Source organism: Streptomyces sp. NPDC087215, from assembly GCF_044744885.1.
Taxonomy (GTDB): Bacteria; Actinomycetota; Actinomycetes; order Streptomycetales; family Streptomycetaceae; genus Streptomyces.
Map to the genome: position 1 here is coordinate 461,374 of NZ_JBIUZD010000005.1, position 56,831 is coordinate 518,204.

The following is a 56,831-nucleotide window of genomic DNA, read 5'->3' on the forward strand; positions in this document are numbered from 1 at the left end:
GCCACGGTCGCCGACGCGCTGGCCCGGGTCCGCCAGCAGGACCTGTCGCCCGCGCTCGCCGCCCAGGTGTACGTGTGCCGGCCGCCGGACGAGACGCCGACCGGCAAGTACCTGGGCACGATCCACTTCCAGCGGCTGCTGCGCGACCCGCCGTTCACCCTCGTCAGCTCGATCGTGGAGAGCGACCTGCCGCCGCTCGGCCCGGACACCCCGCTGCCCGCCGTCACCAGCTATCTCGCCGCGTACAACATGGTCGCGGCGCCGGTGGTGGACGAGAGCGGCTCGCTGCTCGGCGCGGTCACCGTCGACGACGTCCTCGACCATCTGCTGCCGGAGGACTGGCGGGAGACCGAGTTCCACGAGGAGGGGGCCGGGCATGGCCGCTGAGCGCACCCAGGACCGGGACCGGCCGGTCTCCCGAGTCCGGCTCGACCAGCCGCGCGAGCGGCGGGCCAGACTGCTCCCGGAGTACGACCCCGAGGCCTTCGGGCGGATCTCGGAGCGGATCGCCCGGTTCCTGGGGACGGGCAGGTTCCTGGTCTGGATGACGCTCACGATCATCGTGTGGGTCGTCTGGAACATCTTCGCGCCGGGTTCGCTGAAGTTCGACGAGTACCCGTTCATCTTCCTGACGCTCGCGCTGTCCCTCCAGGCCTCGTACGCGGCGCCGCTGATCCTGCTCGCGCAGAACCGGCAGGACGACCGGGACCGGGTCAATCTCGAACAGGACCGGAAGCAGAACGAGCGGTCGATCGCGGACACCGAGTACCTGACCCGGGAGATCGCGGCGCTGCGGATGGGCCTCGGCGAGGTGGCGACCCGCGACTGGATCCGCTCGGAGCTCCAGGACCTGGTGCGGGAGCTGGAGGAGCGCCGGGACCTCTTCCCGTACGGCGAGGACCGGGGAAGTGACGTACCCGACCGTTGACGGGGCTTTCATGGGCCGGTGGTCCGCGCCGTACCATCGTCGGTATGGCTACGGAAGACGCGGTCCTCGAAGCACTGGCGACGGTGAACGACCCTGAGATCAACAAGCCGATCACCGAGCTCGGCATGGTCAAGTCGGTGGAGATCGAACCGGACGGCAAGGTCGCCGTGACGGTCTATCTGACCGTCTCCGGCTGCCCGATGCGCGACACCATCACGCAGCGCGTGACGGATGCCGTCTCCCGGGTCGAGGGTGTCACCGCCGTCGAGGTCTCGCTGGACGTGATGAGCGACGAACAGCGCAAGGAGCTCGCGGCGGCGCTGCGCGGCACGAGCGCCGAGCGCGAGGTGCCCTTCGCGAAACCGGGTTCGCTGACCCGGGTGTACGCGGTGGCCTCGGGCAAGGGCGGTGTCGGCAAGTCGTCGGTCACCGTGAACCTGGCCGCGGCGATGGCCGCCGACGGGCTGAAGGTCGGTGTCGTCGACGCCGACATCTACGGCCACAGCGTGCCCCGGATGCTGGGCGCGGACGGCCGTCCGACCCAGGTCGAGAACATGATCATGCCGCCGTCGGCGAACGGCGTGAAGGTCATCTCCATCGGCATGTTCACCCCGGGCAACGCGCCCGTGGTGTGGCGCGGCCCGATGCTGCACCGGGCGCTCCAGCAGTTCCTCGCGGACGTGTACTGGGGTGACCTGGACGTCCTCCTGCTCGATCTGCCCCCGGGCACCGGTGACATCGCGATCTCGGTCGCGCAGCTCGTGCCGAACGCGGAGATCCTGGTCGTCACCACCCCGCAGCAGGCGGCGGCGGAGGTCGCCGAGCGCGCCGGTTCGATCGCCGTGCAGACCCACCAGAAGATCGTCGGTGTGGTCGAGAACATGGCGGGTCTGCCGTGTCCGCACTGCGACGAGATGGTCGACGTGTTCGGTACCGGCGGCGGCCAGCGGGTCGCGGACGGGCTGACGAAGACCACCGGCGCGACGGTCCCGCTGCTGGGCTCGATCCCGATCGACGTACGGCTCCGGGAGGGTGGCGACGACGGCCGGCCGGTCGTCCTGTCGGCCCCGGACTCCCCGGCGGGCGCGGCCCTGCGCGCCATCGCGGGCAAGCTCGGCGGGCGCCAGCGTGGGCTCTCCGGCATGAGCCTGGGCATCACCCCGCGCAACAAGTTCTGACGCGTCACCGGAAAGGGCGCCCCCTGGTGGGGGCGCCCTTTCGTCGTACCGGATGCGCGCGGCGGGTCGGGTCGGGCGGCGGGTCGGGCGGACCCGCTCATCCGTGCTCCCGGACGCGCCCGGTCAGGCGTACGCGTCGAGGTCCTTGATCTGCGAGAAGCCGAGCCCGTACGCGCTCATGCCCCGCCCGTACGCCCCGATGTGGACGCCGTCGGCGGACCCGGCGAGGACCCAGCCGAACTCGGTCTCGCGGTAGTGGAAGGTCACCGGGACCCCGTCCACCGGCAGCGAGAGCGACGACCAGTCCGGTCCTTCGAGGTCGTCGGCCAGTTCGAACGCGGTCTCGGTCTGCTGGTCCAGCCAGTTGTCCCGGGTCATGTGGTCGAGCGAGGCGGGCCAGGTGTGGACGAGCAGTCCGCTGCCCGCCAGCCAGGCGGCCGAGGAGACCGTGGTGGCGTCGAGGACACCGGTGCCGTCCCCGGTGCGGCGGACCGGGCTGGCGGCGACGGTGACGACGACCGCGAACCGCTCCTTCTCCGTGCCGCTCGCGTCGGACTTTATCGACGGGACGTCACCGTGGCCGGTCGAACCGTGCTGCACGCTGCCGTCCGCCGCCGTGCCCACCTGCATGAGCCAGCGGGGCCCGGTGAAGGCCTCGTCCAGTCCGTACCAGGCGAAGGGCGCCCGCAGATAGCCCTCGGCGGTCCGCCGGGCCGTGGGCACGCCCTCCACCGGACTCGTGGTCTCCATCTAGGCCGCCTCCTCGTTCGATCGACAGAGGGAGGATAGCCACCGGGAGGCGCCGGACCGGTGACGGCCCGTCGTCAGGTCGCGTCGGAGTCGTACGGAGGACGCTCGCCGGTGTCCGGCTTGTCCTGCTTCTTGAGGAGGTCCGGGGTGCCGCCGGGGGCGGTCCCCGCGCCGCCGGAGCCGTTCACCGGAGCGCCGTTGACGGGGGTCCCGTTGACGGCGGTCGGCTGCGGCTCGCGGCCGTGGACCGCGTCGGCGACCTCGTTCATCTCCTTGCGGAGGTCGAAGCTGCCGCGGAGTTCCTTGAGCTCCCTCAGGTCCTCGTTCTGCTCCATCTGCTTGCGGAGGAACGTCTTGGGGTTGAGGTCCTCGAACTCGAAGTCCTTGAAGTCCGGCCCCAGCTCGCTGCGGATGTCCTCCTTCGCGCCGTCCGAGAACTCACGGATCTTCCGCACGAAGCGCGAGACGTCCTGGATCATCTTCGGGAGCTTGTCCGGCCCGAAGACGAGCACGGCGAGGACCACGAGCGTCACCAGTTCGAGTGCGCCTATGTCGCTGAACACCTAGTAGCTCCTTCACGCCGGTCCAGGGCCCGGTCCACGGTACCCGCCGAAACTGCCGGACGGGTACCTCCCGGTGTCCGCCGGATGGCGCTCAGCCGCCCTGTGAGGATCCGAGGGTCAACGTCTTTGTCAGCTCTTTGCCGTCGCGGTTCAGGGTGAGCGCCAGCCGGTCCCCCGGGCGGTGGGCGCGGATCTTCACGATCAGCTCCTCGCCGTTGTGCACGCGCTGGCCGTCGACCTTGGTGATGACGTCCCCGGGCCGGAGCCCGGCCCTGGCCGCCGGGCCGTCGGGCGTGACGGACGCGGTGCCGTCCTTGCCCTTCTCGCCGACGCGGGCGCCGTCGCCGTTGAACTGCATGTCGAGGCTGACGCCGATGACGGGGTGGGTGGCCTTGCCGGTGTTGATGAGCTCCTCGGCGACCCGCTTGCCCTGGTTGATCGGTATGGCGAAGCCGAGGCCGATGGAGCCGGGCTGGCTGGCTCCGGCGCCCTCGCCCTCCCCGGAGCCGCCCGCGGCCCGGATGGCGCTGTTGATGCCGACGACCCGTGCCTTGGAGTCGAGGAGCGGACCGCCGGAGTTGCCGGGGTTGATGGGGGCGTCGGTCTGGAGGGCGTCGACATAGCTGATGTCACTGCCGTCGCCCTTCTCGCCGCCCGCGGTGATCGGCCGTTCCTTGGCGCTGATGATGCCGGAGGTGACCGTGTTGGACAGGTCGAAGGGGGCGCCGATGGCGACGACGGGGTCGCCGACCCGGACGTCGTCGGAGTTGCCGAGCGGCAGCGGCTTGAGCCCCGAGACGCCGGTGACCTGGACGACGGCCAGGTCGTAGCCGGTGTCCTTGCCGATGAGCCGGGCGCGGGCGGTCTCGCCGCTGGAGAACGTCACCGTGATGTCCTTCGAGGACTCGGCGGCGTCGACGACGTGGTTGTTGGTGAGGATGTGGCCCTTGGTGTCGAGGACGAAGCCGGTGCCGGTGCCGGACGAGCCGCCGCCCTTGACGTGCAGGGTGACCACGCCGGGCAGCGCGCTGGCGGCGATCCCGGCGACGCTTTCGGGAGCCCGGCCGGTCTCCCCGGCCGCCGCCTGCGGCAGTTCGACGGTGGTGAGTCCGCCGTTGCGCTCGACGTAGGCGCCGATGCCGCCGCCGATGACCCCGGTGACGAGCGCGAAGGCGAGCGCCCCGGCGAGGGCGAGTCCCTTGCGGGACTTCTTCGCGGGCGCGGGCGGGAGTCCGGGCCCACCGGTCCCCCAGGGGTCGTACTGCACCCAGGGCGCCCCCGCACCCGGCATGTGCGGCTGGGCGTGGGGGTGCGGCGGTACGGGGGGCGGGGCGGCGGCCTGATGGGGCGGTACGGGCGCCGCCGGGTGCCGCACGGGCGGCGCGGGCGCCCACGGTCCCGGCTCCCCGTAGGGAGGCGTCCGGTACTCGTCGGGGGCGTGCAGGGGGGCGGGGGCGCCACCGGGGGCCGCGTCCATGGGGGCGGCCGGACCCACGGGCTCGTCCTTGGTCAGCAGGACGGGCGCGGGGGCGGGTTCGGCGGGGGGCCCGGCGAGGGTCTCGGGCCGGGGCTCGTACGGCCCGGCGAGGGCCTCGGTCCCGTAGGGCCCGGCGAGCGCTCCGGGCTCGGGCTGGGACGTCCCGGCGACGGCCTCGGGCCCGTACGGCTCCGTGACGGCCTCCGGCTCGTACGGCCCGGTGACGGCCTCCGGCTCGTGAAGTCCGGTGGTGCGCTCCGGTGAGGGGCCCGGGGCCCCCGCCTCGGAAGCGGCCTCCCCGGCGGCGGCCGGGGCCTTCCGGTCCGTCGAGTCCGGCTGGTCCACCGGATCTGTCACGTCCTGGCCGGTGTGCGGCCGGGGGGCGGGCAGCGGAAAGTCACCGTCGCCGTCCTCGGCCGGCGGCGGCGTGGGTATCCGCGCCGCCTCCGGCGTCTCCGAAGGCCGGCTCCACCAGTTCGGTTTCCCGTCGTTCATGCTCTCCCCGCAACCGCTGGCCCGTCCGCGCCCCTGGGTCGGGCGCCCGTGTCCCTGGATTCAACCAGGTCGCGGGTCAGCGGTGGGAGCCGAGCGGGCCGGTCGTCGGGCTCGCCACCGGACTGGGCCCGGGGGCGAAGGCCAGCTGGAGGGCCGGGCTCGTCGGGCGTATGAACGGGGACAGGGCCAGGAACGACTGCGAGGACTGGTTCTGGAGGCGGACGGAGAGCAGCGGGGTGGCGGGGGAACGGACCGCGTCCGGCGGGACGGCGCCCGCCGGGACCGTGCCCTGACCGGTCGCGGCGACCGGCCCCCGCACCGCGGAGAGGGGCGTCACCGGGGTGGCCGGGGCACCCGTGGTGGACTGTCCCGCCAGGACGGACTGGGCGCCGGACCGCTCCCCGGAGCGGGTGCCCCGGGAGACGGGCGTGCTCGTGCCGGGCGCCGCGGTGCCGGTGCGCAGCGGGGTGACCGCGCTGCCGGTGCCCTGGCCGCCGCGCGCGCTCGCGCTCACGGAGGCGTCCAGGGGCAGGGTCCCGCCGAGGGCGATGGCCGCGAAGGAGACCGCGCTGGCCGCCACGAAGGCGAACCTGCGGCCGCGTCCGGCGGAACCGGGCGCGCGGTCGGCGACCTCGTGGATGCGGAAGCCGGGTTGCGGGGCGTGCGGGGTCACGACCGCGGCGGTGGCGAAGCCGTCGGACCTCACTCCCCCGGCGTCGAGGAGTTCTTCGAGGGGTCCCCGGGGTCCTCCGGAGCCGCCAGGACCCCCGGGCAACCCCTGGAGGCGGGCGAGGAAGCCTTCGGAGAGCGGTGGGGGCGCGGCGGAGGCGAAGACGCTCTTGAGGGTGCGCTGCGCGTCGGCCTCGGCCTTGCAGCGGGCGCAGGTCGCCAGGTGGGCGAGGACCCGCTCGCGGGCGTCGTGGCCGAGCTCGCCGTCGACGAGCGCGGCCAGCCGGTCTCCGAGGTGGTGTTCGGCAGGGGTCGGAGACGAGGAAGGGCTACCGCTCACGCTGTCCCCGCCTCCCATCCGACGGAGGCCAGGGCACGCTCCGCCCGTGCTTCGGGCGACCGGTGCTTGAGGGCCTTGCGCAGGTGGGAGCGGCCGCGGTGGATCCGGCTGCGGACGGTGCCGAGCTTCACACCGAGGGTGGCGGCGATCTCCTCGTACGACAGTCCCTCGATGTCGCAGAGGACCACGGCGGCGCGGAACTCGGGCGCCAGGGTGTCGAGGGCCTGCTGCACGTCGGCGTCGAAGTGCGTGTCGTTGAACACCTGCTGCGGGGAGGGCTCGCGGCTGGGGAGCCGCTCGGCGGCGTCGTCGGCGAGCGCGTCGAAGCGGATGCGCTGCTTGCGGCGGACCATGTCGAGGAAGAGGTTGGTGGTGATGCGGTGCAGCCAGCCCTCGAAGGTGCCCGGGGTGTAGGTCGACAGCGAGCGGAAGACGCGGACGAAGACCTCCTGGGTGAGGTCCTCGGCGTCGTGCTGGTTGCCGGTCAGGCGGTAGGCCAGCCGGTAGACCCGGCCGCTGTGCGTGCTGACGATCTCCTCCCAGGTGGGAGGGGTCCACGCCGGCGATTCCGCATCCGATGCGAAGGTCGCGGTGGTGGGAGCGGAGTCGGTCGTGCGGAAACGGTCAGCGGTGTCGGTCACGGATTTCGGCTCACCCGCCGACCTGAGAAGACGCCGAAGCACTCCTCCCCGATCCACAGGCGCAGCCGCACCTCCCCTGTCGGCTCTGGTGGTGTCCAGTGGAGCCCCTACCATAGCCACCTCGCCCGTTAGCTCCGGATAAGAATCTTTACGCGAATTTGGAGCCGGGTCACCGGCTGTCTCCTGTCGCGTCCTTCCCCTGGTGAACGCCCGGTCCCATCTGCGGGTTCCCGCTGACAGCGGATACAGTCACCGTTGCGTCAACTAAGGGGACAGGAGAGGGCCATTACCGCCAACCGGCAGACGAGCTGGTCGTTCGCCGACGCCTTTGTCGCCGAGAACGACGCTCTGCGCTGGGCCCGGGAGCGGGCCAGGGAGGCAAGGCTGCCCTCGGTGTCCCCCGGGACCGGCGGCGCGCTGCGCCTGCTGGCCGCGACGGCGGACGCGAAGGCGGTGGCGGAGATCGGCACGGGCACGGGCGTGTCCGGGATCTATCTGCTCCTCGGGATGCGTCCCGACGGGGTCCTGACCACGGTGGACCTCCAGCCGGAGCGGCAGCAGCTGGCCAAGACGGCGTTCCGGGCGGCGGGCTTCGCGGGGAACCGGGCCCGGTTCATCCCCGGCCGGGCCCTGGACGTCCTGCCCCGGCTCGCGGACGGCGGGTACGACCTCGTGTTCTGCGACGGGGACCGGCTGGAGTACCTGGACTATCTCGCTGAATCGTTGCGCCTGCTGCGGCCGGGCGGCCTCGTCTGCTTCGAGGGCGTCTTCGCGGAGGGCCGCACGGTCGACTCGGCGGCCCAGCCGCCGGAGGTCCAGCGGGTGCGGGAGCTGCTGCGCGCGGTCCGGGAGAGCCCGGAACTCATCCCTTCGCTGCTGCCGGTGGGCGACGGTCTGCTCTGCGCGGTCCGCCGGGGCTGACCCCGCCCGCGCGGGTGCCCGGCGGTTCCGTGACCACCGTGTGCCGCCGCTGTCGCCCGGCTCGCCCGCACGGGTGTGCGGCGGGCTCGCGCGGGGCGTGTCGTGGCGCCGACACGCCGCTGCCCCGGGACGGCGGGGCCGTACCGGGGCAGCGGTGAGGATCGTGGAGAACCGGGGTCAGCCGACGACCTTCTTCAGGGCGTCGCCCAGCGCCCCGGCCTCGTCCGGGGTCAGCTCGACGACGAGCCGGCCGCCGCCTTCGAGCGGAACGCGCATGACAATGCCCCGCCCCTCCTTGGTCACCTCGAGCGGGCCGTCACCCGTCCGCGGCTTCATGGCCGCCATGCTCGTTCCCCTTCCTGAAACCAGCTCATCGTCGGCCGGGCAGCTCCATGACCTGGAGCACGTCTCCGGCTTCGAACACATTGCTTCCAGGTCATTATCCCGCATGGCAGCACCCGATGACCAACATCCATCGGCATCGCTTGCGCAACGCGCGCTCGCAAAACCCCACAATTCGGCGATCGGCCTGCGATACTCCGCCGCTCGGCTTCCGGCTGCGGGCCTCCGGAAGCCGGTCGGATTGACGCAGCTCACATGGGCGGTGCGGGTGATGTCCGCCATGCTGGGCGGGTCAACGACGCGATGAGGCGAAGGGATACCGATGGCCGACACGGTGCTGTACGAGGTGAGCGAGGGACTCGCCACCATCACGCTCAACCGCCCCGAGGCCATGAACGCCATGAACGTGGCGGCGAAGGTCGCCCTCCGGGAGGCGGTGGAGACGGCCGCCGCCGACGCCGCCGTACGGGCGGTGCTGCTGACCGCGGCCGGTGACCGGGCGTTCTGTGTGGGCCAGGACCTGAAGGAGCACGTGGGTCTGCTCGCGGCGGACGCGGAGAACGGCACGCGGGAGACCATGAGCACGGTCCGCGAGCACTACAACCCGATCACCCGGGCCCTCGCGGGGATGCGGAAGCCGGTGGTGGCGGCGGTGAACGGGGTCGCGGCCGGGGCCGGTTTCGGCTTCGCGCTCGCGGCGGACTTCCGGGTGGTCGCGGAGACCGCCTCGTTCAACACCGCGTTCGCCGGGGTCGCGCTCACCGCCGACTCGGGCGTCTCCTGGACGCTGCCCCGGCTGATCGGCCCGAGCCGGGCGGCCGACCTGCTGTTCTTCCCCCGCTCGATCAGTGCCTCCGAGGCGTACGAGCTGGGCATCGTGAACCGGCTCGTCCCGGCCGCCGACCTCGCCGCCGAGGCGGGGAAGGTGGCCCGGCGGCTGGCGGAGGGCCCGACGGTGGCGTACGCGGCCCTGAAGGAGTCCCTGGCCTTCGGCGCGGCCCACTCGCTCGCCGAGACGCTGGAGAAGGAGGAGGAGCTGCAGAACCTGGCCGGGGCCTCGGCCGACCACACGATCGCGGTCCGCGCCTTCGTGGCCAAGGAGAAGCCGACGTACCTGGGCCGCTGACCGCGACCGGGCCACCGGGCCACCGGGCCACCGGGCCACCGGGCCACCGGGCCACCGGGCCACCGGGCGGACTCGGGCGGCCCGGGGCCGGTTCCCGTCAGGGGGTCCGTGCCCGCCCCGGGGTCACTTCCCGCCGCGGGCCACGCAGTCCGCCACATGGTCGTCGACGAGCCCGCACGCCTGCATCAGGGCGTAGGCCGTCGTCGGGCCGACGAACCGCACACCGCGCTTCTTGAGCGCCTTCGACAGGGCCGTCGACCCGTCCGTGACCGCCGGGACGTCGGCGACCGTGCGCGGGGCCGGGCGGTCCACCGGATCGGGGGCGTACGACCAGATCAGACCGTCGAGCTCGCCCGGGGACCAGCCCGCGAGCAGCCGGGCGTTGGCGAGGGTCGCGTCGATCTTGGCGCGGTTGCGGATGATGCCCTCGTCCTGGAGCAGCCGCTCGCGGTCCGCGTCCCCGAAGGCCGCGACGGAGGCGATCCGGAAGCCCTCGAAGGCGGTGCGGAAGCCCTCCCGGCGGCGCAGGATCGTGATCCACGAGAGACCCGACTGGAACGCCTCCAGGCAGAGCCGCTCGAAGAGCGCGTCGTCGCCGTGGACCGGGCGGCCCCACTCCTCGTCGTGGTACGCCAGATAGTCCTCGGCCGACAGGCCCCAGGGGCAGCGGAGCAGCCCGTCGGGACCGGGCACCGCCCCGGAGGCGCTCACGCGGCCCCCTCTTCCCCGGCGCGCTCCGCGCCCTCGGCCCGCGTGGCGGAGGCGCCGGTCAGCGCCTCCTCCAGCTCGGCGATCCGGGCGTCCCGCTCGGCCAGCTCGGCGCCGAGACGGACGAGGACGTCGTCCACGTCCGCCATGCGATAGCCCCGCAGCCCGACGGGGAGGCGGAGCGCCTCGACGTCGGCGCGGTCGACCGGGCGGCTGACCGGGAGCGGGTCGACGAGCTGCTCGGGCGCCACCTCGGGCAGCACCTCGCTGTCGCCGCCGCCGATCACGGCGAGGGTCACCGCGGCCACGACCACGACCATCGTGATGAGCAGAAACCAGAACACTGCGCGCCTCTCCCCGGAGTGGAAAACGTCCCGTGCCGATCGTGCCACGTGCCACCGGCGGCTAGGGTCGCAGGCGAACGGACACGAGGGAGGACAAAAGGGATGCTGCGCTTGGGACGGCGTGAATTCGGGCCGCACGAGCCGGTGATCATGGCGATCGTGAACCGGACCCCGGACTCCTTCTACGACCAGGGCGCGACCTTCCTGGACGAGCCCGCGCTCGCGCGGGTAGAGCGGGCCGTGGCCGAGGGCGCGGCGATCGTCGACATCGGCGGGGTGAAGGCGGGCCCCGGCGAGGAGGTGACGGCCGAGGAGGAGGCGCGGCGCACGGTCGGTTTCGTCGCCGAGGTCCGGCGCCGCCATCCCGATGTGGTCATCAGCGTGGACACCTGGCGGGCGGAGGTCGGCGAGGCGGTCTGCGAGGCGGGGGCGGACGTCTTGAACGACGCGTGGGGCGGGGTGGACCCGGGCCTCGCCGAGGTCGCCGCGAAGTACGGCGCGGGCCTGGTGTGCACGCACGCGGGAGGCGCGGAGCCGAGGACGCGGCCGCACCGGGTGGCGTACGAGGACGTGATGGCCGACGTCCTGCGCGTCACGGTGGGTCTGGCGGAGCGCGCGGCGGCGCTCGGGGTGCGCCGGGACGCGATCATGATCGATCCGGGGCACGACTTCGGGAAGAACACCCGGCACAGCCTGGAGGCGACCCGGCGGCTGGGGGAGATGACGGCGACGGGCTGGCCGGTGCTGGTGTCCCTGTCGAACAAGGACTTCGTCGGGGAGACGCTGGACCGGCCGGTGAAGGAACGGGTCCTGGGGACCCTGGCGACCACCGCCGTCTCGGCGTGGCTGGGCGCCCAGGTGTACCGGGTCCACGAGGTGGCGGAGACGAAGCAGGTCCTGGACATGGTGGCCTCGATCGCGGGCCACCGCCCACCGTCGGTGGCCCGCCGGGGTCTGGCGTAGCGGGGGTCTGCGGCGGGGCGGTCGGCGCCTCGCGCGGCGGGGCCGCGGCTGCGGCGGGAGCGGTGCGGCGCCCGGCGCGGTGACCGTGGCTACGGCAGGAGCGGTGCGGCGCCCGGCGCGGTGACCGTGGCTGCGGCAGGGGCGGTGCGGCGCCCGGCCGGGTGCGGGTGATCCAAGACAGCGCGTGGACGACGCCTGGCGGGGTCCGGACGGTCCGTGGCGAGGTGCGGCCGTTCCTGAGGATGCGCGGCCTTGAAGGGGTGCGCGGACCCCGAGGGGATGCGCGGGCCTTGAAGGGGTGCGCGGGCCTTGAAGGGGTGCGCGGACCCCGAGGGGATGCACGGGCCTTGAAGGGGTGCGCGGACCCCGAGGGGATGCACGGTCCCTGAGGGGATGCACGGTCCCTGAGGGGGTGCGGCTGGTCCCCGGCGGGGCGTCGCGTCGGTCGACGGCGCCGGTTCCGACCGCGTCGGTCGACGACGCCGGTTCCGGCGCCTCCAGCCCGTGCCCGTACGGCCCCGGGACCCGCCGCGCCCGTGCCCGTACGGCCCGGCGGGCAGGGCCCCGGCCCGGCCCCCCCGTGAGCGCGACCCCGGGCACGGCCGGACCGGCCCGGGGAACGCGGCCTCACCACCGAGCACATCCCGGGGAAGGCCCCGGCAGGCGCGGCCTTCCCCCTCCTCAGCGGCCCCGGCCCCGCCCCGGCGCACGCGGCCCCGCCCGGCAGGCACGACATCGCCCCCCGCGAGCACGAGCCCGGACACGGCAGGCGCACCCCGGGCCACGGTTCGGACCGCACGCCCGTCCCGGACGCGGGCGGGCACGGCCGGGCGCCGCGCCACGAGCGCCGCCCCGGGCTCAGCCCGACCCGGTCCCCGGGCGAGCCCGCCCGCCCCCACCCCTGGGCGCAGACCGCGCACGCATCCCCCGAAGCCCGTCAAGGGCCCCTGATCCAGAGGCGTTTCGATGTCGGCGGGCTCTTTACTCATCTTTTCCCATGGGTCGCGCCGGGGTCTTCCGGGGGCTCGCACCCGGCCCCATCAGCGAGGGGGCTCGGGCGGTGATTTCTCGCCACCCCGTCGCGGCACGGACGGTGCCGCGGGTTTCCGTCCGGACCCTTCCCACAGCCATGTGACGTGTGAAATTGTACCCACGTTCCGCCCCAATTTGACGGAGCATCATCAATCAATCCCCCACTGTGTCCGGCCGCGCCACCCACGCGGCCGAGCAAGGCCTGGAGGCCTAGGTGAAATCCGCCCGGATATCGGGACTGCCGTACCGCGTACGGCTCCTGACCGCCACCGTCACGTCCTGTCTGGCGCTCGGACTGCTCGCGCCGCTCAGCCAGGCCGCCACCCCGAGCCCCGCCCCCGCCCCCGTCGCGCCGAGCGCGGAACGGTCCGCGCCCCGGCCCGCGCCGGACCTCGCCCCGGAGACCCGCGAGGCCGACCGGACGACCGGGTCCGTCGCCGCCGCCGAGCGGACCCCGTACCTTCCGCCGGCCAGCCCCGCCGCCACCGCCCGGCTCTCCGCCTCCCGGTCCCTGACCGCCGCCGCCTGCAACGTCAGCGACTTCACCGGCCGGACCGGCAGCGCCCTGGTGCAGCAGATCAAGTCCGCCGAACCCGGCTGTGTCAACCAGCTGTTCGCCCTCACCGGCGGCGACGCCTACGGCGCCTTCCGCGAGGCGCAGATGACGACCGTCGCCAACGCGCTCCGCGACAACACCGTCACCTACCCCGGCGACAACAGCACCTCGACCTACCAGCTGGTGCTGTTCCTGCGCGCCGGTTACTACGTCCAGTGGTACCACTCGGCGGACGTCGGCTCCTACGGCCCGACCCTGCAGACCGCGATCCGGGGCGGCCTCGACGGCTTCTTCGCCAACGCCCGGTCCAAGGACGTCACCACCGCCAACGCGGGCACCCTCGGCGAGACCGTCACCCTGATCGACAGCGCCCAGGAGAACGTCCGCTACCTGCCGGTCGTGAAGCGGCTCCTGAACGCCTACGACGCGGGCACCTACAACTCCGTGGCGGGGATGCCCGGCGCCGTCAACAACGTCTTCACCGTGCTCTTCCGCGGCCACCAGACCAGCGGCTTCCCCGCCGCCGTCCAGGCCGACCCGAGCCTGCTCGACAACCTGTACTCCTTCGTCTCCCGCAACAAGGCGCTCTTCGGCGGCGACCACGGCTACCTGCCGTACAACGGCGCCCGCGAGCTGGGCCGTTTCCTCCAGTACCCGGCCCTCCTGCCCAAGCTCAAGCCGCTGATGCGCCAGCTCGCGGACCAGAGCGCCCCGAGCGGCACCCCCGCCTACCTGTGGGCCGCCGTCTCCGAGATGGTCGAGGCGTACGACCCCGCGCACGCCGCCGACTACGGCACCGCCGACTCCGTCGCCCGGCTGCGCGCGGGCATCCTGACGATCAGCCACACCTGCAGCCCCTCCATCAAGGTGCTGGCCCAGCAGGTGACCGCCGACAACCTCGCGTCGGCCTGCGGCAGCCTCCAGAAGCAGGACGCGTTCTTCCACGCCGTCGCCCGTGACCGGGGTCCCGTCGCCGACGACCTCAACACCACCATCGAGGTCGTCGTCTTCGACACCAGCTTCGACTACCAGGTGTTCGCCGCCGCCATCTACGGCATCGACACGAACAACGGCGGCATGTACCTGGAGGGCAACCCGGCCACCCCGGGCAACCAGCCCCGCTTCCTCGCCTACGAGGACACCCGCGTGCGGCCCGACTTCCAGGTGTGGAACCTGAACCACGAGTACACGCACTACCTCGACGGCCGCTTCAACATGTACGGCGACTTCGACGCGGGCGTGTCCACCCCGACCATCTGGTGGATCGAGGGCTTCGCCGAGTACGTCTCCTACTCCTACCGCAAGCTCCCCTACGACGCGGCCATCGCCGCCGCCGGGCGCCACACCTACTCCCTGAGCACCCTCTTCGACACCACCTACCAGAACACCGACACCGAGCGCACCTACCGCTGGGGCTACCTCGCCGTGCGCTACATGACGGAGAAGCACCGCGCCGACGTGGACGCCGTGCTCGCCAAGTACCGCACCGGCGACTGGAACGGTGCCCGCACCCTCCTGAAGACCACCATCGGCACCCGCTACGACGCCGACTTCGACGCCTGGCTGACGAGCTGCGCCGCCGGTGCCTGCGCCACCAACCCGGACCCGGGCCCCGGCCCGTCGCTGCCCGAGTGCCCCGGCGCCGACCCGCGCCAGCTGGGCCAGAACTGCTCGCGCGGCAACCTGTCGGCGACCGTCGCCAACTACGCGTACCACTACCTGTACGTCCCGGCCGGGACCCGGCAGCTGACGATCACCACCGCCGGTGGCACCGGTGACGCCGACCTCTACTACAACGCGTCGAGCTGGGCCACCACCGGCTCGTACACCAGCCGTTCGGTCCAGTCCGGCAACACCGAGACCCTGACGGTGAACAACCCGCCCACCGGCTACGTCTACATCAGCCTGCACGCCAAGGAGACCTTCGCGGGAGCGAGCGTCTCCGTCCAGTACTGACCCGGGACCGGGCCACCGCCCGGCCCGGCCCGACCCGTGGAAAGGCCGCCCCGCCCCCGTACGACACGGGGGCGGGGCGGCCCGCGTTCCTCACCCCGGGGCACGGCCTAGCGGCCGACCTCCTTCGTCACCAGCCTGACCGCCTCGTCCACGTCGTCCGTGAGGTGGAAGAGCAGCAGGTCCCGCTCGGACGCCTTGCCGCCCGCGACGACCGTGTCACGCAGCCAGTCGACGAGCCCCTTCCAGTACTCCGTGCCGAAGAGGACGATCGGGAAGCGGGTGACCTTGCGGGTCTGGACCAGGGTCAGCGCCTCGAACAGTTCGTCGAGGGTGCCGAGGCCGCCGGGCAGGACCACGAAGCCCTGCGCGTACTTCACGAACATCGTCTTGCGGACGAAGAAGTAGCGGAAGTTCACGCCGATGTCGACGTGCTGGTTGAGCCCCTGCTCGAAGGGCAGCTCGATGCCGAGGCCGACCGAGACGCCCTTGGCCTCCCTGGCCCCCTTGTTCGCCGCCTCCATGGCGCCCGGACCACCGCCGGTGATGACCGCGAAACCGGCATCGGCGAGCGCCCGGCCGATCCGGACGCCCGACTCGTACTCCGGCGAGTCCTGCTTCGTACGGGCCGAGCCGAAGACGCTGATGGCGCTCGGCAGTTCGGCCAGCGCCCCGAAGCCCTCGACGAACTCGGACTGGATGCGCATGACCCGCCAGGGGTCGGTGTGCACCCACGCCGAGTCGCCCTCGGTGTCGAGCAGCCGCTGGTCCGTGGTGCCCGGCTGGACCTGCTCCCGCCGCCTCAGCACCGGTCCGAGTCGCTGCTCCTCGGGCTTCGCCATTCCCTCGGGAATGCCCATGGCCTGCTCCCTCCGCCGATCGGCGGCCCGCTTCCGGCCGCCGGCTGATCTTCTGGTCCGGTCAGCGTAGGACCACAGAGGTGACGAAACACGAAATTACGGAAGTCGGGACCACGGAAATCGGACGGTCAGGCGGTCAGCCACTCGCGGAGCCGCGCCTCGCAGTGGTGGATCCGGTCCACGACGACGTGCTCGTCCCGCTTGTGCGCGTAGATGGGGTCACCGGGGCCGTAGTTGACGGCGGGCACGCCCAGGGCGCTGAAACGGGACACGTCGGTCCAGCCGAACTTGGGCTGGGCGCTGCCGCCGACGGCCTTCATGAACGCCTCGGCCGCCGGGTGGGAGAGGCCCGGCAGCGCGCCGGGGCTCTCGTCGTCCACGACGAGGTCGGCGATGTCGCAGTCGGCGAAGACCTCCCGGACGTGCGCCAGGGCCTCGGCCGGGGAGCGGTCCGGGGCGTACCGGTAGTTGACCGTGACCGCGCAGGCGTCGGGGATGACGTTGGTGGCGACACCGCCCTCGATCGCGACCGCGTTCAGGCCCTCGTGGTACTCCAGGCCGTCGATGACGGGCCTGCGCGGCTCGTACGAGGCGAGGCGGGCGAGGATCGGGGCGGCGGTGTGGATGGCGTTGGAACCCATCCAGGAGCGCGCGGAGTGGGCGCGCTCGCCCGCCGTGTGCAGGATCACCCGCAGGGTCCCCTGGCAGCCGCCCTCGACCTGGGCGTCGGAGGGTTCCAGGAGGACCGCGAAGTCGCCCTCCAGCCACTCGGGGTGCGCGGCGGCGATCTTCCCGAGGCCGTTGAGGTCGGCGGCGACCTCCTCGTTGTCGTAGAAGACGAACGTGAGGTCGCGGTTGGGAGCGGGGACGGTGGCGGCGATCCGCAGCTGGACGGCGACCCCGGACTTCATGTCGGTGGTGCCGCAGCCCCACAGGACGCCGTTCCCGTCGAGGCGCGAGGGCACGTTGTCCGCGATCGGCACGGTGTCGATGTGGCCGGCGAGGACGACCCGCTCGGAGCGGCCGAGGCGCGTCCGGGCGACGACGTTGTTGCCGTACCGGTCCACCGTGAGGTGCGGCAGGGTGCGCAGGGCCCGCTCGATCGCGTCCGCGAGCGACTGCTCGGTCCCGCTGACGGACGGGAGGTCGACGAGGGCCGCGGTGAGCACGGCTCCGTCCTGGGACAGGTCGAGGATGCCGCCGTGCGCGGTGATGTCTGCCATGTGCCGACCCTAACGCGGCCTCCAGTACGGTGGGCCCCGTGTCCGACCCCACCCGCCCCGCCCGTCGCAGCCGCCTCGCCCGCTCGGCGGCCGCCCTCGCCGCGCTCCTCGGCCTCGCCTCCTACGTGGCCTTCCATCAGGTGACGGGGAGCAGAGGGACGCCCCGGTGCGCCGTCGGCAGCGGGGACAACCGGTACACGTTCACCCCGGACCAGGCGTCGAACGCGGCGACCATCGCGGCCGTCGGCACCGGCCGGGGGCTGCCGGAGCGGGCGGTGACGATCGCGCTGGCGACCGCGCTCCAGGAGTCGGCGCTGCGCAACATCGAGCACGGCGACCGGGACTCGCTCGGGCTCTTCCAGCAGCGGCCCTCGATGGGCTGGGGGACGCCCGCGCAGATCCTGGACCCGGTGTACGCGTCGGAGAGGTTCTACGCGGGCCTGGAGAAGGTCCCGGGGTACTCGCGGCTGCCGCTGACGGTGGCGGCGCAGAAGGTGCAGAAGAGCGGCTTCCCGCAGGCGTACGCGAAGCACGAGCCGGACGCGGCGCTGCTCGCGGCGGCGCTGACCGGCCGCTCCCCCGCCGCGCTGTCCTGTACGACGGGCGACCCGGACGGGGTGCCGGGCGATCCGGAGCTGGTGCGGGCGGAGCTGGTGCGGGCGTTCGGGAAGGGCGCGGCGCCGGAGACGGTGACGGGCGGTCCCGGCGCGGGCCGGTCGGCGGCCGGGCCGCCGGTCCTGCTGGTGCCGGTGCGCGCGGCGCGGGGCGCGGAGGCCGCGCCGGGCGCCGGGGAGGACGAGCGGCGCGGCTGGGAGCTGGCGCAGTGGGCGGTGGCGCGGGCGGGGACGCTGCGCCTCACCGAGGTGACCTTCGGGGACCGTTCGTGGCGCGCGGGCGAGGCCCGCGGCGGCTGGTCGAAGGTGTCCGGGGCGCTCGCCACGGACGGGGAATCGGTCCGCGTACGACTCGCTCCCTAATCGGTCATCCGTACGGTGGTTCACTCGGGCGCGGCATGGACGCGGGGTGGGCCGGAAGAAATTCACCACGTTTCCGAGCCGCTTTTCACGGCGTGCGCCCCGACTGCCCAATCCCCTTGGGACAGAAGGGAAGTGACGGTTCGCCAACTGGCCGCGCAATGACGTGTTCGTCCACCTTCCTCCCCACCCGACAATACGACGCATTGCCAATTCTTTACCTTCGGCCTCCGCAACCTCACCCGCCCCAGAGCCGGTTGTCAGTGCGACCGAGCACCACCTCGCACCTCGTCGAAGGAGCACCATGTCCCTCCCCATGACCCGCCGGATCGCCCGCGTCGCCCTCCTGATCGCGGCCGGAGCGGCCCCCGTGGTCGGTGCGGCCGGCTCCGCGAGCGCCCTGGACCAGAACCTCTCGCCGACCGGCGCGCTCGGCGGCCTCACCGCCCTGGACACCGCCGGTGCCGGTACCGCCGTGGACACCGCCGCGCAGACCGCGACCGGTGTCGTCGGCGCCACCGGCGCCCAGGCCGTCGGCACCGCCGTCCCCGCCGCGGGCAAGGCCGTCGGCACGGCGGGCCGCACCGCCACCCCGGTCGCCCAGAAGGTCGCGGGCGACACCGCGGGCAGCGCGGGCGAGGTCATCGGCAAGACGGCGGGCGCCGCGGCGGAGAGCGCCGAGGGCCCGACCGGCGGCGCGCTGGGCGGCGGCCTCGGCAACCTGCCCACCGGCCAGACCCTCGGCGGCCTCCCGATCGGCTGAACCACCGGCCCCACGACCGGCTGGACCACCGGCTGAACCACCGGGGGCGTCCGCGCCGCGGCCGACGACGGCGCGGACCGCACCCGGGAACCGCTGAGGGCCCGGGGAGCATGTGCTCCCCGGGCCCTCAGCGCTGTCCGGGGCACGGAGCGAGGCCGGGACCCCGAGGGGCCCCGGGGCCCCGGAGGGCGCCGCGAGGTCCCTGCCGGGGCCCGGCGGGGCCGCGCCCCCCGCGGGTCAGCCCAGTCGCTCGACGGCCGCCGCCACGCGCTCGTCCGTCGCCGTGAACGCGACCCGCACGAACCGCTCCCCCGCCTCGCCGTAGAAGTCGCCGGGCGCCACCAGGACGCCCTTCTCCGCCAGGTACGCCACGGTGTCCCAGCACGGCTCGTCCCGGCTCGCCCACAGGTACAGGCTCGCCTCGCTGTGCTCGATCCGGAAGCCGTGCGCCTCCAGGGCCCCCCGCAGCGCCGCCCGCCGGGCCGCGTACCGCTCCCGCTGCTCGGCCACGTGCGCGTCGTCACCGAGCGCCGCGACCGTCGCAGCCTGCACCGGGGCCGCCGTCATCATGCCGCCGTGCTTGCGGATCAGGAGCAGCTCGCCGAGCACCGCCGCGTCGCCCGCGGCGAACGCCGCCCGGTATCCGGCCAGGTTGGAGCGCTTGGACAGCGAGTGGACGGCGACGATCCCCTCGTACGAGCCGCCGCAGACGTCCGGGTGCAGGACGGAGACCGGCTCGGCCTCCCAGCCCAGCTCCAGGTAGCACTCGTCGGAGAAGACCAGCACGCCGTGCTCGCGCGCCCAGGCCACGATCCGGGTCAGCTCCTCCTTGCCGAGGACCTTCCCGGTCGGGTTGGACGGGGAGTTGAGCCAGAGCAGCCTGACCCGGGCCGGGTCCAGGTCGGCCACCGGGTCGTCGTAGACGACGGGCGTCGCCCCGCAGAGCCGCGCGCCGACCTCGTAGGTCGGGTAGGCGAGGCGCGGGTACGCGACCTCGTCCCCGGCGCCGAGTCCCAGCTGCGTCGGCAGCCACGCCACCAGTTCCTTGGAGCCGACCACCGGCAGCACGTTCTCGTGGACGAGGCCCACCGCGCCGAGCCGACGGCCGCACCAGCCGGTCAGCGCGTCCCGCAGCTCCTTCGTGCCCCACACCGTCGGATAGCCCGGCGAGTCCGCCGCCGCCACCAGGGCCTCCTGGATCAGCGCGGGAACCGGGTCGACGGGCGTGCCCACCGACAGGTCCACGATCCCGTCCGGGTGCGCCAGGGCCGTCTTCTTGTACGGCTCCAGCTTGTCCCAGGGGAAGACGGGCAGGCGCGAAGAGACTGCGCTCACGGGTTCGCTCTCACTTCCTGTACGTACGGAGAAACGCCTCGGTCCCGCACGGCGGCCGACGCCGTACGGGACCGGATGCGGTCGATCAGCCGTTCTGCGGCGGCAGGGCGGCGATGAAGGGGTGGTCCCGCTCGATCTCACCGAGCTTGGAGGCACCACCGGGCGAACCGAGCTCGTCGAAGAACTCGACGTTCGCCTTGTAGTACTCCTTCCACTCCTCCGGGGTGTCGTCCTCGTAGAAGATCGCCTCGACCGGGCAGACCGGCTCACAGGCCCCGCAGTCGACGCATTCGTCCGGGTGGATGTACAAGGACCGCTTGCCCTCGTAGATGCAGTCGACGGGGCACTCCTCGATGCACGCCTTGTCCTTCACGTCGACACAAGGCTGCGCGATGACGTAGGTCACGCTGTCGTTCCTCCTCGATAGGGCTGGTCTGCGCGGGAGCGCGGCGTCGTCGATGCCCGCACCTAGTATCTCCGTTCTCGGGGGCGATCCGAACAGGAGGGGCGGAGAAGCTGTGGAATTCACCGGCGACGGACGTCTTGAGGTCCGAATTACCAGCATTGACGTGGGAAAGCGTGTCTCCGTTCGGTACGTGACGGAGCACCCCGAGCCGGGCGCCAGGTTCACCGACGCGGTCGGAGTTCTCACATCATGGGACGACGCTGTGCTGCTGATCACACGAAAGAGCGGCGAGAGCGTCCGGATCGCGGAATCCTCGCTGGTCGCCGGAAAGCTCGTCCCCGCCGCCCCGGCCCGCCGCCGGGGCCCCTCGGCCACCTTCGCCGAACTCGCGCGGGCCACCGCGCGCGCATGGCTGCCGGTCGAGAGCGAGGCCCTCGGCGAGTGGACCCTGCGGGCCGCCGACGGCTTCACCCGCCGCGCCAACTCCCTGCTCCCGCTGGGCGATCCCGGGCGGCCCGTGGAGGAGGCCCTGGAGCACACGCGCGCCTGGTACGCGGCCCGGGGACTCCCCGCGTACGTCCAGACCGCCACCGGCGCCGAGGGCACCCAGGAAATGCTCTGCGCCGAACTCGACCGGCTCGGCTGGCGCCGTGAGGTCTCCGCCGAGGTGCGGACCGGGGCCCTCGCCCCGATCGGGGACCTCGACGCCGACGTGTCCGCCGTCCGTCTCTCCCGCGCCGTCGACGACCCCTGGCTCCGCCGCTACCAGCGCTCCGGCGAGCCGGGTCCCGCGGTGCGCGCGGTCCTCGCCTCGGGTCCCAGCACCTGGTTCGCGTCCGTACCCGGCCCCGGGGAGGTGCCCGCGGCCATCGGCCGGTGCGTCGTCGACGGACGCTGGGCCGGGTTCATGGCCGTCGAGGTCGATCCGGAGCAGCGGCGCCGGGGGCTGGCGACCGCCGTCATGGCCGCCCTCGCCCGACAGGCCCTCGACGAGGGCGTGTCGGCCGCCTGGCTCCAGGTGGAGGCGGACAACGACGGGGCGCGCGCCCTCTACGACGGGCTCGGCTTCGCCCCCCACCACCACTACCACCACTACCGGTGGGCGGCGGCGTGACGCCGGACGCGGCCCCGCAGGACCCGCCGGACTGGCGGCGGGAGTTCGCCGAGGAGGCCCGCTCCGAACGGCCCGACCTGGCCCGGCTCTGCCTGCTGATCGGGGCGGTCGCCGACCCTTCCGTGACCCGGCACGACCTGAACGGGGCCGAGATCGAACTCGACCGGCTCGCCGGGCTCGTCCCGTACGCGACCCGGGTCACCGGCGACTGGACCGGCACCCTCGCCGCGCTCCTCGGCGACCGCGAGGGCTTCGTCGGCGTCCCCTCCGACTACCAGCGGCTGGAGTCCTCCCTGCTCCACGAGGTGCTCCGGCGCCACCGCGGGCTGCCGATCCTGCTGTCCGTGGTCTGGATGGAGGTCGCCCGGCGGGCCGGTGCCCCCGTGTACGGGCTCGGGCTTCCGGGCCACTTCGTGGTGGGCTTCGGCGACCCGGCCGATCTGGACCTCGCCGATCCGTTCGCGGGCGGCCGGGCCATGACCGGGACCGACGCCGAACTCCTGGTGGCGGGTGCGACCGGCGAGGCCCTCGACCGCTCGATGCTGCGGCCCGCCGAACCGGGGGCGATCGCGCTGCGCGTCCTCAACAACATCCGCGCCTGGGCGGCCCCCCGCCCCGAACGCTCCGACGTCGCCCTGTGGGCGGTGGAGCTCGCCCTGCTGCTGCCCTCCCACCCGGCCCGCCTCCGTCAGGAACGCGCCGAGCTGCTCGTCCGGCGCGGTGACTTCCTCACCGGGGCGGCCGAGATGGAGACCTACGCGCGGGTGATGGACGCGGTGGACCCCGAGGCCGCCGCCACGATCCGGCTGCGCGCCCGCGCGGCCCGCGCCCGGCTCAACTGAGGCCTCCGGGCCGTACGCGCCGGGCCCCCGGCCGACAGGGGTCGGACGGGGGCCCGGGGCGGCTCGCGGAGGGACCCTCAGCCCTCGCCGCTGAGGTCGATCGTCTTCGTCCGCTCCGCCTCGGTCCTGCCCAGGAGGGCGTCGCGCATCACGAAGGCCACGTCGTCGGCGGACACCTGGTGCTTGGTGCCGTCGCCCTTGGTGATCATGATCCCGTCGAAGGCGCCGTCGAGGAGCCGCTCGATCGCCTTCTTGTCGTAGACCTCGACCAGACGCCCGTCGACGGCCTTCATCGAGAGGATCTGCGGCAGCGAGCGCGTCGGGCCGAACTGGATCTGCTTGCCGCCCGCGATGATCGTGATGCGGCCGGACATGGCGGGCTCGGCGAACTCCCGCATGGCCCGGTCCAGCTCCTCCTTGGAGATGCTCGGCTGACGGACCGTGACCGGCAGCACGACCACCGTGGACCGGCCGGTCTCCACCTGGGCGCGGAACGCGTCCCGTACGGAGATCATCGAGAGCCGTACGTCGAGGCCCTTGCCGGGCTTGCCCTCGACCGGTGTGATCTTGCCGGGGGAGAAGAGGATCGTGCCGTCGGTCGCCGAGGCGGCCGAGCCCGCGAGGTCGGACAGCGCGACCGCGAGCTTCTCCTCGTCGACGGGGAGGACCGGGCTGGCGACCCGCTCGCCGCCGAAGAGGGAGCCGATCACCGACACCGGGTTGTAGTCGCTGCCCGCGGCGCCCCTGACGGTCTCCTGGCTGTCCAGCGCCAGACCGGCCTTGTCCGGGGCGAGCTGGACCTTGTCGCCGCCGATGTCGAGCCGGAGCGGGGTGCGGGCCCGCTTGCCCAGGGCCGCTTCCAGCGTGTTGACGGCCTCCTCCTTCGTACCGCCGCCGATGTCCACCCCGAGGACCGTGGTGCCCTTGGGCACGTCGGAGTGGTTGAGCAGCAGTCCGGCGCCGTAGGCGACCCCCGCGAGGCCGAGGACGGCGACGGCGAGGAGGACCAGCTTGGAGCGTCCCTTCTTCGCCGGTGCGGCGGACGCCGCCGGGCGCGGGGCGGGCGCGGGGGCCGGGGCGGGCGCCGCCGTCTCCTCGATGCGCGGGGTGAGGTTCGGCCGGGCCGCCTTCGGCGGGACGACCGGGATGCCGCTGGTGAGCGTGTCCCCGGAGACGCGGCCCGCGCCGCCGCCCTGGCCGGGGCCGGTGCCCGGCACCGGTGCGGGGATCTGCGGGGTCAGGATCGCGGTGTCGTCGGAGAGGCGCGGGGCGGTGCCGCCGGGGGCGGTGGGGAACGGGGAAGCCGCGCCCTGGCCCTGGCCGCCCGGGAAGGGGGCGGTGCCGGGGACGCCCAGCGAGGCGGTACCGGTGACCGGCCCGGTGGTGGGCCCGGTGGGGGCAGCGGGGCCGGGGGGCACGGGCGTACCGCCCGCGGGGGTCCCGCCGTACACCGGGGTGCCGTCGTACACCGGGGTGCCGCCCGCCGGGGTGCCGTCGTACGCGGGGGTCCCGTCGTACACCGGGGTTCCCCCCGCCGGAGTGCCGTCGTACCCGGGAGTGCCGTCGTACATCGGCGTACCGCCCGCCGGGGTCCCGCCGTACGGGGGCGTGCCCCCCTGCGGGGTGCCGCCGTACACCGGGGTTCCTCCGGCCGGGGTGCCGCTGTCGTACAGCGGGTTGCCGGGGGCCGGGAGGGCGGAGGTGACCGGGCGGCTCGACGGGGTGCTGCCGACCGTCGGGACGCCGGAGGTCGCCGAGCCCGCGAAGCCCGTGCCCTGGGTGTCCGGCCCGAGGGGGCCCGGAGCGGGCCTCGGGGCCTGGGCGGGAGCGGCGGCCGGGACGGGAGCCGTGACGGGAGCCGGGGTCTGGGGCGCCGCCTTACGGGGGGCGAACCAGTCGCTGGGCTCCTTGGCCTTCGGCTCCTCGGCGTGCGGCGGCTCGGGGGCCGCCACCGGCTCGGGCTCCGGCTCCACGGCGGGAACGGGCTCGGCCGCCGGTTCCGGCGCGGGCGCCTCGTTGACCGTCTTGCGGACCACGACCGGCGGGATCGGACGCGACCCCGGGATGTTGATCCGGATGCGGGTCGTCAAGGTCGTCTCGGTCTTGGGCTCCTCGGGCGGCGCGGACGCGGCGGTCTCCTCCGCCGCGTCCCGCGCGGGATGGAGCGACGGATACTGACGGGATCCGTACGGCGGGGTACCCGAGGGGTACGCGGCTCCACCGCGCCCCTGGGCGCCGGAGGACGGGCTGTCAGTCTCTCGACCAGTTTCACGACTCAAAGCAGGATCTCCCGGTTGGCTCCACCGCCCGCTCTTGCTGATGCTCGTGTTGTCCCGGGCGGTTCGGCGGCGCGCACCACCATACTGGCCGCCGCCGTCACATACCCGACGCCTGGGGGGCGTACGACGGTCAATCCGGCCGAAGTCAGGCGGTCAGCGGGTCAAGTCGGCCTGTTCACGCCGTCGGACGCGGCAGCCGGGACAGCGTGGTGCACATCACAGCGGCGGCCATGCCCCCGAAGAGGAACAGCAGCTCGCCGACTCCGCCGCCGAACACCCCGTCGCCCTCGGGGCGTCCGAAGCTGAGCAGGATCACCGCGACGAGCCAGCCGCCGCCGCCCGCGGCGACGCCGATCTGGGTGCCGGTGGCGCGCAGCCCCCCGTAGAAGAGACCGGCGGTGGCGAGGAGGCCGAGGAGCAGACCGCCGGGGAACCAGGCGGCCTGGACGAGGGCGCCCGCCGCGCCGACGAGCAGTCCGAGGACGGCGAGGCCCGCGTACCAGGCGAACCGGGCGTTGCGGGAGACCGGGGAGGCGACGGGGGCGCTCACGCGGTCACCCCCGCGAAGAGGTCCGTCTCGCGGGTGCCCGCGGGGGCTCCGGGAACACCGTGCACCAGTTCGTAGTACTCGGTGGTGAAGAGGGGCTGGCCCAGATCGTTGGAGAGGGCGAAGAACGGCCCGTCCACGGCGACTTGGGTGAGGTGCGCGGCCATCGCCGCGCTCTTGCGGGCGGTGAGCTCGGGGCCCGCCTCGATCGCGGCGGTGATCCGGGCGTCCTCGACGACTCCGGGCACGTCGCCGATCGTGGCGTCGGCGGGGAAGACGGAGCCCTCGGCGCGCAGCCGGGCGAACCCCGCCTCGGCGACCGGGCGCGGGACCCGGTTCCAGTAGATCTTGGCGATGGCGTGGGCCGGTCCGAGGTCGGGGCGGAAGGCCGGGTCGGCGGCGAGTTCGGCGGCGCGCGTGGCGACCCGGTGGGCCTGGATGTGGTCGGGGTGGCCGTAGCCGCCGTCGGGGTCGTAGGTGACGAGGACCTGCGGGCGGGTCTCCCTGATCACCTCGACGAGGTGGGGGGCGGCGGTGTCGACGTCGGTGTTCCAGAACGCGTGGGGGCGCCGGTTCTGTTCGGCGCCCATCATCCCGGAGTCGCGGAAGCGGCCGGGGCCACCGAGGAACCGGTGGTCGGTGACGCCCAGCTCCTTCATCGCGGCGGCGAGCTCCTCGGCCCGGTGGGCGCCGAGCCGGTCCTCCCGGTCGGGCGCCAGATGGGCGAGACCGGGCGGGATGACCTCGCCCTCCTCGCCGAGGGTGCAGGTGACGAGGGTGACGAGGGCGCCCTCGGCCGCGTACCTGGCCATGGTGACGCCGTTGTTGATCGACTCGTCGTCCGGGTGCGCGTGCACGAGCAGCAGACGGCGGGCGGGGAGATCGGACATGTCCCCACCCTACGAGGTCCGGGCCGGAGAAGGATCAGGACGTGGGCCGCCTCAGAACTTGAGGCCCCCGATCATGCCCGCCACGTTGGTGGTGAGGGTGCTGATGGAAGGAGCGAGGGACGAGCTGGCCAGGTAGAAACCCAGGAGTGCGCAGACCGCCGCGTGTCCGGCCTTCAGCCCGGATTTCCGGATCAGAAGGAAGACGACGATCGCCATCAGCACCACCACGGAGATCGAGAGTGCCACAGCGGTTCACCTCCACACTTCTTCGGTCAGACGTTTGAGTATTCGAGCGGTTCGGGCCAGGCGCATGTGCCAGCCGGGTACATACCCACCTAGCGCTACGGATCATAACTATCCGTGCCATCGCATCGATCGGCGGACGGAGGCACGAGGGGGGCGCACAGCGCTACTTTCGGCCGCGCGATCCTGCCTCCGAAGCCGCCCTCCGACTCCCCCGACGGGGAGCGCGTGGCCTTCGCGCGGTCCGGCACGGGCACCGGCCGGACCCGTCGGCTCCGGGGGCCCCGGCCTTCCCCGCGAAGGCGGTGGCGCGCCTTCGGAGCGGGACCTCGCCGGCTCCGGTGCCCTGCGGGTGGTCGGGGCGGACGGTTCCGGCCCCCGGGAACGGGCCGCTCCGGAAGTCCCGTACGCCTCCTGGGAATTGGCCGAATCCATCGCCTCCGAGAAGAGGGGACGGGACCGGGTTCTCCGGTGCCGCCGGGACTCGGGTCGTCGGCCGCCCGCCGGGTCGGGCCGGGGCGGCGCGGTCCGGGTCACCAGCCGGGCGGCTGGGGGTACGGCGGGGCCGGGGGCACCGTCCGGTGCGGGGGCCGGGGGTCGGCGGCGGGGGCGCCGCGCCCGGCGAGGAGGGCGATGACGGCGGTTCCGGCGAGGAGTCCGTAGGCGGCGGTGAGGACGGCGAGGCGGTCGGCGGTGGGGATGTCGGCGAAGTGGCCGACGAGTTCGTACCGGACGGTCCTGGCGGCCTCGGCGAGGCCGCCGAGGGCGAGGAACGTCCCGGCGAGGAGCCCGAGGGCGCGGGCGTGCCGGGCGCGGGTGAGAGCGGCGACGGCGGCCGTGCCGTAGAGGGCGACGAGGACGAGGGAGAGCCAGGCGGGCGGCGGGGCGAGGGCCGCCTTGAGGACGGACCGGCCGCCGGTGAAGCGGTCGACGGTGATCTCCAGGGGCAGTTGGGAGGCCCAGTACAGCTCCCAGGCGGCCAGGGCGAGCGCGGCGACGGCGAGGAGGGTTCCGGCGGCGACGGCGGGGCCGGTGCGGGGGCGGGTGGGGAGTTGTTCGTGTCCGGCGGCCCGGCGGCGGCCGACGGTGGCGACGACGAGGAGTCCGGCGGCGAGGGCGAGGGCGAGGAGGGCGGTGACGAGGACGCCGCTGTCGTGCGACCAGAGGCCGGGGAGCCGTACGGCGAGGGTGGCGGAGCCGGTCGCGACGAGGGCGGAGGCGGCGTGCCGGGAGCGGATCGAGGCGACGGCGGTGACGGCGGAGACGAGGAGGAGGACGGGGTCGGCGAGGGAGGTGGCGGAGCGTCCCCGGATGAGGAAGTGGTGGTCTCCGGCCCAGTACCACGCCAGGTCGGCGGGGGAACCGAGCGCGGCGAGGTCCTTGAGCACCCATATGGTGGCGAGGAGGGTGAGGGCGGCGCAGAGCGCGGCGCCGGTGAGGCGTGCCGGGCGTGTCACAGTCACGGACCCGATACTCACGGTTGCCACGGCCGGGCACAAGCGGTTCCGGGGAACCCGTGCGCGAAGGGTGACCGGCCGGTGCGGCAGGACCGTTCCGGTCGGCCCGCGGGGCCCGCACGGCGTCCGCGCGCCTGTGGGCGGGGCCGTGTTCCGGGGCCGGTTCGCCCGGGTCGCGCCGGGGTCAGACCGGCTCGGGGGGCGTGCCGCCGGTGGTGCCGTTCTCCGGCGGGACGACCTGCTTCTCCTCGGCGAAGTGGCAGGCCGAGTCGTGTTTGGCCGGGCTGTCGACGAGGCGGAAGACGGCGGGGACGGCCAGTTCGGGCACTTCGAGGGAGCAGCGTTCCTGGGCCTTCCAGCAGCGGGTGCGGAAGCGGCAGCCGGAGGGGATGTTCGCCGGGGAGGGGACGTCGCCGCTGAGGATGATGCGTTCGCGGTGGGCTCGGGCGCCGGGGTCGGGGACGGGGACGGCGGAGAGCAGCGCCTGGGTGTAGGGGTGGGTGGGGTGGTCGTAGATCTGGGCGTCGCTGCCGATCTCGACGATCCGCCCGAGGTACATGACGCCGACGCGGTCGGAGATGTGCCGGACGATCGACAGGTCGTGGGCGATGAACACGTACGAGAGGGAGAACTCGGACTGGAGCTTCTCCAGGAGGTTGACGACCTGGGCCTGGACGGAGACGTCGAGGGCGGAGACCGGTTCGTCGGCGACGATGATCTCGGGCTGGAGCGCGAGGCCCCGGGCGATGCCGATGCGCTGGCGCTGGCCGCCGGAGAACTGGTGCGGGTAGCGGTTGATGTACTCGGGGTTGAGGCCGACGACGTCGAGGAGGTCCTGGACCTTGCGGCGGCGGTCTCCCTTGGGGGCGACCTCGGGGTGGATCTCGTACGGCTCGCCGATGATGTCGCCGACGGTCATGCGCGGGTTGAGCGAGGTGTACGGGTCCTGGAAGACCATCTGGATGTTGCGGCGGACCGCCTTGAGGGCGCGAGGGGAGAGGGTGGTGATGTCCTCGCCCTTGTAGCGGATGGTGCCGGACGTCGGCCGTTCCAGGTTGACCAGCATCTTCGCGACGGTCGACTTGCCGCAGCCGGACTCGCCGACGATGCCGAGGGTCTCTCCGGCGGCGAGGTCGAAGTCGACGCCGTCGACGGCCCTGACCGCGCCGACCTGCTTCTTGAAGAGGATGCCCCGGGTCAGCGGGTAGTGCTTGTGGAGGTCCCGGACTTCGAGGATGGCCTCAGCCATGGAGGCACTCCTTCCAGAAGTGGCAGGCGCTGGAGCGGGGTACCGGGGAGTCGGTCACGTCGTACAGCGGGGGCACGTCGGTGCGGCAGACGTCCTGGGCCAGGGGGCAGCGCGGGTTGAAGGCGCAGCCCGGCGGGATCTTGAGCAGGTTGGGCGGGAGTCCCTTGATGGCGTAGAGGTCCTGGCCCTTCTGGTCGAGGCGGGGGATCGATTCGAGGAGGCCCTTGGTGTAGGGGTGGGCGGGGGCCTTGTAGATCTCGTGGACGGGGGCGCGTTCGACGATCCGGCCCGCGTACATGACGGCGATCTTGTCGGCGACGTCGGCGACGACGCCGAGGTCGTGGGTGATGAGGATGAGTCCCATCCCGAGTTCGCGCTGGAGTTCGGCGAGGAGGTCCATGACCTGGGCCTGGACGGTGACGTCGAGGGCGGTGGTGGGCTCGTCGGCGATGATCAGGTCCGGTTCCAGGGCCAGCGCCATGGCGATCATGATGCGCTGGCGCATCCCGCCGGAGAACTGGTGGGGGTACTGGCCGACGCGTTCCTTGGCGGCGGGGATGCGGACCCTGTCCATGAGTTCGACGGCCTTGGCCCGGGAGTCCTTCCGGGACATGCCCCGGTGGACCTGGAACATCTCGCCGAGCTGTTCGCCGACGCTGAGGACGGGGTTCAGGGAGGAGAGCGCGTCCTGGAAGATCATCGCCATCTTCGCGCCGCGGATCTTGCGCCGCTCGTCCTCCTTGAGCTTCAGGAGGTCCTTGCCCTGGAAGAGGATCTCGCCCCCGGTGATCTTTCCCGGGGGCGTGTCGAGGATGCCCATGACGGCCTGGGCGGTGACGGACTTGCCGGAGCCGGACTCGCCGAGGACGGCGAGGGTCTCCCCGGTGTCGACGGAGTAGTCGACGCCGTTGACCGCCTTGGCGACCCCGTCCCTGGTGTGGAACTCCACGTGCAGGTCGCGCACTTCGAGCAGCATGGGTTCCCTACCTCAGCTTGGGGTCGAGGGCGTCGCGGACGGCGTCGCCGAGCATGATGAAGGCGAGCACGGTGACGGCGAGGGCGCCGGCGGGCCAGAGCAGCATGTGCGGCGCGTTGCGGATGTTCTGCGAGGCGGCGGAGATGTCGATGCCCCAGCTGACGGTCGGGGGCCGGAGCCCGACGCCGAGGTAGGAGAGGGTCGCCTCCAGGGCGATGTAGGTGCCCAGGGCGATGGTGGCCACGACGATGACGGGGGCGACCGCGTTGGGGGTCACGTGCCGCAGCAGCATCCGGGAGTTGGAGGCGCCGAGGGCGCGGGCCGCCTGGACGTAGTCGTGCTGTTTGGCGGTGATGACCGAGCCGCGCGCGATGCGGGAGATCTGGGGCCAGCCGAGCAGCACCATGAAGCCGATGACGGGCCAGACGGTGTTGCTGGTGATGACCGAGAGGAGCACGAGGCCGCCGAGGACGACGGGGATGGCGAAGAAGATGTCGGTGATGCGGGAGAGGATCGCGTCCCACACCCCGCCGAAGAACCCGGCGAGGCCACCGAGGGCGCTGCCGAGGAGGGCGACGCCGAGGGTGGCGAGGACGCCGACGGTGATGGAGGTCCGGGCGCCGTAGACGGTACGGGTGTAGACGTCGCAGCCCTGCCCGTCGAAGCCGAAGGGGTGGCCGGGCTGGGAGCCTTCCTGGGCCTTGGCGAGGTCGCAGTCGAGCGGGTCGCCGGAGGCGATCAGGGACGGCCAGATCGAGATGACCACGAGGAAGACGATGATCAGGGCGGAGACGATGAAGACGGGGTTGCGGCGCAGGTCCCGCCAGGCGTCGGACCAGAGGCTGCGGGGCTTCTCGCCGGGGTCCTGGCCTCGGCCGCCGGACTCGTGCCCGACTTCGATCGCCTCGCTCGCGGCGAGGTCCATCGCCCCGCCCGCGCCGGTCGCCGCGATGGCGCCCTCGTTCTCATAGGGGTCAGGCATAGCGGATCCTGGGGTCGAGGACGGAGTACAGCAGGTCGACGAGCAGGTTCGCCACCAGGAACACCAGGACGAGGATGGTGGCGAAGCCGACCACCGTCTGGGTGTTCTGCCGGAGGATGCCCTGGTAGAGCTGGTAGCCCACGCCGTGGATGTTGAAGATCCGCTCGGTGACGATGGCGCCGCCCATGAGCGCGCCGATGTCGGTGCCGATGAAGGTGACGACGGGGATCAGCGAGTTGCGCAGCAGGTGCCGGGTGATGACGCGCCGTCGCGGGAGTCCCTTGGCGACGGCGGTGCGGACGTAGTCGGCGCGGGCGTTCTCGCCGACGGAGGTGCGGGTCAGCCGGGTGACGTACGCCAGGGAGACGGAGGCGAGCACGATCCCGGGCAGGATCAGCTCGTCGAAGGGCGCTCCGGAGGAGACGGTCGGGGAGACCCAGCCCCATTTGACGCCCAGCAGGTACTGGAGGACGTAGCCGGTGACGAACGTCGGGACGGAGATGACGACGAGGGTGCCGATGAGGGTGCCGGTGTCGATCGCGCGGCCCCGGCGCAGACCGCTGAGCACGCCGAGGGTGATGCCCACGACGATCTCGAAGAGGATCGCGACGATCGTCAGGCGGAGGGTGACCGGGTAGGCGTCGAGGAGGAGTTCGGTGACCTTCTGGCCGTTGAACGCGGTCCCGAAGTCCCCGGTGAACACGTTCCCCATGTATGTGAGGTACTGCTGCCAGACGGGCTTGTCGAGGCCGTACTCCTCGCGCAGCCGGGCGGCGGTGGCGGGGTCGCAGGCGCGGTCGCCGCAGAGTCCGGCGATCGGGTCGCCCATCACGTTGACCATCAGGAACAGCAGCAGGGTGGCCCCGAAGAAGACCGGGATCATCTGTAGCAGCCGTCGAATCACATATCGACCCATGAGGGGGCTCCGGGGGTTGGCTCCGGGGTGGGGTTGGCGTCCCGGGAGGGACGCGGGGGAAGGCGCCCGGCCCGGCGCGGGGGTCCGCGCGGGGGTCCGCGCGGGCCGGGCCGGGCGCCTTCGGCCCGCTACGGGGTCACTTCACCTTGATCTGGTCGTAGACGGGGACGCTGAAGGGGTTGAGGGTGACGTTCTCCAGCCGGTCCGAGTAGCCCGCGCTGCCGTTCTGGTACCAGAGCGGGATGGCGCCCATCGCGTCGCGCAGGACGCCCTCGGCCTGCTGGAAGATCCCCACGGCCTTCTTGGTGTCGGCCTCGGCGTTGGCCTGGTTCACGAGCTTGTCGAACTCGGGGCTGGTCCACTTGCCGTCGTTGGAGGAGGCGTTGGTGTAGTACAGCGGCTGGAGGAAGTTCTGGATGAGCGGGTAGTCCATCTGCCAGCCGGCCCGGAACGGGCCCTGCATCTTCTGCGTGGTGACCTGGCTGCGGTAGTCGGCGAAGGTGCCGACGGGGTTGCCGAGGCAGGCGGTGTTGTTGCCGAGGGCGCGGTTGATGGAGTTGCAGACCGCGTCGACCCATTCCTTGTGGGAGCCGGTGTCGGCGTTGTACGAGATCTTCATCGTGCCGCCGGGGATGCCGCCGCCCTCCGCGACGAGCTTCTTCGCCTCGGCCGCGTCGTACCTGCAGTAGTCGCCGCAGACGTCCTTGTAGCCGCCTTCCTCGCCGAGGACCGGGGAGGTCCAGTCGACGGCGGGGGTGCGGGTCTTCTGGAAGATCGTCTGGGTGATCTGGTCGCGGTCGATGGCCCGGGAGATGCCCTGGCGGAGCTTCTCCTGGCCGGGCTTGTTCCAGGCCGGGTCGTAGAACGGGAACGCGAGGGTCTGGATGATGCCGGCGGGGACGTTGATGTAGCGGTCGCCCAGGTCGGCCTTGACGTTCTTGAGCTGGGCGGCGGGGATGTCGTCGACGAGGTCGAGGTTCCCGGCCGTCAGGTCGGTGTAGGCGGTGTTGTTGTCGGTGTAGACCTTGAGGGTCACGCCGCCGTTCTTCGCCTTGTCGTCGCCCGGGTAGCCGTCCCAGCGCTTGAGCGCCATCTGGGAGCCCTTGGAGTACGAGTCGACGGTGTACGGGCCGTTGCCGACGGGCTTCGAGAGCCAGGCCGCGTGGTCGTCGTAGAACGTCCTGGGGAGCGGGGCGAAGGCCGCGTAGCCCAGGGTGACGGGCCAGGTGGAGAACTTCTGGGTGAGCTTGACCGTGAAGGTGCGGTCACCGGTGACCTTGAGTCCCGAGAGGGTGTCGGCGGTGGGTTCGCCCTTGTCGGGGTGGACCTTGTCGTAGCCCTCGATCTGCCCGAAGAAGTAGGCGTTCTTCTGGTTGTTCTTCAGGTTGGCGCCGTAGTTCCAGGCGTCGACGAAGGACTTCGCGGTGACCTTCTCCCCGTCGGAGAAGGTCCAGCCGTCCTTGACGGTGATGGCGAAGTTGGTCGAGTCGGTGGTCTCGATCTTCTCGGCGAGCATGTCCTTGGCCTCGCCGGTCTTCGGGTCGTACTGCTTGAGCCCGCGGAAGATCATGGACAGGACCTTGCCGCCCTGCACCTCGTTGGTGTTGGCGGGTTCCAGCGGGTTCTGCGGGTCGCCCCACGAGGAACTCACGATGCCGTCGGCCCCTCCGCCACCACCACCGCTGTCGCCGCCGCCGCAGGCGGTCGCCGCGAGGGCGACGGCTGTGGCCAGTGCGGCCCACTTGGCGTGCGTGGCTCCGCGCATGGAGTGCCTCCCGTTGGTCTTGCCGAGACTTAGGCCCCCATATCACCCCAAGCCGGACGGAGTCGCATCTCGGCCTCACCTGTCCGGGGGATTGCCCGCCCGGGGGCGTACGCCCGGAGCGACGGAGGCCCGTGGGGCCCCGCGCCCGCGCTCCTCCCCCTCCCCCGCACGCGTGAGATCCCCCCGCCGCACCGACGGGGGGCGTCGGTGCGGCGGGGGGATCGTGGACGGACCCGCCCGGGACCGCCGGGGGCGGTGCCGGACAGCGGGTCAGTTCAGGAAGGTCACGTCCCAGTGGTTGCCCTCGTTGGCGTAGACGTTGCCCGAGGGAGCGGTGTAGAGGGCGGCGCCGTCACCCCGGGTGCCGGAGTGGGCGAAGGTGCCGGTGACGTAGTTGTTGAGGCAGCTGGTGATCGCGAAGTCCAGCTTGTAGCCGTTCCAGTGGCTGTACGTGCCGCCGGCGTGGCCCGTCTCCGTACCGCCGGTGATGGTCAGCGCGCAGCCGCTCGCCCCGCGCAGCGCGACCGCGCCGTCGGCGGACGCCTGGCGCAGCCCGTCGAAGGAGGTGCAGCTGGTGCTGTTGCGGTGGGAGCAGTTGCCCGAGGAGGCCCAGGTGACGCCCGCGGCGGAGAACTTGGCCGCCGCCGCCGCGTGGGTCAGCAGACCGCTGTCGCCACCGCCGCCGCCGGAGGAACCGGTGACCAGGGCGCGCCAGGTGTCCGGGCCGACGATGCCGTCCGCGTCGAGGCCGTGCGAGGACTGGAAGGAGCGGATCTTGGAGTCGGTGCCGTCGCCGAAGGCGCCGTCGACGGCGAGCCCCGCCCCGTACCGGTTGAGCTGTGTCTGGGCGGCCTTCACCCCGGAGCCGTTGTCGCCCTTGCGGACGGTGACGACCAGCCGGGACCAGGTGTCGGCGCCGACGACGCCGTCCGCCGAGAGGCCGTTGGCGCTCTGGAAGGCGCGGACCTTCGCCGCGGTGCCGTCGCCGAAGGCGCCGTCGGCGGAGGTGGTGTGGCCCCGGGAGGTCAGCAGGTGCTGGACGGTGGTCACCTGGACGCCGCTGCTGCCGGTCTTGACCAGCGGCCAGTCGGCGGCGAAGGCCGGGGCGGCCTGGAGGACGGCGGCCACCAGGGCGGTGACGAGGGCGGCGAGCAGCGCGGCCGCGAGGCCGGGCAGTCTTCTCACGTGGGTCATGGGTGGTTCCTCGGACTCTCGGGTCAGCACTGGTGGTTCGCGTCCGGGTGGCCCGGCTCGCAGTAACGGATGTGCAGGTGGTTGTCGTGGTTGGGGTACTGGACCGTCAGCCCCTCCGCGATCAGCTGCGGGTCGTTGAAGAAGATCAGCTTCACGTGCCCAGGGGCGGCCGCGCGCAGGGCCTTGACCAGCTCGCGGGTGGCGCCCCGGTCGTAGGCGGCGGACTGCCAGGTGATCCGGGAGCCGGAGCACTGCGCCGAGTCGGTGCGCACGGGCCAGAGGTCGGCGTCCAGTCCGGCCTGGTGGGTGGCGTGGCCGTAGATCGAGCCGCCGTGCTCGAAGGAGATGTCACCGACCGGGACCTTGCCCCGGCCGAGGGCGGCGAAGGCGCGGGCGCCCGCCTCCAGCTGGCCGATGGTGGCGCCGGTGCCCCAGTCGGCGGAGCTGTTGCCGTCCGGGCTCTGGTTGCAGAGGGTGCCGGAGTTGTAGTCGGCGTACTCGTAGTGCCAGAGCAGGTTGGTCCAGGTGTCCGGGCCGACGACCCCGTCCGCGCCCAGACCCGCGTGGCTCTGGAAGGTGCGGACGGCCGACGCGGTGCCCGCGCCGAAGGCGCCGTCGACGGTGAGGCCCGCGCCGCGCTTGGCGTTGAGCAGGTGCTGGACGGCCTTCACGGCCTCGCCCTGACTGCCCTCCCGGACCGTGGTGGTCAGCGCCCGCCAGGTGTTGGGGCCGACGATGCCGTCGGAGCCGAGGCCGTGCGAGGACTGGAAGGAGCGGACGGCGGTGTCGGTGCCCGCGCCGAAGACTCCGTCGGCGGTGAGCTGCGCGCCCTGTCCGTTGAGGAGGTACTGGAGGGCGACGACGTCCGAGCCCCGGTTGCCCTTGCTCTGGGTGGGGACGAACGCGCCGCCGAAGGCGTGCGCGGGCGTGCCGAGACCGATGAGCACGAGCAGCGCGGCGAGGGCCGCGAGGGCCGCGAGCGGGACCGCCCCTCGCGCGGGGCGGAGCGACCGTGTGGTCGGCGACATGACGGTGGGCTTCTCCTTGGTCGGGTGGGACGGGTGGGGGACGGCTTCCGGGCCGGAGCGGACCGGAGCCTTCGGTGGACGGGACCGGGAGCGGGGACCGTGCCCGGTCAGGCCAGCAGACGGCTGAAGGTGCGCGCGTCGGCGACGCCGTCGGCGGGGAGCCCGGCCGTGCTCTGGAAGGCGGCCACCGAGGCGGCGGTGCCGGACCCGAAGGCGCCGTCCGGGTCGGTCGGGACGCCCTTGGCCGTGAGCAGGAGCTGTACGGCCCTGACGGCCTCGCCGCTGTCGCCCTGCCGGACGGGTCCGACGAGCTGGTGCCAGGTCTGGTTGCCCGCGTAGCCGTCGGCGGTCGCGGTCGTCAGCGTCTGGAAGTCCCGTACGGCCCGCTCGGTGGCCGGGCCGAAGCTCCCGTCCGCGGTGATCACGGCGCCGCGCCGGACCAGCAGGTGCTGGAGGGCCCGGACCCGGTCGCCGGTGTCGCCGGAGCGCAGCAGCGGCCACACGGGGGCCGTCGGGTCCCCGCCGACGCGGGCGGCGACGTCCCGCCGCAGCTGCGGCAGCAGCGCGTACAGCCGGTCGCCGGGGCACTGGGTGGCGTTGAAGTCCCGGTGCCCGTAGATCTGGTAGGCGCGCAGCCCGTACTGGCGGCAGAGGTACGCGCACAGCTCGACGAGGGCCGCGTACTGCTCGCTCCGCGGGTCGACCGTGGTGTAGGTGCCCTCGTTCTCGATGCCGACGGCGACGGTGTTCTGTCCGGTGCAGTGCGCCGACTCCACCATCTGTGTGCCGCCCCGGAGCGTGGTCAGGCTGCTGTGCCTGCCCTCCAGGACGTGGGCGCCGCGCGAGACGGTGAAGTGCTGGCCCGTGTCGATCCACTGCTTCTCGTCCATCGCCCAGTTCTGCATGGCGCGGGCGAGCCGGAAGGCCTGGTCGCGGGAGAGGTCGGTGACGTTGGCGGTGGCCGTGTGATGGACGATGATCTTCTGTGGCGGGGTCGGCAGCAGCCGTACGGGGCTGCTCGCCGGGCGGGCGCCCCAGGCGGTGGTGTCCGCGACGGCGGGCCCGTCCAGGGCGTGCGCCCCGCCGGCCGCCCACAGGGGCAGCGCGGCCGAGGCGCCGAGCGCGAGTCCGCCGGTGAGGAAGGCCCGTCGGCGCGGGCCGGGTTCGGAGACCGGGGTCATGTCAGGTCCTCAGCTCAGTAGCCGCCGGTGCACTGGGTCCGGAGCGTCTCGTAGGCGCGCGTCTCGCAGGCCCAGGCCTGGATGTCCTTGTCGTTGACCATCCGGGTCCAGACGCTTCCGGAGCCGCCGTAGTAGGTGCTGTAGGTGGTCCCCTGGGTGTTCTGGACGTGGATGGAGGTGTCGAGGGACCCGCCGGACGTCTTGCGGGCCCAGGCGGCGCGGCAGGTGGGGCTGTAGCGCAGCTCCACGCCCCAGGCGCTGGTCCGCACGGTCTGGGCGTCGTTCTGGCAGATCGTGGCGGCCGGGTCGAGCCCGTTGCAGGAGGACCCGTAACAGGAGGTGGCCGCCGACGCCGGGGAGGAGGCGAGGAGCAGGCCCGACGCGGCGAGCGCCAACGAGGAGGCCACGGTGGCGAGTTTGCGGGTGAGCTGGTTCAAGGGAGGTGCTCCTTCTGGGGACTCGTACCGGATCACCGCGGAGCCGCGGTGGAGCGCGGCCGGGGGCGGGTCGGGTACCGGGTCACCACCACAGGGTGGAGGACGCCATGGTGTAGTCGGAGCGGCGGTCGCAGGCGTACGCGAGGATGTCCTTGTCGTCGACCATCGTGGTCCAGACGGTGCCGCCCGAGGTGCTGGGACGCACGCTCTGCATCTCCCGGCGATCGTTCTCGACCTGGTAGTAGTGCCCGGCGACCGCGTTCTTCTTGCGGGCCCAGACGGCACGACAGGTGGCGCTGTAGCGCAGTTCGACGCCGGTCTCGCTGGTGAGGACGGTCGTGGCGTCGTTCTGGCAGATCGAGGTCGCCGGGTCGACGCCGTGGCAGCCGGTCGAGTAGCAGGACGTCGCCGCCGAGGCGGGCGAGGAGGCGAGGAGGAGGCTCGACGCGGCCATCGCCAGGGCCGAGCCGACGGTGGCGAGCTTGCGGGTGAGTGCGTTCACGACGACCCCTTGGTTCCGGTGCGGTGGGTGGCGGTCGCAGCTCGGTGGGCTGCGCCGCGGCACACGCTGCCAGTCCCGGCGGGCGTCCCGGCGGGCCCGGTCGTCCCGTGGGAGGGGGCCGGTACGGCGCCGGGCACGACCGGCCGTGCGGGGGCCGGGCGAGGGATGACACCCCGTCAGGGGTGCGGGACGGGGTGGGGGACGCGGGACGGGAAGGAGGCTCCCGGCGAGGTGTCCCGTGGGACGCCCCCACGCCCCCACGGCCCCGCGACCCCGCGCCCCCCTCGCCCCTGTGCCACCTCGCCCCGCGCCCCGGCGCCGCCCCGGCCCTTCCCCGGCGCCCGTCCGGCGCCCGTCCTCCGTACCGGAGAACGCCGGAGGCCCCCGGTCACCCGTGAACGGGCGGCCGGGGGCCTCTGTGGGCTTCGGTGCGTCAGAGCACCGGAACGACCTGCTTCTCCTCGGCGAAGTGGCACGCCGAGAAGTGCGCGGCCGGGGTCTCCTGACCCTGGAAGCGCTCCGGGATCGCGAGCACCGGGGTCTCCTGCGAGCAGCGGTCCTGCGCCTTCCAGCAGCGGGTGCGGAAGCTGCAGCCCGACGGCGGGTTCGCGGGCGAGGGCACGTCACCGGTGAGGATGATCCGCTCGCGGTGCGCGCGGGCCTTCGGGTCCGGCACCGGCACCGCGGAGAGCAGCGCCTGGGTGTACGGGTGCGTCGGGTGCTCGTAGATCTGCTCGTCCGTACCGATCTCGGCCATCTTGCCGAGGTACATGACGCCGACGCGGTCGGAGATGTGCCGGACGATCGACAGGTCGTGCGCGATGAAGAGGTAGGACAGGTTGAACTCGTCCTGGAGCTTCCCCATCAGGTTGATGACCTGCGCCTGGACGGACACGTCCAGGGCCGAGACCGGCTCGTCGCAGATGATGATCTCCGGGTTGAGCGCGAGGCCGCGGGCGATGCCGATGCGCTGGCGCTGACCGCCGGAGAACTGGTGCGGGTACCGGTGGATGTACTCCGGGTTCAGACCGACGACGTCGAGCAGCTCCTGCACCTTGCGGCGCCGGTCGCCCTTCGGGGCCACCTCGGGGTGGATCTCGTACGGCTCGCCGATGATGTCGCCGACCGTCATGCGCGGGTTCAGCGAGGTGTACGGGTCCTGGAACACCATCTGGATGTTGCGGCGCACGGCCTTCAGCGCGCGGCCGGACAGCTTGGTGATGTCCTGGCCCTTGTAGAAGACCTCGCCCGCGGTGGCCTGCTCCAGGTTCATCAGGAGCTTGGCGACCGTGGACTTGCCACAGCCGGACTCGCCCACGATGCCGAGGGTCTCGCCCTGGTAGAGGTCGAAGGAGACCCCGTCCACGGCCTTGACCGCACCGACCTGCTTCTTGAAGAGGATGCCCTGCGTCAGCGGGAAGTGCTTCTTCAGGCCACGCACCTGGAGGATCGGCTCGCCACGGTCCACGGGGGCGTCGAGGGCGGCGGCCACGGCCTCGTCGTTCTTGCTGAGGTCAGCCATGGATCGTCTCCTTCCAGAAGTGGCAGGCGCTCTTACGGCCCGGGAGGTCCGCGCCGTCCTGCTCGGTGACCGGCACGAGGGCCGGGATCTCCGTGCGGCAGATGTCGTCGGCCTTGGGGCAGCGCGGGTTGAAGGCGCAGCCGGTGGGCACCTTGAGCAGGTTGGGCGGCAGGCCCTTGATCGCGTAGAGCTCCTGGCCCTTCTGGTCCAGGCGCGGGATCGAGTCCAGGAGACCGCGGGTGTACGGGTGGGCCGGGCGGCCGTACAGCTCGTGCACCGGCGCCTGCTCGACGATCCGGCCGGCGTACATCACGGCGATCTTGTCCGCGACGTCGGCGACGACGCCGAGGTCGTGGGTGATCAGGATCAGACCCATGTTGTATTCCTGCTGGAGCTCCGCGAGGAGGTCCATGACCTGGGCCTGGACGGTCACGTCGAGAGCCGTGGTGGGCTCGTCGGCGATGATCAGGTCCGGCTCCAGGGCCAGCGCCATGGCGATCATGATGCGCTGGCGCATACCGCCGGAGAACTGGTGGGGGTAGTCGGAGACCCGCGCCGCTGCGGCGGGGATCTTGACCTTGTCCATCAGCTCGATGGCCTTGACCTTGGCGTCCTTCTTGGACAGGCCCTGGTGCACGCGGAACATCTCGCCGAGCTGGTAGCCGACGCTGAGGACCGGGTTCAGGGAGGACAGCGCGTCCTGGAAGATCATGGCGATCTTCCGGCCGCGGACCTTCCGCCGCTCCTCCTCGGACATCTTCAGCATGTCCTCGCCGCGGAACAGGATCTCGCCCTGCGGGATCCTGCCCGGCGGCATGTCGAGGATGCCCATGATGGCCTGCGCGGTGACGGACTTGCCGGAGCCGGACTCGCCGAGCACGGCGAGCGTCTCACCGGCGTTCACCGAGTAGTTGACGCCGTTGACCGCCTTGGCCACACCGTCGCGGGTGTGGAACTCGACGTGCAGGTCGCGCACTTCGAGCAGGGGTCCGGTGTGGTCGCCTCCGCCACGGGGCGCGGGGACGGCCGAGGTCTTGTCGATGATGGTCATCTCTTACGCCCTCCTCAGCGCAGCTTGGGGTCGAGGGCGTTGCGGACGGCTTCGCCGAGCATGATGAACGCCAGAACGGTGATGCTGAGCATGATCGAGGGCCAGAGCAGGATGTGCTGGGCCACTCGGATCTGGTCGACACCGGTGGAGATGTCCACACCCCACGAGACGGTCGGGGCGGCGAGGCCCAGGCCGAGGTACGAGAGGGTGGCCTCGGCGGAGATGTATCCGCCCAGGGCGATGGTGGCGACGACGATCACCGGAGCCATGGCGTTCGGCAGGATGTGCCGGAACAGGATGCGGACCGTACCCGCGCCGAGCGCCTTGGCCGCGTGGACGTAGTCGGCCTGCTTGACGGTGATCACGGCACCGCGCATGACGCGGGACATCTGGGTCCAGCCGAGGAACGCGAGGGCGAAGACGACCACCCAGACCGTGCGCTCGACGAAGGACTGCAGGACGACCATGGCGCCGAGCAGGAACGGGATGCCGAAGAAGATGTCCGTGAGGCGGGAGAGCACCGCGTCGATCCAGCCGCCGAAGTAACCGGCGAGCATTCCCATGATGCCGCCGAGGACGGTGACGATCGCGGTGACGCAGACGCCGACGATGATCGAGGCACGGGTGCCGTAGATCAGTCGGGCGTACACGGAGCGGCCCTGGCCGTCGTAGCCCAGCCAGCCCTCGGAGCCGATGTTGCTGAGCTCCGGCTTGCCCAGGAAGTGCTTGACCAGGTCACCGGCGGTCGGCGAGGCGCTGGTGAAGAGGCTGGGGAAGACGGCGATCAGCAGCAGGAAGAAGATCAGCACCGTCGACACGAGGAAGTACGGGTTCCGGCGCAGGTCGACCCAGGCGTCGCCCCAGAGGCTGCGGGGCTTGTCCTGCTTCGCCGGGGGAGCGACGTCGGCGGGGGGCGCGACGGCGGCCTCGACGGCGGCTGCGGTCTTGGTCACGTCAGGCATAACGGATCCTCGGGTCCAGGACCGCGTACAGCAGGTCGATGAGCAGGCTGGTGACGAGGTAGATGATCACCAGGATGGTGACCAGGCCCACGAGGGTGGCCCCTTCGCGCCGGGTGATCGACTCGGCGATCAGACCGCCGACGCCCTTGATGTTGAAGATGCGCTCGGTGACGACCGCGCCGCCCATGAGGGCGCCGATGTCGGTGCCGAGGAAGGTGACCACGGGGATCATCGAGTTGCGCATGAGGTGGACGCCGATGACACGACGCCGGGGCAGGCCCTTGGCGACGGCGGTGCGCATGTAGTCGGCGCGCAGGTTCTCGGCCATGGAGGTGCGCGTGAGGCGCGCCACATAGGCGAGGGAGAGACCGCCGAGCACCATGGCGGGGGCGATCATCTCGGACCAGAGCTGGTCGTTGCTGACGTTGGGCGCGATCCAGTCCAGTTCGAAGGCGAACACCATCTTGATGATGAAGCCGAGGACGAAGACGGGGATCGAGATGATCAGCAGCGTGAAGATGAGGATCGCGTTGTCGGCGAGACGGCCGGCCTTGAGACCGGCGATGATGCCGAGGCCGATGCCGAAGATCAGCTCGAAGGCGAACGCCAGGGCGGCGAGCTGGAGCGTGACGGGGAACGCCGCACCCAGTACCTCGGTGATCGGGCGACCGTTGCGGATCTGGTTCCCGAAGTCGAAGTGCAGGATGATGTCGGTCATGTAGTTCCAGTACTGCTGCCAGAGCGGCAGATCCAGTCCCAGATCATGTCTGATCTTCGCGAGGGTCGCGGGGTCAGCGCCCTTGTCCCCGAACATCCCCGCCACGGGGTCGCCGGGCAGGCTGTAGACCATGAGGAAGATCAGCAGGGTGGTCCCGAGGAAAACCGGGATCATCTGGAGCAGTCGTCGTGCGACATAGCGCCCCATCATGCCTCCGTTGAAATGTGACAGCAGCAGCGACAGGCCCTCCCACGACATCCGCGCCCCCGTGGGTACGCGAATGTCGTGGAAGGGCCCCCCAGCCACTGCGTAAGGCACCGAGACGGGACTGACTTTCCGTCAGTCCCGTGACGGCGTGCGGACTACGCTCGGGTGATTACTTCTTGACCTCGACGCCGGTCAGGATCGGGTCGCCGTCCTGGCCGTACGCCACGCCCGAAACCTTCTCGGAGTAGCCCGCGTTGACCTTGTAGTACCAGAGCGGGATGGACGGCATGTAGTTGAGCAGGTCCTTCTCGATGGCCTGGAACTGCTTCACCGAGTCGTCCAGCGTCGCCGCGGAGTCAGCCTTGGCGATCTTGGCGTCCAGCTCCTTGTTGGAGAAGTCGCCCTGGTTGCCCGCCGCACCCGTACGGAACAGGTCCGAGATGAAGTTGGCGTTCACCGGGTAGTCGAGCACCCAGCCGGAGCGGTACAGGGACTTGACCTGCTTGGTCTTGCGAGCGGTCAGGTCGGCCTGGAAGTCCGGCTTGCCGTCGCCGACGCACTGGACGCTGGTGGACTGCTGGATGGAGTTGCAGACCGCGTCCACCCACTCCTTGTGTCCACCGTCGGCGTTGAACTGGATCGAGATCTTGTTGCCGGGGACGCCGCCGCCGGCCTTGATCAGTTCCTTGGCCTTCGCCGGGTCGAACTTGGTGACGCCGGCGCCGCCGTCCTCCTGGAAGCCCAGGACGCCCTTGGCGACCCAGCCGGTCGCGGGCTCACGGGTGCCCTGGAGGACCGTCTTGGTGATGGTGGCGCGGTCGATCGCCATCGACAGACCCTGGATGACGCGCGGGTCGATCGGCTTCGGCTTCTTCCACTGGTCGGCGTAGAAGGCGACGGCGATGGTCTGGACCGCGGAGTACGGCTGGTCCACGGCGCGGTCGCCGAGGTCCTGGCGGTAGACCGGGAGGTCCTTCGGCGCGATCTGACGCAGGACGTCGACGTTGCCGGACTTCAGGTCCTCGTACGCGGCCTCGAGGGTGGTGTAGTTCTTGAAGACCACACCGCCGTTCTTCGCCTTGTTCGGGCCCTTGTAGCCGTCGAATCGAGTGATCTCGATCTTCTTCTTGTGGTCCCAGCTCTTGAACTTGTAGGGACCGTTGCCGACCGGCTTCTGGCCACCGGCGACCGGGTCCTTGTAGAAGGACTCCGGGAGCGGGGCGAAGACGATGTACGCCAGCTTGTGACCGAAGTACGGAACGGCCTTCGAGAGCTCGATCTTGAAGGAGTTCTCGTCGACGACGGTCAGACCGTCCAGCTTGTCGGAGGTGGGCTTGGCGCCCTCACCCTCGGGGTGGACCTTCTCGAAGCCCTTGATGTCCGCGAACCACGAGGACAGACCCTGGGCGTTCTTGACGTTGGCGTTCCAGTTCCACGCGTCCACGTAGGACTTGGAGGTCACCGGGGTGCCGTCGTGGAAGGTCCAGCCCGGCTTGAGCTTGACGGTCCACGTCTTCGAGTCCGTCGTGGTGACCGACTCGGCGTTGATCATCTCGAGCGAGCCGTCGGCCTTGTAGTCGACCAGGGTCGAGAACAGGCCGGCCATGACGGCGGAGCCGTTGGACTCCATCGTGTCACCGGTGAGCAGCGGCTTCTCCGGCTCACCCAGCTCGATGGAGAAGATTCCGTTCGGGTCAACAGCGCCCTTGGCGTCACTGCCGCCGTCGCTCTTACCCCCGCCACAGGCGGTCGCAGCAAGGGCAACGATGATCGCGCCCGTTACCCACTTGGCGCTCTTGGCACCGCGCATGGGTTCCTCCTCATGAGTCCACTTTGTCACTACAAGAGGGGTACTCCGAGTTCAGCCGACACCCCTGACGGCTTTGGACTCACGTACCCCGAGTGTGCTCGTGAGTCGGCACTCCCCACAGTGCGTGACCCATTGACCCGAGCTCAATGGAGCCAACTATTAAGTACGTCCGGGCTGTAAACCACACTTAAGTGGTCTCGTTTTGACAACATCACCAAGTGTCCGGATACCGAAATCCGGACAAAGTGAGCACAGACAGACACCCCCGAAACGGACCGTTAACACGCGTACCGGAGAGCGATGGCCGATATGCGGACACCTGGCCTTCGAAATCGAGTTGACCGGAGTTGACGAAAAGCCCGGACCCCCACCATGTCCATGGGGGTCCGGGCTCCGGTGCTGACGTCCCGTCAGCCGAGAGCGGAGTGGATCACATGTCCGTGATCTACCCCGCCGTCATCGGCGGTATGCGGGCGCGCTCGGGCGATCTCGTCCGGTCAGTTGTTCTTGGCGCGGGAGGCGCTGCGACCGCGCGCGTTCTGGTCCAGGATCACCTTGCGGATGCGCACGGCCTCCGGGGTGACCTCGACGCACTCGTCGTCGCGGCAGAACTCCAGGGACTGCTCCAGGGAGAGCTTGCGCGGCGGGACGATCGCCTCGAAGGAGTCCGCGGAGGCGGAGCGCATGTTGGTGAGCTTCTTCTCCTTGGTGATGTTCACGTCCATGTCGTCGGAGCGCGAGTTCTCGCCGACGATCATGCCCTCGTACACCTCGGTGCCGGGGTCGGTGAACAGGACGCCGCGCTCCTGGAGGTTCGTCATCGCGAAGGCGGTGACGGCACCGGCGCGGTCGGCGACCAGGGAACCGTTGTTACGGGTGGTCAGGGTGCCGAACCACGGCTCGTGACCCTCGTGGATGGAGTGGGCGATGCCCGTACCGCGGGTGTTGGTGAGGAACTCCGTACGGAAGCCGATGAGGCCGCGGGACGGGACGACGAACTCCATGCGGACCCAGCCGGAGCCGTGGTTCGACATGTTGTCCATACGGCCCTTGCGGATGCCCATGAGCTGCGTGACCGCGCCCATGTGCTCCTCGGGGACGTCCACCGTGAGGCGCTCGACGGGCTCGTGCGTCTTGCCGTCGACCTCCTTGGTGACGACCTGCGGCTTGCCGATGGTCAGCTCGAAGCCCTCGCGGCGCATCTGCTCGACCAGGATGGCGAGCGCCAGCTCACCACGGCCCTGGACCTCCCAGGCGTCCGGGCGCTCGGTGTCGAGCACGCGGAGCGAGACGTTGCCGATCAGCTCGCGGTCGAGGCGGTCCTTGACCTGGCGGGCGGTGACCTTGCGCTGCTTGACCGCGGACTTGGCCTCCGCGCCCTTGCCCGTGCCACCGCGGCCGACGAGCGGCGAGGTGTTGGTGCCGATGGTCATGGAGATGGCCGGCTGGTCGACCGTGATCAGCGGCAGCGCGATCGGGTTCTCCGGGTCGGCCAGGGTCTCGCCGATCATGATGTCGGGGATGCCGGCGACCGCGCAGATGTCACCGGGGCCGGCGACCTCGGCGGGCTTGCGGGTGAGCGCCTCGGTCATCATCAGCTCGGTGATGCGGACGTTGGAGACCGTGCCGTCCCGCTTGATCCACGCGACCGTCTGGCCCTTGCGCAGCTCGCCCTGCTCGACGCGGAGCAGCGCGATGCGGCCGAGGAAGTTGTCGGCGTCGAGGTTGGTGACGTGGGCCTGGAGGGGCGCCTCCTCGTCGTACGAGGGGGCCGGGACGTGCTCCAGGATGGTGGAGAAGAACGGCTCCAGGTTCTCGCTGTCGGCGGGGACGGTGCCGTCCGCCGGCTTGGTCAGCGAGGCGACGCCGTCACGGCCGCAGGCGTAGACGATCGGGAACTCGATCTGGTCCTCGTCCGCGTCCAGGTCGAGGAAGAGGTCGTAGGTCTCGTTGACGACCTCGTCGATCCGGGAGTCCGGGCGGTCCGTCTTGTTGATGCAGAGGATGACGGGCAGGCGCTGCTGGAGGGCCTTGCGCAGCACGAAGCGGGTCTGCGGGAGCGGGCCCTCGGAGGCGTCCACGAGGAGGACGACCGCGTCCACCATCGACAGACCGCGCTCGACCTCGCCGCCGAAGTCGGCGTGGCCGGGGGTGTCGATGATGTTGATCGTGATCGGGGCCCCGCCGTCCTTGGGGTGATACTTCACCGCCGTGTTCTTGGCGAGGATCGTGATGCCCTTCTCACGCTCCAGGTCGTTCGAGTCCATCATGCGGTCGTCGAGGTGCTGGTGGGCGGCGAAGGCACCGGCCTGCTTGAGCATGGCGTCGACGATGGTCGTCTTGCCGTGGTCGACGTGGGCGACGATGGCGACGTTACGGATGTCGTGGCGCGTGGGCATGGGTGCTTGCGCTTCTCTCGGATCGTGGGATGCGGCGTCAGTTCCTCGTACGCCCGCCGGGCGGACGCGCCACGGCTATGTCCTATGGTACGGGGCTGCCGCGCAAGGGGCTTCCCCGGTAGAGATCGCTGAGAGGCCGCGGAGAGGTCGCGGAGAGGTCGCCGGGGGCCCGGGGGTGTGGGGGAGGTCGTGCGGCCGGGTCAAGGGGCCGACGCGATCCTGCCCGCCGGGGTCACCGGCGGGCAAGGAACTTGAGCTGCTTCTGAGGTTGTGACCTGCGATTTCAGGGTCTTACTGGTTCTTTTCCCTGCTCTTGGGGGATTCGGGCTTCTTGAAGCCGATGTCCTGGTAGCGGGGGGCGGCCAGGCCCCAGGCACCGGCGTTCACCAGCTCGGCCCTGGCCGCGGCGAGCTGCGGGCGCTGGTAGAGGGGAATCGATCCGGCGGCGGCCCAGATCCGGGCGTCGGCCTGACGGACCAGGTCGCGGGCCTCGTCCTCGTCGAGGGTCCTCGCCGCCTGGTCGAACAACTGGTCGATGCGGTCGGTGCCGACCCGCGAGTAGTTCTGCTCGACGAGCAGGGAGCCGTCCGAGGCGGGCTCGGGCTTGGCGAAGATCGGCCGGGCGTCGGTCGCGGGGAAGGCGGAGGCGGGCCAGGAGTAGAGGGCCAGGTCGTAGTCGCCGGAGGCCACGTGGTCCTTGAAGAAGCTCTCGTCGGAGACCTTGGTGACGGCGGTGCGGATGCCGACCGCGTCGAGCATCCGGACGATCCGGTCGCCCACCGCGCGCAGCGACTCGGAGCCGGGGCCGGACGGCAGGACGAAGCGGAGGACGAGCGGCTTGCCGTCCTTGCCGAGGGCCTGGTTGGCCCGGGGCACGGCCGCGGGGGCGGCGGAGCCGCGCGGGGCGTAGGCCCCGGCGACGCCCTTGTCGGTCCGGGCGACGGTCCGGGCGGCGTGGGCGGCGGCGCCCGTACCGGTGTCGAGGGCCTCGGCGCGGGCGAGGAGGGCGGCGCTCTGGCGGGCGGCGGCGGGAGCCGGGGCAAGGACGGCGGTGCCGCTCCCGGGGCCGTCCTCGCCGAGGGCGACGGCATGGCGGTCGCCGGGCTTGTCGTCGCCGACGATGTAGAGGCCCTCGTCGGAGGGGGCGTCGCTCCCCTTCTTCCTGGCGTCGGTGGAGTCCCCGGCCTTCCCGGCGTCGCCGGAGCCCTCCCCCTTTTCCGCCTTCTCCGCCTTCTCCGCCTTCGCCTGCTTGTCGGCCTCGCTGCCCGCCTTGGTCCCGGCGGGCTTCCGGGTGGCGCCGCCGGGGACCCAGCCCGCGTCGGCGAGCAGGGCGCGCGCCTCCTTGGCGTCCTGGCCGCCGAGCGCGTCGCTGCTGTCGGCGTAGGCGGCCTGGCCCTCGAGGGCGAGGTGGCTGCCGGGCGGGTTCGCGGGGAGGCCGAGCGGCTTGAGGACGGAGTCGGCGAGTTCCTGGCGGTTGAGGGCGCGGGCCACGGCCCGGCGCACCCGTTCGTCGGAGAGCGGTCCGGACTCGCCGTTCAGGGAGAGCTGGGTGTAGGCGGGTTCCAGGGACTTGCGGACGGTGTACCTGGTGAGGGTGGTCTGGGCGCTCGCGTAGCGGGCGACGGCCTCCTGGTTCTCGGCGCGGGCTGCCCGGACCTCCTCGGCCTTCTCCTCGTCGGAGCCGTGCGCGAGGGCCCAGGACCTCAGGGCCTTGCCGGGGGTGATCCCGGAGCCGGGGCCGTGGGCGAGGGCGGCCTGCGCTCCGCTGCGTCCGGCGCGGGCGTCGCGGAGCGCGAGGGAGATCCGGTCGGCGGTGGCGCGGTCGATCTCGGCGAGGTCGAGGGTGCCGTCGGCGAGGGCCTGGGTGCGGTCGGCGCGGGGCACGGCCTTGAGGACGAGGCTGTCGAGCTTGGCGGTCTGTCCCCACCAGCGGGGGTTGCGGACGAGGGTGACGTCCCCGCTCTGCCGGTCGACCGACTTCAGCAGAAACGGTCCCGCGGTGGCCTTCAGCGTGGTGCGGGCCCCGTCGTTGAACGCGTTCGGGGAGCCCATCACCTGCTTCGGGTAGAGCGGGGTGAAGAGGGACTGCCAGTCGGCGTAGGGCTTGGCGAAGGTGACCCGGACCTCCAGGTCGTTCTTGCCCTTCTCGATCTTCTCGATCCGCTCGTAGCCGGAGTTCCGGGCGGTCCAGTACGCGGTGTCCCGGCCGCTCAGCGCCCGCCACTGGGCGACGAAGTCGGGGGCGCCGATCTCGCGCCCGTCGCTCCACACGGCCTGCTGGTGGAGCTTGTAGAGGACGACCTGCTTGGGCTCCGTCTCGACGACCTGCGCGGACTCCAGGTAGTCGGGGTTCAGCTGCGGCCTGCCCCGGGCGTCGAGGGTGTAGAGGGAGGGGAGCACCGCCCCGGCGATGCGGCTGGTGGTGCCGTCGGCGTCGGCCTGGAAGGCGTTCAGGGTGGTGGGCAGGGCGTCGACGGCCCAGCGCAGGGTGCCCCCGTCGGCGACCTTGTCGCGGGTGGCGGGCGCGTTGTCCTGTGCCGCGCCGGAAATCTCGTCGGCCGGGTCGCCGGAGCTGCATCCGGCGAGGACGGTGACGGCGAGGACCGCGCTGCTGAGGGTGGCGACGGAGCGGAGCGTGCGGGAGCGGGGGCTCCTGGAGCATGTCCTCCCGCGAGGGGCGCCGATCTGGGACATGACATGTACCCCTTCGTCCAGATTCATTACATTTGGAGATGATCACACCTATGACTCATCCAATGAAAAGGACGATGAAGATCCGGCCATCACGACACGGCGCCATGTCCGAAAATCCCACCCTTGCGGCCCAATCGGGGCCCCTCCCCCACCCCTGACCCCGACCCGCCCCCGGCCCCGACTCCACCCCGCCCTCCCGGTCGCGGACCCCCATATGCGGACATAACCTCCCTTCTGTGATGCGAAAAGCCACCCGTGTGCCGCGACGAGCCACCCGAGCCCTCCTCTCGGTACTGGCGGCGGCGTGGTGGCTCCTGGTGCCCGCCGTCCAGGGGGCGCAGGCCGACGACCCCGTCACCCTGTCCCGGGACGGCCAGATCACCGACCGGGTGGACGCCCTCGGCGACCGCCGCCCCGCCGTGGTCCAGGCCCTCGGCCGGCTCTACGACGCCCGGCGCGTCCAGCTCTTCGTCGTCTACGTCCGCGACTTCTCCGGGCGCGGCGGACAGGACTGGGCCGACGCCACCGCCCAGCGCAACGGCCTGGGCGCCGACGACCTGCTCCTCGCCGTCGCCACCCACGACCGCCGGTACGGCTACTCCGCCGACCCGGCCTCCCGCTTCACCCGCGCCCAGCTCGACGACGTCGCCCGCACCGCGATCGAACCCGCGCTCCGGCAGAACGACTGGGCGGGCGCCGCCATCGGCGCCGCCGACGGCTACACGGCCGTCCTCGCCGACCTGCCCGTGCCCGTCCCCGTCATCACCCCCGGACCCGCCGACCCCGGACCCGCCCCCGACGACGGCGGCTCCGCCACCGACCTGGTGCTGCCCGTGGTGCTCGTCGGCGGCGCCGGGGCCGTGGCGGCGTACGCGTACGTCAAGAGGCGCCGCAGGACCGAGACCCGCACCACCCCCGGCGGCGACCGGGGCTGGGGCCCGCCCGCCGAAACCGCCCCGCCGTCCCTCGACGCGCTCGACGGGGAGGCCCGCAGGGCCCTGGTCGCCACCGACGACGCCGTCCGCACCAGCAGGGAGGAACTCGGCTTCGCCACCGCCCAGTTCGGCGACGAGGCCGTCCGCCCCTTCACCGAGGCGGTCGCCTTCGCCGAGGAACGGCTGACGGCCGCCTTCCGGCTGCGCCAGCGGCTCGACGACGCCTTCCCCGAGGACGACGCCACCCGCCGGGAGCTGCTCACGGAGATCCTGCGCGGCTGCGCCGAGGCCGACGCCCGGCTCGACGCCGAGACCGAGGACTTCGACCGGCTCCGGGCCCTGGAACGGACCGCGCCCGAGGCCCTGGTGGCCGTCGAGGCCGCCTTCCGCGAGCAGACCGGCCGGACGGGCACCGCCGAGGCGACCCTGGCCGCCCTGCGCGAGCGGTACGCCGACACCGCCTCCGCCCCCGTCGGCGGCGACGTCGAGCAGGCCAAGGACCGGCTGGTCTTCGCGACGGCCCATGTCAACCAGGCCCACCAGCGGATCGATGCCGGGGACAACGGCGGGGCCGCCGTCCACATCCGGGCCGCCGAGGGAGCCGTGGACCAGGCGGCCCGGCTGATCGGGGCCGTGGACCGGCGGGCCCGGGAACTGGCCGAGGCGGCCGGCCGGCTGACCGGGGCCCTCGCCGAGACCGACGCCGACCTCGCGGAGGCCCGGGGGCTGCTGGAGGGCACCCGGGACGGCGCGGTCACCGCGGACCTCCGGGGCCGGATCGCCCGCGCCGAGTCGGTGCTCACCGAGGTCCGGCGCACCGTGGACACCGGACGGTACGACCCGATCGACGCGCTCCGCCGGGTCGAGGAGGCCGACACGGCGCTCGACGAGGCCCTGGCGGGGGCCAGGGAGCACGCCTCGGGCGACCGGCGCGCCCGTGCGCTCCTCGGCCAGGCGATGCTGACGGCCCGCTCGGCGGTCGGCGCCGCCGCGGACTACGTCACCACGCACCGGGGCGCGGTCGGGGCCGAGGCCAGGACCCGGCTGGCCGAGGCCCAGCGGCATCTGGAGGAGGCCGGGGCGCTGGCCGGGGCCGACGAACCGGCCGCCGCCCTCGCCGAGGCCCAGCGGGCGGACGCGCTCGCCCGCCGCGCCCAGGACCTCGCCGAGCGGGACGTACGGACCTACGGCAACCCGAACGGCCCCGGAGACGGCCCCGGTCCCGGCGGGCCCGGCGGGCCGTTCGGGACGGCCGGAACCGGTGGCGGGCTCGGCGGCGCGGTGCTCGGCGGCATCATCCTCGGCGGGCTGTTCGGCGGCGGACGCGGCGGATACGGCCGGGGTCCCCGCGGCTCCGGGGGCTCCGGCGGGCCCGGCAGCTTCGGCGGCAGCGGCACCCGCGGCCGGCTCGGCGGTGGCGGCCGCTTCTGAGCCCCGGCGGCGACCGGAACGACGACCTCACGCCCGTACCCCCACTCCCCCCACTCCCCCACCCTCTCCCTCCCCTCTCCGTCCCCCACAAGGAGCAGCGCCATGAGCAAGCAGACCGTCCTCGGCCGGGTGACCCAACTGGCGAAGGCCAACATCCACGCCCTGCTCGACCAGGCGGAGGACCCGCAGAAGATGCTGGACCAGCTGGTACGCGAGTACACGGGCAACATCGGGGAGGCGGAGGAGGCGGTCGCCTCGACCATCGGGAACCTCCGGCTGATGGAGCAGGACCACCAGGAGGACGTGGCGGCGGCGAAGGAGTGGGGCGGCAAGGCGCTCGCCGCCAGCCGGAAGGCCGACGCGCTGCGCGGCGCCGGACAGACGGCGGAGGCGGACCGCTTCGACAACCTGGCGAAGGTGGCGCTCGGCCGTCAGCTCCAGTCGGAGAAGGAGGCGCGGACGGCGGAGCCGACGATCGCCGCCCAGACCGAGGTGGTGGCGAAGCTGCGGACCGGCCTCGACCAGATGCGGGCCAAGCTGGGCGAGCTGACGGCCAAGCGGGACGAACTGGTGGCCCGCGCCCGGTCGGCGCGGGCACGGAACACGATGACGGACGCGGTGCGGAACATCGACGTCCTCGACCCGGCCGGCGAACTGGGCCGGTTCGAGGACAAGGTGCGCCGGGAGGAGGCGCGGGCCCTGGGCAAGGAGGAACTCGCGGCCTCCTCCCTCGACGCGCAGTTCGAGCGGTTGGACGCGCTGGGCGACACCGCCGAGATCGAGGCCCGGCTGGCCGCGCTCAAGGAGTGACGGCCGGGACCGGGACGACGACCGGTCACGGCGGAACGGCTCGGGCGACGGCCGGGGCAGCCGGGACAGGGCAGGACCCGGCGGGGCCGGGACGAGGCAGGACCGGGCCGGGGCGGCCCGGGACGGGCAGGGCCGGGGCGGCCCGGGACCCCCTCAGAGCCGGGCCGGGGTTCAGAACATGCTCAGGAGCTGTTCCACCGTGGGTTCCGCCGTGCCCTCGCCGTCCGGGAGGTCCAGTTCGAACCAGACGGTCTTGCCGCGCGGGGTCCGCCGCGCGCCCCACGAGGAGCTGAGGAGCCCGACGAGCTGGAGGCCCCGGCCGCCCTCGTCGGTGTCCTTGGCGCGGCGGCGGCGCGGCTGGACGAGCCCCGCGTCCCACACCTCGCACACGAGGGTGCGGTCGCGGAGCATCCGCAGCCGGATCTCGCCCTCGCCGTACCGGAGCGCGTTGGTGACGAGTTCGCTGACGAGGAGTTCGACGGTGTCCACGAGTCCTTCGAGGCCCCAGGCCCCCAGCTGCGCGCGGGCGAGTTCCCGGGCGCGGCCGACCGAGCGGGGCTCCCTGGGCAGCTGCCAGTCGCCGACCGCCTCGCCGGGCAGTCCCTGGATCCTCGCCATGAGCAGGGCGATGTCGTCCTCGCCGTGCCCGGTGTTCAGGGTGCTGAGGACCCGGTCGCAGACGTCCTCCAGCGGGCGGACGGGGTCGGTGAGGGCCCGCTGGAAGGCGCTCAGGCCCTCGTCCAGGGGGTGGTCGCGGGACTCGACGAGGCCGTCGGTGTAGAGGGCGAGGAGCGCGCCCTCGGGCAGTTCGACCTCGACCTCCTCGAAGGGTTCGCCGCCGACGCCGAGCGGCATCCCGGGGGGTACGTCGAGCAGGGCGGCTGCCTTGCCGGGTTCGACGAGGACCGGCGGGAGGTGCCCGGCGTTGGCGAAGGTGCAGCGGCGGGTCACCGGGTCGTAGACGGCGTAGACGCAGGTCGCGAGGTAGACCTCGGAGAGTTCGGGGCCCCGGCCCTTGTGGGTGCGGGACTGCTGGGCGCCGATGGGGGCGCCGAGCCCCCGGGCGATCTCGTCGAGGTGGGAGAGGACTTCGGCGGGTTCCAGATCGAGCTGGGCGAGGGTGCGGACGGCGGTGCGCAGTTCGCCCATGGCGACGGCGGCGCGCAGTCCCCGGCCCATGACGTCCCCGATGACGAGGGCGGTGCGGTGTCCGGGGAGTTCGATGACGTCGAACCAGTCGCCGCCGACCTCGGTGGCGGCGGTCCCGGGCAGATAGCGGCAGGCGATGTCGAGTCCGGCCGCCTCCGGGTCGCCGGGCGGCAGGAGGCTGCGCTGGAGGATGAGGGCGCGCTCGTGCTCGCGGCGGTAGAGGCGCGCGTTGTCGATGGAGACGGCGGCGCGGGCGGCGAGTTCGGCGGCGAGGGCCCGGTCGCGCTCGCCGAAGGGTTCGCTGCCCTTGGTGCGGGAGAACCGGACGAGGCCGACGACGGTGTCGTGGGCGGTCATCGGGACGACCAGGGTGGACCGGACGAGGTCGCCCCCGGAGCCGGGCACGGTCCGGAGGCGGCCGGTCCGCAGGGCTCCGGCGCACGGCGAGTTGAAGGGGTAGCGGTGGACGGCGCCGACCTCGATGTGTTCGGGGCCGCAACAGCCGCTGCCGGGTTCGTGGTCGCCGTCGGTTCTCAGGGCGGCGTCCGAGACGGCGCTGGCGAAGGCGACCCTGCGCAGTTCGGCGCTGCCCGCTCCGTAGCCGATGTCGTGGGAGCTGCCCCACCGGCCCGGTGGTGCTTCGTCGCCGGTGAGCAGGCCCTGGTAGAGGTCGACGGAGGCCAGGTCGCAGAAGCCGGGGACGGCGACGTCGAGGAGGGCGCGGGCGGTGGCCTCCAGGTCGAGGGAGTTGCCGATGCGGGCGCCCGCCTCGTTGAGGAGGGCGAGGTTGCGGCGGGCGCTGGCGGCTTCCCTGGCGGTGTTGTGGCGGCGGGTGATGTCGATGCCGAGGCCCGCGACGCCGATGGGGCGGCCCGAGCCGCTGTGCACCCGGTAGAGGTTGACGGACCAGTGGCGGCGGTCCCTGGCGCCGGGCGCGGCGCCGACGATCTCGAAGTCGGTGACGGACTCCCCGGTGTCGAGGACCCTGCGGAGGGCGGCGGTCAGCCGGTCGGCCTCGGCGCGGCCGAGGTAGTCGTGCACGGTACGGCCCCGGTGGTCGTCGGCGGAGCCGCCGAAGACGGTGGCGAACCGCCGGTTGGCCCGCTTGACGGTGAGGTCGGTGCCGAAGAGGAGGAAACCGAAGGGGGATTGGCCGAATATCGCCTGTGAGGCGGCGAGGTCGGTCTCGATCCGGCGCAGGGCGCGCACATCGACGACGATGCAGAGCGCGGCCCGCTCCCCGCTGGGGGTCTCGCTGGGCATGACGTACATCTCGGCGATGCCTCGGGGCCGGTCCTCGCCGGGTACGCGGAACGGGACGAGGCCCGTCCACTCCTTGCCGTCGAGGATCTCCCGGACCCTGCGCCGCCCGCGCTCGCGCAGGTCGGCGGGCATGAAGGCTTCGACGGGATCCTTGCCCCTGGCCTCTTCGGCGGTGACTCCGAAGAGGTCGACGGCCCGTCGGCTCCATTGCTCGACGAGGCCGTCGGGCCCGATCGAGAAGGACGCCACCCGGATGTAGTCGTAGATGGAGCCGGGCGGGCTGCTGTGCCACATGACGCCGCCGCTCGCCGTCTCAGGTATCTCGCTCACGCGACCGTCCCCTCCAGCTCACCGCACCGGACCGGCCATGCCCGCAGTATTCAGCACCTCGGGCACCGGCGGCACGACGTTCACGATCACAGGGTGGTCTCGTTCGCCTGACGCCGAGTACCGGTGATCGTCGTCCCTTCCTGTTTACTCACCAGGCAGAGCCAGCTCGAACCATACGGTTTTGCCCTGACTTCCCTTACGGGTTCCCCAGCGGCGTGCGGAACAGGCCACGAGACCGAGTCCGCGCCCCCCTTCGTCCTCCGGTCCCGGGGCGCGTTCGGTCGGCGGATCCGGAAGCGGATCGGAGACCTCCACCAGGAGCCCAGGCGGGTGCGAGGGGTCGGCCCGGTCCCGGTCGGGGCGGACCAGACGCACTCCGATGGGCCCCGACGCGTACCGCAGGGAGTTGGTCACCAGCTCGCTGACCAGCAGGACGGTCAGATCTCCGAGCTCCGAGTCGAGTTTCCAGGCCCGCAGCGTCTCGCGCACGGCGTGGCGTGCCGTGCGCACGGCGTTCGCCTCCGCCGGGAAGTTCCACTCGGCGCGGTCGCCGTCGGTGTCGATCACACCCGATCACTTCCCCAGCCGTGCGTCAGCAGGAAGGCCCACGTCCTCTTCCAACGGGTCATTCAGGACATACCCGTAATTTGGTACGAGATATCGCGCTGGGCGCAACAGCGGGCGCACGGTGGCACGAACGGCGTAGGGACTCAGCCGTGTGCTCCGGTCACGGGGGTCGCGGGGAGCCCGCGCGCGGCTTCCGCGACGGCGGGCCGGTCCTGGTCGAGCCAGTCGACGGAGTCCAGTTCGGCCCGGGTCAGCCAGCGGAGTTCGTCGTGGTCCTCCAGCGGGCGGGGTTCACCGGAGAGCAGCCGGGCGGTCCACACCCGCAGGACGTAGCCGGGTTTGAGCGGCCATTCGCCGGGGATGCGCTCCCCCGGTTCGACCTCGACGCCGAGTTCCTCGCGCAGTTCCCGGACGAGGGCCGCCTCGGGGGTCTCGCCCGGTTCGAGCTTGCCGCCGGGCAGTTCCCAGCGGCCCGCCAGCTCGGCGGGGGCGCTGCGGCGGGCGGCGAGGAGCCGCCCCCGGTCGTAGAGGGCGCCCGCGACGACCACGACGGGCCCGGGGGGCGGGGTGGGGCGGGAGGTGCGATCCGTCATGGGCGCGAGCCTAGCCCGGCCACGGCCCCAGGCCCGGTCCCGGGCCGGGGCGCCCGGCCCGCGAGGCGCTCGGCGGGGCCGTCGGAGCCCGGGGCCTCGGAGCCCGGGGCCGGGCGGGCCACCGGCGCTCTCGCCCGCGCGGGCCGTCGGGGCCGGTCGCCCTGTCCGGAGCGTGCTCGCCGGAGGGGCGGGCCGGTCGGGGCCGTCAGGACCTGGGGCCGGGCGGGGTCCGGCGGGTCAG

Annotated in this window: 51 protein-coding genes and 1 pseudogene (2 of these 52 only partly in view); 13 read left to right on the forward strand and 39 right to left on the reverse strand. The window is 72.4% G+C overall.

The genetic code is table 11. From position 1 onward, the window contains the following. The 3 genes in view from ACIO92_RS17385 to ACIO92_RS17395 are tightly spaced (at most 44 nt apart) and all read left to right on the forward strand, a layout consistent with a single transcriptional unit that may run on beyond the window. On the forward strand, positions 1 to 387 hold the end of the coding sequence (locus ACIO92_RS17385; protein WP_366440157.1) for a magnesium transporter MgtE N-terminal domain-containing protein. It extends 897 nt beyond the left edge of the window; the window shows 387 of its 1,284 coding nt (coding positions 898-1,284); its start codon lies off the left edge, out of view; the stop codon is at positions 385 to 387. Next, positions 377 to 928, forward strand: coding sequence for a DUF1003 domain-containing protein (locus tag ACIO92_RS17390; protein ID WP_366440156.1), 552 nt, complete (start codon positions 377 to 379; stop codon positions 926 to 928). The genes ACIO92_RS17385 and ACIO92_RS17390 overlap by 11 nt, the downstream gene beginning before the upstream one ends. A 44-nt stretch (positions 929 to 972) precedes the next feature. Next, complete coding sequence (locus ACIO92_RS17395; protein WP_366440155.1) at positions 973 to 2,106, forward strand: Mrp/NBP35 family ATP-binding protein; 1,134 nt, start codon at positions 973 to 975, stop codon at positions 2,104 to 2,106. A gap of 123 nt (positions 2,107 to 2,229) precedes the next feature. Here the strand turns inward: ACIO92_RS17395 and ACIO92_RS17400 are convergent, their stop codons facing one another. The 5 genes from ACIO92_RS17400 to sigE all read right to left on the reverse strand — a co-directional run bounded on the left by ACIO92_RS17400 (position 2,230) and on the right by sigE (position 7,155). Next, positions 2,230 to 2,856, reverse strand: a complete 627-nt coding sequence (locus ACIO92_RS17400; RefSeq protein ID WP_366440154.1) for a hypothetical protein — start codon at positions 2,854 to 2,856, stop codon at positions 2,230 to 2,232. A gap of 74 nt (positions 2,857 to 2,930) precedes the next feature. Further along, positions 2,931 to 3,419, reverse strand: a complete 489-nt coding sequence (locus tag ACIO92_RS17405; protein WP_401242635.1) for a sec-independent translocase — start codon at positions 3,417 to 3,419, stop codon at positions 2,931 to 2,933. Positions 3,420 to 3,510: 91 nt separating this feature from the next. Beyond that, entirely contained in the window at positions 3,511 to 5,391 is a 1,881-nt protein-coding gene (locus ACIO92_RS17410) for a trypsin-like peptidase domain-containing protein (RefSeq protein ID WP_402060593.1), read from the reverse strand. A gap of 76 nt (positions 5,392 to 5,467) precedes the next feature. Beyond that, entirely contained in the window at positions 5,468 to 6,400 is a 933-nt protein-coding gene (locus tag ACIO92_RS17415; protein WP_366440151.1) for a zf-HC2 domain-containing protein, read from the reverse strand. Continuing rightward, positions 6,397 to 7,155, reverse strand: a complete 759-nt coding sequence (gene sigE, locus ACIO92_RS17420; RefSeq protein WP_351795674.1) for an RNA polymerase sigma factor SigE — start codon at positions 7,153 to 7,155, stop codon at positions 6,397 to 6,399. Before sigE ends, ACIO92_RS17415 begins: the two co-directional genes overlap by 4 nt. 141 nt (positions 7,156 to 7,296) lie before the next feature. Between sigE and ACIO92_RS17425 the strand changes: the two genes are divergently transcribed. Continuing rightward, on the forward strand, positions 7,297 to 7,962 hold the full coding sequence (locus tag ACIO92_RS17425; protein ID WP_366440150.1) for an O-methyltransferase: 666 nt from the start codon (positions 7,297 to 7,299) through the stop codon (positions 7,960 to 7,962). A 177-nt stretch (positions 7,963 to 8,139) separates the two neighbouring features. Here the strand turns inward: ACIO92_RS17425 and ACIO92_RS17430 are convergent, their stop codons facing one another. Then, positions 8,140 to 8,307, reverse strand: a complete 168-nt coding sequence (locus ACIO92_RS17430; protein ID WP_069086806.1) for a DUF3117 domain-containing protein — start codon at positions 8,305 to 8,307, stop codon at positions 8,140 to 8,142. Positions 8,308 to 8,626: 319 nt separating this feature from the next. Here ACIO92_RS17430 and ACIO92_RS17435 point away from each other — a divergent pair, with 319 nt between their 5' ends. Continuing rightward, positions 8,627 to 9,430: an enoyl-CoA hydratase-related protein gene (locus tag ACIO92_RS17435; RefSeq protein ID WP_366440149.1), complete on the forward strand. Its 804-nt coding sequence runs from the start codon at positions 8,627 to 8,629 to the stop codon at positions 9,428 to 9,430. 123 nt (positions 9,431 to 9,553) lie between these two features. On the opposite strand, the gene ACIO92_RS17440 is transcribed toward ACIO92_RS17435, so the two are convergent. Continuing rightward, entirely contained in the window at positions 9,554 to 10,141 is a 588-nt protein-coding gene (locus ACIO92_RS17440; RefSeq protein ID WP_401242648.1) for a DNA-3-methyladenine glycosylase I, read from the reverse strand. After that, the gene (locus ACIO92_RS17445; protein ID WP_366440147.1) at positions 10,138 to 10,482 is read right to left on the reverse strand and encodes a hypothetical protein; all 345 of its coding nucleotides are present in this window, start codon (positions 10,480 to 10,482) and stop codon (positions 10,138 to 10,140) included. Before ACIO92_RS17445 ends, ACIO92_RS17440 begins: the two co-directional genes overlap by 4 nt. A gap of 102 nt (positions 10,483 to 10,584) precedes the next feature. Here ACIO92_RS17445 and folP point away from each other — a divergent pair, with 102 nt between their 5' ends. Together folP and ACIO92_RS17455 are read left to right on the forward strand one after the other, a co-directional pair. Then, the gene (folP, locus tag ACIO92_RS17450) at positions 10,585 to 11,445 is read left to right on the forward strand and encodes a dihydropteroate synthase (protein WP_366440146.1); all 861 of its coding nucleotides are present in this window, start codon (positions 10,585 to 10,587) and stop codon (positions 11,443 to 11,445) included. A 1,246-nt stretch (positions 11,446 to 12,691) separates the two neighbouring features. Further along, positions 12,692 to 14,989, forward strand: a complete 2,298-nt coding sequence (locus ACIO92_RS17455; RefSeq protein WP_401242654.1) for a M9 family metallopeptidase — start codon at positions 12,692 to 12,694, stop codon at positions 14,987 to 14,989. 107 nt (positions 14,990 to 15,096) lie between these two features. Here ACIO92_RS17455 and ACIO92_RS17460 read toward each other — a convergent pair whose 3' ends face one another. Continuing rightward, positions 15,097 to 15,846 carry a TIGR00730 family Rossman fold protein gene (locus ACIO92_RS17460; RefSeq protein ID WP_366440144.1) on the reverse strand — a complete coding sequence of 250 codons (750 nt, stop codon included), beginning with the start codon at positions 15,844 to 15,846 and terminating at the stop codon, positions 15,097 to 15,099. 128 nt (positions 15,847 to 15,974) lie between these two features. After that, positions 15,975 to 17,069, reverse strand: coding sequence for a succinyl-diaminopimelate desuccinylase (dapE, locus tag ACIO92_RS17465; protein ID WP_366440143.1), 1,095 nt, complete (start codon positions 17,067 to 17,069; stop codon positions 15,975 to 15,977). Between the two features lie 29 nt (positions 17,070 to 17,098). Here dapE and ACIO92_RS17470 point away from each other — a divergent pair, with 29 nt between their 5' ends. Further along, positions 17,099 to 18,046, forward strand: coding sequence for a hypothetical protein (locus ACIO92_RS17470; protein ID WP_401242657.1), 948 nt, complete (start codon positions 17,099 to 17,101; stop codon positions 18,044 to 18,046). Between the two features lie 301 nt (positions 18,047 to 18,347). Beyond that, positions 18,348 to 18,806: an ATP-binding protein gene (locus ACIO92_RS17475; protein ID WP_366440141.1), complete on the forward strand. Its 459-nt coding sequence runs from the start codon at positions 18,348 to 18,350 to the stop codon at positions 18,804 to 18,806. Positions 18,807 to 19,043: 237 nt separating this feature from the next. Here ACIO92_RS17475 and dapC read toward each other — a convergent pair whose 3' ends face one another. Next, a complete protein-coding gene (gene dapC, locus ACIO92_RS17480) occupies positions 19,044 to 20,141 on the reverse strand; it encodes a succinyldiaminopimelate transaminase (protein WP_366440140.1) in 1,098 nt (365 codons plus the stop codon). An 85-nt stretch (positions 20,142 to 20,226) separates the two neighbouring features. Next, positions 20,227 to 20,547: a ferredoxin gene (gene fdxA, locus ACIO92_RS17485; RefSeq protein ID WP_351792596.1), complete on the reverse strand. Its 321-nt coding sequence runs from the start codon at positions 20,545 to 20,547 to the stop codon at positions 20,227 to 20,229. 112 nt (positions 20,548 to 20,659) lie between these two features. Here fdxA and ACIO92_RS17490 point away from each other — a divergent pair, with 112 nt between their 5' ends. Together ACIO92_RS17490 and ACIO92_RS17495 are read left to right on the forward strand one after the other, a co-directional pair. Then, the gene (locus ACIO92_RS17490) at positions 20,660 to 21,661 is read left to right on the forward strand and encodes a GNAT family N-acetyltransferase (protein WP_402281600.1); all 1,002 of its coding nucleotides are present in this window, start codon (positions 20,660 to 20,662) and stop codon (positions 21,659 to 21,661) included. Then, positions 21,658 to 22,503 carry a transglutaminase-like domain-containing protein gene (locus ACIO92_RS17495; protein WP_366440138.1) on the forward strand — a complete coding sequence of 282 codons (846 nt, stop codon included), beginning with the start codon at positions 21,658 to 21,660 and terminating at the stop codon, positions 22,501 to 22,503. Before ACIO92_RS17490 ends, ACIO92_RS17495 begins: the two co-directional genes overlap by 4 nt. A gap of 77 nt (positions 22,504 to 22,580) precedes the next feature. Here the strand turns inward: ACIO92_RS17495 and ACIO92_RS17500 are convergent, their stop codons facing one another. From ACIO92_RS17500 to ACIO92_RS17610, 23 genes and pseudogenes are all read right to left on the reverse strand, one after another. Beyond that, positions 22,581 to 24,593: a hypothetical protein gene (locus tag ACIO92_RS17500; RefSeq protein ID WP_402281598.1), complete on the reverse strand. Its 2,013-nt coding sequence runs from the start codon at positions 24,591 to 24,593 to the stop codon at positions 22,581 to 22,583. Positions 24,594 to 24,957: 364 nt separating this feature from the next. After that, positions 24,958 to 25,332 carry a DUF6113 family protein gene (locus tag ACIO92_RS17505; RefSeq protein ID WP_366440136.1) on the reverse strand — a complete coding sequence of 125 codons (375 nt, stop codon included), beginning with the start codon at positions 25,330 to 25,332 and terminating at the stop codon, positions 24,958 to 24,960. After that, a complete protein-coding gene (gene mshB, locus ACIO92_RS17510) occupies positions 25,329 to 26,219 on the reverse strand; it encodes an N-acetyl-1-D-myo-inositol-2-amino-2-deoxy-alpha-D-glucopyranoside deacetylase (RefSeq protein ID WP_366440135.1) in 891 nt (296 codons plus the stop codon). The genes ACIO92_RS17505 and mshB overlap by 4 nt, the downstream gene beginning before the upstream one ends. Positions 26,220 to 26,270: 51 nt before the next feature. Further along, entirely contained in the window at positions 26,271 to 26,465 is a 195-nt protein-coding gene (locus tag ACIO92_RS17515) for a hypothetical protein (protein ID WP_188270068.1), read from the reverse strand. Positions 26,466 to 26,995: 530 nt separating this feature from the next. Then, a complete protein-coding gene (locus ACIO92_RS17520) occupies positions 26,996 to 27,925 on the reverse strand; it encodes a hypothetical protein (protein WP_366440134.1) in 930 nt (309 codons plus the stop codon). A 178-nt stretch (positions 27,926 to 28,103) separates the two neighbouring features. Continuing rightward, complete coding sequence (locus tag ACIO92_RS17525; protein ID WP_366440133.1) at positions 28,104 to 29,168, reverse strand: dipeptide ABC transporter ATP-binding protein; 1,065 nt, start codon at positions 29,166 to 29,168, stop codon at positions 28,104 to 28,106. Then, on the reverse strand, positions 29,161 to 30,144 hold the full coding sequence (locus ACIO92_RS17530) for an ABC transporter ATP-binding protein (protein WP_366440132.1): 984 nt from the start codon (positions 30,142 to 30,144) through the stop codon (positions 29,161 to 29,163). The genes ACIO92_RS17525 and ACIO92_RS17530 overlap by 8 nt, the downstream gene beginning before the upstream one ends. A 7-nt stretch (positions 30,145 to 30,151) precedes the next feature. Further along, on the reverse strand, positions 30,152 to 31,126 hold the full coding sequence (locus ACIO92_RS17535) for an ABC transporter permease (RefSeq protein ID WP_366440131.1): 975 nt from the start codon (positions 31,124 to 31,126) through the stop codon (positions 30,152 to 30,154). Beyond that, positions 31,119 to 32,042 carry an ABC transporter permease gene (locus tag ACIO92_RS17540; RefSeq protein ID WP_366440130.1) on the reverse strand — a complete coding sequence of 308 codons (924 nt, stop codon included), beginning with the start codon at positions 32,040 to 32,042 and terminating at the stop codon, positions 31,119 to 31,121. The genes ACIO92_RS17535 and ACIO92_RS17540 overlap by 8 nt, the downstream gene beginning before the upstream one ends. Positions 32,043 to 32,178: 136 nt before the next feature. Continuing rightward, on the reverse strand, positions 32,179 to 33,807 hold the full coding sequence (locus ACIO92_RS17545) for an ABC transporter substrate-binding protein (RefSeq protein ID WP_366440129.1): 1,629 nt from the start codon (positions 33,805 to 33,807) through the stop codon (positions 32,179 to 32,181). Between the two features lie 270 nt (positions 33,808 to 34,077). Continuing rightward, complete coding sequence (locus tag ACIO92_RS17550) at positions 34,078 to 34,665, reverse strand: peptidoglycan-binding protein (protein WP_402060634.1); 588 nt, start codon at positions 34,663 to 34,665, stop codon at positions 34,078 to 34,080. Positions 34,666 to 34,713: 48 nt separating this feature from the next. Then, positions 34,714 to 35,001, reverse strand: a pseudogene (locus tag ACIO92_RS17555) (peptidoglycan-binding protein); the annotation flags it as partial. 23 nt (positions 35,002 to 35,024) lie between these two features. Further along, the gene (locus tag ACIO92_RS17560) at positions 35,025 to 36,029 is read right to left on the reverse strand and encodes a penicillin-insensitive murein endopeptidase (RefSeq protein WP_401242670.1); all 1,005 of its coding nucleotides are present in this window, start codon (positions 36,027 to 36,029) and stop codon (positions 35,025 to 35,027) included. Positions 36,030 to 36,136: 107 nt separating this feature from the next. Next, complete coding sequence (locus ACIO92_RS17565; protein WP_402281593.1) at positions 36,137 to 37,210, reverse strand: N-acetylmuramoyl-L-alanine amidase; 1,074 nt, start codon at positions 37,208 to 37,210, stop codon at positions 36,137 to 36,139. Between the two features lie 14 nt (positions 37,211 to 37,224). Continuing rightward, positions 37,225 to 37,647, reverse strand: a complete 423-nt coding sequence (locus ACIO92_RS17570; RefSeq protein ID WP_402281591.1) for a DUF2690 domain-containing protein — start codon at positions 37,645 to 37,647, stop codon at positions 37,225 to 37,227. 82 nt (positions 37,648 to 37,729) lie between these two features. Further along, complete coding sequence (locus ACIO92_RS17575; RefSeq protein WP_366440125.1) at positions 37,730 to 38,149, reverse strand: DUF2690 domain-containing protein; 420 nt, start codon at positions 38,147 to 38,149, stop codon at positions 37,730 to 37,732. Positions 38,150 to 38,582: 433 nt separating this feature from the next. Then, positions 38,583 to 39,671: a dipeptide ABC transporter ATP-binding protein gene (locus ACIO92_RS17580; RefSeq protein WP_366440124.1), complete on the reverse strand. Its 1,089-nt coding sequence runs from the start codon at positions 39,669 to 39,671 to the stop codon at positions 38,583 to 38,585. Then, on the reverse strand, positions 39,664 to 40,722 hold the full coding sequence (locus ACIO92_RS17585; RefSeq protein WP_366440123.1) for an ABC transporter ATP-binding protein: 1,059 nt from the start codon (positions 40,720 to 40,722) through the stop codon (positions 39,664 to 39,666). Before ACIO92_RS17585 ends, ACIO92_RS17580 begins: the two co-directional genes overlap by 8 nt. Before the next feature lie 14 nt (positions 40,723 to 40,736). Continuing rightward, positions 40,737 to 41,684: an ABC transporter permease gene (locus ACIO92_RS17590; protein WP_366440122.1), complete on the reverse strand. Its 948-nt coding sequence runs from the start codon at positions 41,682 to 41,684 to the stop codon at positions 40,737 to 40,739. After that, positions 41,677 to 42,609 (reverse strand): ABC transporter permease, encoded by a 933-nt coding sequence (locus ACIO92_RS17595; RefSeq protein WP_366440314.1) that lies wholly within the window; start codon positions 42,607 to 42,609, stop codon positions 41,677 to 41,679. The genes ACIO92_RS17590 and ACIO92_RS17595 overlap by 8 nt, the downstream gene beginning before the upstream one ends. A gap of 169 nt (positions 42,610 to 42,778) precedes the next feature. Then, positions 42,779 to 44,419, reverse strand: a complete 1,641-nt coding sequence (locus ACIO92_RS17600) for an ABC transporter substrate-binding protein (RefSeq protein WP_401242681.1) — start codon at positions 44,417 to 44,419, stop codon at positions 42,779 to 42,781. A 497-nt stretch (positions 44,420 to 44,916) separates the two neighbouring features. Beyond that, entirely contained in the window at positions 44,917 to 46,818 is a 1,902-nt protein-coding gene (typA, locus tag ACIO92_RS17605) for a translational GTPase TypA (RefSeq protein WP_366440120.1), read from the reverse strand. A 291-nt stretch (positions 46,819 to 47,109) separates the two neighbouring features. After that, positions 47,110 to 49,512 (reverse strand): ABC transporter family substrate-binding protein, encoded by a 2,403-nt coding sequence (locus ACIO92_RS17610; RefSeq protein WP_402060628.1) that lies wholly within the window; start codon positions 49,510 to 49,512, stop codon positions 47,110 to 47,112. 239 nt (positions 49,513 to 49,751) lie between these two features. On the opposite strand from ACIO92_RS17610, the gene ACIO92_RS17615 reads away from it, so the two are divergent. Then, positions 49,752 to 51,878, forward strand: a complete 2,127-nt coding sequence (locus tag ACIO92_RS17615; RefSeq protein ID WP_402281852.1) for a TPM domain-containing protein — start codon at positions 49,752 to 49,754, stop codon at positions 51,876 to 51,878. A 102-nt stretch (positions 51,879 to 51,980) separates the two neighbouring features. Next, the gene (locus ACIO92_RS17620; RefSeq protein ID WP_401242687.1) at positions 51,981 to 52,688 is read left to right on the forward strand and encodes a PspA/IM30 family protein; all 708 of its coding nucleotides are present in this window, start codon (positions 51,981 to 51,983) and stop codon (positions 52,686 to 52,688) included. Between the two features lie 171 nt (positions 52,689 to 52,859). Here the strand turns inward: ACIO92_RS17620 and ACIO92_RS17625 are convergent, their stop codons facing one another. The 4 genes from ACIO92_RS17625 to ACIO92_RS17640 all read right to left on the reverse strand — a co-directional run. Next, on the reverse strand, positions 52,860 to 55,394 hold the full coding sequence (locus tag ACIO92_RS17625) for a SpoIIE family protein phosphatase (RefSeq protein WP_402281850.1): 2,535 nt from the start codon (positions 55,392 to 55,394) through the stop codon (positions 52,860 to 52,862). A 180-nt stretch (positions 55,395 to 55,574) separates the two neighbouring features. Continuing rightward, the gene (locus ACIO92_RS17630; RefSeq protein WP_366440117.1) at positions 55,575 to 55,997 is read right to left on the reverse strand and encodes an ATP-binding protein; all 423 of its coding nucleotides are present in this window, start codon (positions 55,995 to 55,997) and stop codon (positions 55,575 to 55,577) included. Positions 55,998 to 56,140: 143 nt separating this feature from the next. Then, positions 56,141 to 56,590, reverse strand: coding sequence for a (deoxy)nucleoside triphosphate pyrophosphohydrolase (locus ACIO92_RS17635; RefSeq protein ID WP_366440116.1), 450 nt, complete (start codon positions 56,588 to 56,590; stop codon positions 56,141 to 56,143). Between the two features lie 237 nt (positions 56,591 to 56,827). Then, positions 56,828 to 56,831: the 3' end of an SPOR domain-containing protein gene (locus tag ACIO92_RS17640; protein WP_366440115.1), read on the reverse strand. 176 nt of this gene lie beyond the right edge of the window; the window shows 4 of its 180 coding nt (coding positions 177-180); its start codon lies beyond the right edge, outside the window; the stop codon is at positions 56,828 to 56,830.

Bases quoted from the DNA above. Each gene is read 5' to 3' on its own strand.
- sigE (WP_351795674.1), bottom strand. From the start codon at position 7,155: ATGGTAGGGGCTCCACTGGACACCACCAGAGCCGACAGGGGAGGTGCG.
- ACIO92_RS17525 (WP_366440133.1), bottom strand. From the start codon at position 29,168: ATGGCTGAGGCCATCCTCGAAGTCCGGGACCTCCACAAGCACTACCCG.
- ACIO92_RS17475 (WP_366440141.1), top strand. From the start codon at position 18,348: ATGTCCCTCCCCATGACCCGCCGGATCGCCCGCGTCGCCCTCCTGATC.
- ACIO92_RS17595 (WP_366440314.1), bottom strand. From the start codon at position 42,609: ATGGGGCGCTATGTCGCACGACGACTGCTCCAGATGATCCCGGTTTTC.
- ACIO92_RS17535 (WP_366440131.1), bottom strand. From the start codon at position 31,126: ATGCCTGACCCCTATGAGAACGAGGGCGCCATCGCGGCGACCGGCGCG.
- ACIO92_RS17400 (WP_366440154.1), bottom strand. From the start codon at position 2,856: ATGGAGACCACGAGTCCGGTGGAGGGCGTGCCCACGGCCCGGCGGACC.
- ACIO92_RS17585 (WP_366440123.1), bottom strand. From the start codon at position 40,722: ATGACCATCATCGACAAGACCTCGGCCGTCCCCGCGCCCCGTGGCGGA.
- ACIO92_RS17410 (WP_402060593.1), bottom strand. From the start codon at position 5,391: ATGAACGACGGGAAACCGAACTGGTGGAGCCGGCCTTCGGAGACGCCG.
- dapE (WP_366440143.1), bottom strand. From the start codon at position 17,069: ATGGCAGACATCACCGCGCACGGCGGCATCCTCGACCTGTCCCAGGAC.
- ACIO92_RS17530 (WP_366440132.1), bottom strand. From the start codon at position 30,144: ATGCTGCTCGAAGTGCGCGACCTGCACGTGGAGTTCCACACCAGGGAC.
- ACIO92_RS17435 (WP_366440149.1), top strand. From the start codon at position 8,627: ATGGCCGACACGGTGCTGTACGAGGTGAGCGAGGGACTCGCCACCATC.
- ACIO92_RS17600 (WP_401242681.1), bottom strand. From the start codon at position 44,419: ATGCGCGGTGCCAAGAGCGCCAAGTGGGTAACGGGCGCGATCATCGTT.
- mshB (WP_366440135.1), bottom strand. From the start codon at position 26,219: ATGTCCGATCTCCCCGCCCGCCGTCTGCTGCTCGTGCACGCGCACCCG.
- ACIO92_RS17460 (WP_366440144.1), bottom strand. From the start codon at position 15,846: ATGGGCATTCCCGAGGGAATGGCGAAGCCCGAGGAGCAGCGACTCGGA.
- ACIO92_RS17580 (WP_366440124.1), bottom strand. From the start codon at position 39,671: ATGGCTGACCTCAGCAAGAACGACGAGGCCGTGGCCGCCGCCCTCGAC.
- ACIO92_RS17540 (WP_366440130.1), bottom strand. From the start codon at position 32,042: ATGGGTCGATATGTGATTCGACGGCTGCTACAGATGATCCCGGTCTTC.
- ACIO92_RS17430 (WP_069086806.1), bottom strand. From the start codon at position 8,307: ATGGCGGCCATGAAGCCGCGGACGGGTGACGGCCCGCTCGAGGTGACC.
- ACIO92_RS17560 (WP_401242670.1), bottom strand. From the start codon at position 36,029: ATGTCGCCGACCACACGGTCGCTCCGCCCCGCGCGAGGGGCGGTCCCG.
- ACIO92_RS17620 (WP_401242687.1), top strand. From the start codon at position 51,981: ATGAGCAAGCAGACCGTCCTCGGCCGGGTGACCCAACTGGCGAAGGCC.
- ACIO92_RS17610 (WP_402060628.1), bottom strand. From the start codon at position 49,512: ATGTCCCAGATCGGCGCCCCTCGCGGGAGGACATGCTCCAGGAGCCCC.
- typA (WP_366440120.1), bottom strand. From the start codon at position 46,818: ATGCCCACGCGCCACGACATCCGTAACGTCGCCATCGTCGCCCACGTC.
- folP (WP_366440146.1), top strand. From the start codon at position 10,585: ATGCTGCGCTTGGGACGGCGTGAATTCGGGCCGCACGAGCCGGTGATC.
- ACIO92_RS17390 (WP_366440156.1), top strand. From the start codon at position 377: ATGGCCGCTGAGCGCACCCAGGACCGGGACCGGCCGGTCTCCCGAGTC.
- ACIO92_RS17635 (WP_366440116.1), bottom strand. From the start codon at position 56,590: ATGACGGATCGCACCTCCCGCCCCACCCCGCCCCCCGGGCCCGTCGTG.
- ACIO92_RS17625 (WP_402281850.1), bottom strand. From the start codon at position 55,394: ATGTGGCACAGCAGCCCGCCCGGCTCCATCTACGACTACATCCGGGTG.
- ACIO92_RS17615 (WP_402281852.1), top strand. From the start codon at position 49,752: ATGCGAAAAGCCACCCGTGTGCCGCGACGAGCCACCCGAGCCCTCCTC.
- ACIO92_RS17545 (WP_366440129.1), bottom strand. From the start codon at position 33,807: ATGCGCGGAGCCACGCACGCCAAGTGGGCCGCACTGGCCACAGCCGTC.
- ACIO92_RS17565 (WP_402281593.1), bottom strand. From the start codon at position 37,210: ATGACCCCGGTCTCCGAACCCGGCCCGCGCCGACGGGCCTTCCTCACC.
- ACIO92_RS17590 (WP_366440122.1), bottom strand. From the start codon at position 41,684: ATGCCTGACGTGACCAAGACCGCAGCCGCCGTCGAGGCCGCCGTCGCG.
- ACIO92_RS17395 (WP_366440155.1), top strand. From the start codon at position 973: ATGGCTACGGAAGACGCGGTCCTCGAAGCACTGGCGACGGTGAACGAC.